At 66.8% G+C, this 55,507-nt stretch carries 64 protein-coding genes (1 of these 64 cut by a window edge); 55 read left to right on the top strand and 9 right to left on the bottom strand.

Features of this window, described 5'->3' with window-relative positions; genetic code table 11:
* The 37 genes from E1261_RS05265 to E1261_RS05085 all read left to right on the top strand — a co-directional run.
* Positions 1 to 198, top strand: partial view of an MCE family protein gene (locus tag E1261_RS05265; RefSeq protein WP_238176015.1) — the 3' portion only. The gene continues 1,083 nt to the left of window position 1, outside the view; 198 of the gene's 1,281 nt are visible here — the last part of the coding sequence; its start codon lies off the left edge, out of view; its stop codon occupies positions 196 to 198.
* Positions 195 to 1,487 carry an MCE family protein gene (locus E1261_RS05260; RefSeq protein WP_132402687.1) on the top strand — a complete coding sequence of 431 codons (1,293 nt, stop codon included), beginning with the start codon at positions 195 to 197 and terminating at the stop codon, positions 1,485 to 1,487. Before E1261_RS05265 ends, E1261_RS05260 begins: the two co-directional genes overlap by 4 nt.
* Before the next feature lie 32 nt (positions 1,488 to 1,519).
* Positions 1,520 to 1,984 carry a hypothetical protein gene (locus E1261_RS05255; protein ID WP_238176014.1) on the top strand — a complete coding sequence of 155 codons (465 nt, stop codon included), beginning with the start codon at positions 1,520 to 1,522 and terminating at the stop codon, positions 1,982 to 1,984.
* A complete protein-coding gene (locus E1261_RS05250; protein ID WP_132402681.1) occupies positions 1,984 to 2,661 on the top strand; it encodes a hypothetical protein in 678 nt (225 codons plus the stop codon). The genes E1261_RS05255 and E1261_RS05250 overlap by 1 nt, the downstream gene beginning before the upstream one ends.
* A 286-nt stretch (positions 2,662 to 2,947) precedes the next feature.
* On the top strand, positions 2,948 to 6,433 hold the full coding sequence (rpoB, locus tag E1261_RS05245) for a DNA-directed RNA polymerase subunit beta (protein WP_132402753.1): 3,486 nt from the start codon (positions 2,948 to 2,950) through the stop codon (positions 6,431 to 6,433).
* 67 nt (positions 6,434 to 6,500) lie between these two features.
* Positions 6,501 to 10,361 (top strand): DNA-directed RNA polymerase subunit beta', encoded by a 3,861-nt coding sequence (locus tag E1261_RS05240; protein WP_132402678.1) that lies wholly within the window; start codon positions 6,501 to 6,503, stop codon positions 10,359 to 10,361.
* Between the two features lie 322 nt (positions 10,362 to 10,683).
* Positions 10,684 to 12,018 carry a nuclear transport factor 2 family protein gene (locus E1261_RS05235; RefSeq protein WP_132402675.1) on the top strand — a complete coding sequence of 445 codons (1,335 nt, stop codon included), beginning with the start codon at positions 10,684 to 10,686 and terminating at the stop codon, positions 12,016 to 12,018.
* A gap of 409 nt (positions 12,019 to 12,427) precedes the next feature.
* Positions 12,428 to 12,802, top strand: a complete 375-nt coding sequence (gene rpsL / locus E1261_RS05230; protein WP_012923692.1) for a 30S ribosomal protein S12 — start codon at positions 12,428 to 12,430, stop codon at positions 12,800 to 12,802.
* Positions 12,802 to 13,272, top strand: coding sequence for a 30S ribosomal protein S7 (gene rpsG, locus E1261_RS05225; protein ID WP_132402672.1), 471 nt, complete (start codon positions 12,802 to 12,804; stop codon positions 13,270 to 13,272). The genes rpsL and rpsG overlap by 1 nt, the downstream gene beginning before the upstream one ends.
* Before the next feature lie 122 nt (positions 13,273 to 13,394).
* On the top strand, positions 13,395 to 15,455 hold the full coding sequence (fusA, locus tag E1261_RS05220; RefSeq protein ID WP_238176019.1) for an elongation factor G: 2,061 nt from the start codon (positions 13,395 to 13,397) through the stop codon (positions 15,453 to 15,455).
* A 72-nt stretch (positions 15,456 to 15,527) separates the two neighbouring features.
* Positions 15,528 to 16,721: an elongation factor Tu gene (tuf, locus tag E1261_RS05215; protein ID WP_132402666.1), complete on the top strand. Its 1,194-nt coding sequence runs from the start codon at positions 15,528 to 15,530 to the stop codon at positions 16,719 to 16,721.
* 391 nt (positions 16,722 to 17,112) lie between these two features.
* Positions 17,113 to 17,421 carry a 30S ribosomal protein S10 gene (gene rpsJ / locus E1261_RS05210; protein ID WP_012923688.1) on the top strand — a complete coding sequence of 103 codons (309 nt, stop codon included), beginning with the start codon at positions 17,113 to 17,115 and terminating at the stop codon, positions 17,419 to 17,421.
* A 16-nt stretch (positions 17,422 to 17,437) separates the two neighbouring features.
* Positions 17,438 to 18,094, top strand: coding sequence for a 50S ribosomal protein L3 (gene rplC, locus E1261_RS05205; protein WP_132402663.1), 657 nt, complete (start codon positions 17,438 to 17,440; stop codon positions 18,092 to 18,094).
* Positions 18,091 to 18,786, top strand: coding sequence for a 50S ribosomal protein L4 (gene rplD, locus E1261_RS05200; protein WP_132402660.1), 696 nt, complete (start codon positions 18,091 to 18,093; stop codon positions 18,784 to 18,786). Before rplC ends, rplD begins: the two co-directional genes overlap by 4 nt.
* A complete protein-coding gene (gene rplW / locus E1261_RS05195) occupies positions 18,783 to 19,088 on the top strand; it encodes a 50S ribosomal protein L23 (RefSeq protein WP_132402657.1) in 306 nt (101 codons plus the stop codon). Before rplD ends, rplW begins: the two co-directional genes overlap by 4 nt.
* Positions 19,088 to 19,921, top strand: coding sequence for a 50S ribosomal protein L2 (gene rplB, locus E1261_RS05190; protein ID WP_132402654.1), 834 nt, complete (start codon positions 19,088 to 19,090; stop codon positions 19,919 to 19,921). Before rplW ends, rplB begins: the two co-directional genes overlap by 1 nt.
* A gap of 15 nt (positions 19,922 to 19,936) precedes the next feature.
* Complete coding sequence (rpsS, locus tag E1261_RS05185) at positions 19,937 to 20,218, top strand: 30S ribosomal protein S19 (protein WP_130441496.1); 282 nt, start codon at positions 19,937 to 19,939, stop codon at positions 20,216 to 20,218.
* Between the two features lie 51 nt (positions 20,219 to 20,269).
* On the top strand, positions 20,270 to 20,878 hold the full coding sequence (gene rplV, locus E1261_RS05180; protein ID WP_132402651.1) for a 50S ribosomal protein L22: 609 nt from the start codon (positions 20,270 to 20,272) through the stop codon (positions 20,876 to 20,878).
* Between the two features lies 1 nt (position 20,879).
* Complete coding sequence (gene rpsC, locus E1261_RS05175) at positions 20,880 to 21,737, top strand: 30S ribosomal protein S3 (protein WP_132402648.1); 858 nt, start codon at positions 20,880 to 20,882, stop codon at positions 21,735 to 21,737.
* Between the two features lie 3 nt (positions 21,738 to 21,740).
* A complete protein-coding gene (gene rplP / locus E1261_RS05170; RefSeq protein ID WP_132402645.1) occupies positions 21,741 to 22,160 on the top strand; it encodes a 50S ribosomal protein L16 in 420 nt (139 codons plus the stop codon).
* Positions 22,160 to 22,453, top strand: a complete 294-nt coding sequence (rpmC, locus tag E1261_RS05165; RefSeq protein ID WP_132402642.1) for a 50S ribosomal protein L29 — start codon at positions 22,160 to 22,162, stop codon at positions 22,451 to 22,453. The genes rplP and rpmC overlap by 1 nt, the downstream gene beginning before the upstream one ends.
* Positions 22,450 to 22,746 (top strand): 30S ribosomal protein S17, encoded by a 297-nt coding sequence (gene rpsQ, locus E1261_RS05160; RefSeq protein WP_132402639.1) that lies wholly within the window; start codon positions 22,450 to 22,452, stop codon positions 22,744 to 22,746. Before rpmC ends, rpsQ begins: the two co-directional genes overlap by 4 nt.
* 111 nt (positions 22,747 to 22,857) lie before the next feature.
* Positions 22,858 to 23,226, top strand: coding sequence for a 50S ribosomal protein L14 (rplN, locus tag E1261_RS05155; RefSeq protein ID WP_077019238.1), 369 nt, complete (start codon positions 22,858 to 22,860; stop codon positions 23,224 to 23,226).
* 1 nt (position 23,227) lies between these two features.
* Complete coding sequence (rplX, locus tag E1261_RS05150) at positions 23,228 to 23,617, top strand: 50S ribosomal protein L24 (RefSeq protein ID WP_132402636.1); 390 nt, start codon at positions 23,228 to 23,230, stop codon at positions 23,615 to 23,617.
* Positions 23,617 to 24,186: a 50S ribosomal protein L5 gene (rplE, locus tag E1261_RS05145; protein ID WP_132402633.1), complete on the top strand. Its 570-nt coding sequence runs from the start codon at positions 23,617 to 23,619 to the stop codon at positions 24,184 to 24,186. The genes rplX and rplE overlap by 1 nt, the downstream gene beginning before the upstream one ends.
* 1 nt (position 24,187) lies before the next feature.
* Positions 24,188 to 24,373, top strand: coding sequence for a type Z 30S ribosomal protein S14 (locus E1261_RS05140; protein WP_132167346.1), 186 nt, complete (start codon positions 24,188 to 24,190; stop codon positions 24,371 to 24,373).
* Between the two features lie 91 nt (positions 24,374 to 24,464).
* On the top strand, positions 24,465 to 24,872 hold the full coding sequence (gene rpsH / locus E1261_RS05135) for a 30S ribosomal protein S8 (RefSeq protein WP_132402631.1): 408 nt from the start codon (positions 24,465 to 24,467) through the stop codon (positions 24,870 to 24,872).
* Positions 24,873 to 24,899: 27 nt separating this feature from the next.
* Positions 24,900 to 25,442: a 50S ribosomal protein L6 gene (gene rplF, locus E1261_RS05130; RefSeq protein ID WP_132402628.1), complete on the top strand. Its 543-nt coding sequence runs from the start codon at positions 24,900 to 24,902 to the stop codon at positions 25,440 to 25,442.
* A gap of 2 nt (positions 25,443 to 25,444) precedes the next feature.
* On the top strand, positions 25,445 to 25,828 hold the full coding sequence (rplR, locus tag E1261_RS05125; RefSeq protein ID WP_132402625.1) for a 50S ribosomal protein L18: 384 nt from the start codon (positions 25,445 to 25,447) through the stop codon (positions 25,826 to 25,828).
* A 31-nt stretch (positions 25,829 to 25,859) separates the two neighbouring features.
* Positions 25,860 to 26,459, top strand: coding sequence for a 30S ribosomal protein S5 (gene rpsE, locus E1261_RS05120; protein WP_132402622.1), 600 nt, complete (start codon positions 25,860 to 25,862; stop codon positions 26,457 to 26,459).
* On the top strand, positions 26,459 to 26,641 hold the full coding sequence (gene rpmD, locus E1261_RS05115) for a 50S ribosomal protein L30 (protein WP_132167341.1): 183 nt from the start codon (positions 26,459 to 26,461) through the stop codon (positions 26,639 to 26,641). Before rpsE ends, rpmD begins: the two co-directional genes overlap by 1 nt.
* Position 26,642: 1 nt before the next feature.
* Positions 26,643 to 27,083 (top strand): 50S ribosomal protein L15, encoded by a 441-nt coding sequence (gene rplO / locus E1261_RS05110; RefSeq protein ID WP_132402619.1) that lies wholly within the window; start codon positions 26,643 to 26,645, stop codon positions 27,081 to 27,083.
* A gap of 135 nt (positions 27,084 to 27,218) precedes the next feature.
* Positions 27,219 to 28,520, top strand: a complete 1,302-nt coding sequence (secY, locus tag E1261_RS05105; RefSeq protein WP_132402750.1) for a preprotein translocase subunit SecY — start codon at positions 27,219 to 27,221, stop codon at positions 28,518 to 28,520.
* Positions 28,520 to 29,092 carry an adenylate kinase gene (locus tag E1261_RS05100; protein ID WP_202874311.1) on the top strand — a complete coding sequence of 191 codons (573 nt, stop codon included), beginning with the start codon at positions 28,520 to 28,522 and terminating at the stop codon, positions 29,090 to 29,092. Before secY ends, E1261_RS05100 begins: the two co-directional genes overlap by 1 nt.
* Positions 29,093 to 29,099: 7 nt before the next feature.
* Entirely contained in the window at positions 29,100 to 29,924 is an 825-nt protein-coding gene (gene map / locus E1261_RS05095; protein WP_132402616.1) for a type I methionyl aminopeptidase, read from the top strand.
* Positions 29,925 to 29,983: 59 nt separating this feature from the next.
* Positions 29,984 to 30,430 (top strand): DUF1707 SHOCT-like domain-containing protein, encoded by a 447-nt coding sequence (locus E1261_RS05090; RefSeq protein ID WP_132402613.1) that lies wholly within the window; start codon positions 29,984 to 29,986, stop codon positions 30,428 to 30,430.
* Entirely contained in the window at positions 30,427 to 31,209 is a 783-nt protein-coding gene (locus E1261_RS05085; RefSeq protein ID WP_132402610.1) for a hypothetical protein, read from the top strand. The genes E1261_RS05090 and E1261_RS05085 overlap by 4 nt, the downstream gene beginning before the upstream one ends.
* On the opposite strand, the gene E1261_RS05080 is transcribed toward E1261_RS05085, so the two are convergent.
* Complete coding sequence (locus E1261_RS05080) at positions 31,193 to 32,044, bottom strand: NAD(P)-dependent oxidoreductase (RefSeq protein WP_132402607.1); 852 nt, start codon at positions 32,042 to 32,044, stop codon at positions 31,193 to 31,195. The genes E1261_RS05085 and E1261_RS05080 overlap by 17 nt on opposite strands.
* A gap of 180 nt (positions 32,045 to 32,224) precedes the next feature.
* On the opposite strand from E1261_RS05080, the gene infA reads away from it, so the two are divergent.
* The 13 genes from infA to E1261_RS05015 all read left to right on the top strand — a co-directional run bounded on the left by infA (position 32,225) and on the right by E1261_RS05015 (position 42,430).
* Positions 32,225 to 32,446 carry a translation initiation factor IF-1 gene (gene infA, locus E1261_RS05075; protein ID WP_012923661.1) on the top strand — a complete coding sequence of 74 codons (222 nt, stop codon included), beginning with the start codon at positions 32,225 to 32,227 and terminating at the stop codon, positions 32,444 to 32,446.
* 35 nt (positions 32,447 to 32,481) lie between these two features.
* Positions 32,482 to 32,595 carry a 50S ribosomal protein L36 gene (gene rpmJ / locus E1261_RS05070; RefSeq protein WP_008361054.1) on the top strand — a complete coding sequence of 38 codons (114 nt, stop codon included), beginning with the start codon at positions 32,482 to 32,484 and terminating at the stop codon, positions 32,593 to 32,595.
* A gap of 187 nt (positions 32,596 to 32,782) precedes the next feature.
* A complete protein-coding gene (rpsM, locus tag E1261_RS05065; protein WP_132402604.1) occupies positions 32,783 to 33,154 on the top strand; it encodes a 30S ribosomal protein S13 in 372 nt (123 codons plus the stop codon).
* Positions 33,155 to 33,207: 53 nt separating this feature from the next.
* Positions 33,208 to 33,615, top strand: coding sequence for a 30S ribosomal protein S11 (gene rpsK, locus E1261_RS05060; RefSeq protein ID WP_012923659.1), 408 nt, complete (start codon positions 33,208 to 33,210; stop codon positions 33,613 to 33,615).
* Positions 33,616 to 33,640: 25 nt separating this feature from the next.
* Positions 33,641 to 34,249 carry a 30S ribosomal protein S4 gene (gene rpsD, locus E1261_RS05055; protein WP_132402601.1) on the top strand — a complete coding sequence of 203 codons (609 nt, stop codon included), beginning with the start codon at positions 33,641 to 33,643 and terminating at the stop codon, positions 34,247 to 34,249.
* Positions 34,250 to 34,350: 101 nt separating this feature from the next.
* Positions 34,351 to 35,376, top strand: a complete 1,026-nt coding sequence (locus E1261_RS05050) for a DNA-directed RNA polymerase subunit alpha (RefSeq protein WP_132402598.1) — start codon at positions 34,351 to 34,353, stop codon at positions 35,374 to 35,376.
* Between the two features lie 60 nt (positions 35,377 to 35,436).
* Positions 35,437 to 36,120, top strand: coding sequence for a 50S ribosomal protein L17, sunset domain variant (gene rplQ / locus E1261_RS05045; RefSeq protein ID WP_132402595.1), 684 nt, complete (start codon positions 35,437 to 35,439; stop codon positions 36,118 to 36,120).
* 66 nt (positions 36,121 to 36,186) lie between these two features.
* The gene (gene truA / locus E1261_RS05040) at positions 36,187 to 36,999 is read left to right on the top strand and encodes a tRNA pseudouridine(38-40) synthase TruA (protein WP_132402592.1); all 813 of its coding nucleotides are present in this window, start codon (positions 36,187 to 36,189) and stop codon (positions 36,997 to 36,999) included.
* Positions 36,992 to 37,603 (top strand): class I SAM-dependent methyltransferase, encoded by a 612-nt coding sequence (locus E1261_RS05035; protein ID WP_132402589.1) that lies wholly within the window; start codon positions 36,992 to 36,994, stop codon positions 37,601 to 37,603. Before truA ends, E1261_RS05035 begins: the two co-directional genes overlap by 8 nt.
* A gap of 17 nt (positions 37,604 to 37,620) precedes the next feature.
* Positions 37,621 to 38,142, top strand: coding sequence for an RNA polymerase sigma factor (locus tag E1261_RS05030; RefSeq protein WP_238176013.1), 522 nt, complete (start codon positions 37,621 to 37,623; stop codon positions 38,140 to 38,142).
* On the top strand, positions 38,135 to 38,911 hold the full coding sequence (locus tag E1261_RS05025) for a hypothetical protein (protein WP_132402583.1): 777 nt from the start codon (positions 38,135 to 38,137) through the stop codon (positions 38,909 to 38,911). The genes E1261_RS05030 and E1261_RS05025 overlap by 8 nt, the downstream gene beginning before the upstream one ends.
* A gap of 48 nt (positions 38,912 to 38,959) precedes the next feature.
* Entirely contained in the window at positions 38,960 to 40,642 is a 1,683-nt protein-coding gene (locus E1261_RS05020) for an ABC-F family ATP-binding cassette domain-containing protein (RefSeq protein ID WP_132402580.1), read from the top strand.
* 39 nt (positions 40,643 to 40,681) lie between these two features.
* Positions 40,682 to 42,430 carry a hypothetical protein gene (locus tag E1261_RS05015; protein ID WP_132402577.1) on the top strand — a complete coding sequence of 583 codons (1,749 nt, stop codon included), beginning with the start codon at positions 40,682 to 40,684 and terminating at the stop codon, positions 42,428 to 42,430.
* Here E1261_RS05015 and E1261_RS05010 read toward each other — a convergent pair.
* On the bottom strand, positions 42,427 to 43,398 hold the full coding sequence (locus E1261_RS05010) for a glycoside hydrolase family 18 protein (protein WP_132402574.1): 972 nt from the start codon (positions 43,396 to 43,398) through the stop codon (positions 42,427 to 42,429). The genes E1261_RS05015 and E1261_RS05010 overlap by 4 nt on opposite strands.
* Positions 43,395 to 43,943 (bottom strand): TetR/AcrR family transcriptional regulator, encoded by a 549-nt coding sequence (locus E1261_RS05005; protein WP_132402571.1) that lies wholly within the window; start codon positions 43,941 to 43,943, stop codon positions 43,395 to 43,397. The genes E1261_RS05010 and E1261_RS05005 overlap by 4 nt, the downstream gene beginning before the upstream one ends.
* A gap of 107 nt (positions 43,944 to 44,050) precedes the next feature.
* Between E1261_RS05005 and E1261_RS05000 the strand changes: the two genes are divergently transcribed.
* The gene (locus E1261_RS05000; RefSeq protein WP_132402568.1) at positions 44,051 to 44,500 is read left to right on the top strand and encodes a nuclear transport factor 2 family protein; all 450 of its coding nucleotides are present in this window, start codon (positions 44,051 to 44,053) and stop codon (positions 44,498 to 44,500) included.
* A gap of 72 nt (positions 44,501 to 44,572) precedes the next feature.
* Here E1261_RS05000 and E1261_RS04995 read toward each other — a convergent pair whose 3' ends face one another.
* Positions 44,573 to 45,859: a citrate synthase gene (locus E1261_RS04995; RefSeq protein WP_238176012.1), complete on the bottom strand. Its 1,287-nt coding sequence runs from the start codon at positions 45,857 to 45,859 to the stop codon at positions 44,573 to 44,575.
* A gap of 287 nt (positions 45,860 to 46,146) precedes the next feature.
* Here E1261_RS04995 and rplM point away from each other — a divergent pair, with 287 nt between their 5' ends.
* From rplM to glmM, 3 genes are read left to right on the top strand one after another with little or no spacing between them, the layout of a single operon-like run.
* Entirely contained in the window at positions 46,147 to 46,590 is a 444-nt protein-coding gene (rplM, locus tag E1261_RS04990) for a 50S ribosomal protein L13 (RefSeq protein WP_131360941.1), read from the top strand.
* A gap of 35 nt (positions 46,591 to 46,625) precedes the next feature.
* Positions 46,626 to 47,147, top strand: a complete 522-nt coding sequence (rpsI, locus tag E1261_RS04985) for a 30S ribosomal protein S9 (RefSeq protein WP_132402562.1) — start codon at positions 46,626 to 46,628, stop codon at positions 47,145 to 47,147.
* Between the two features lie 7 nt (positions 47,148 to 47,154).
* Complete coding sequence (gene glmM / locus E1261_RS04980; protein ID WP_132402559.1) at positions 47,155 to 48,501, top strand: phosphoglucosamine mutase; 1,347 nt, start codon at positions 47,155 to 47,157, stop codon at positions 48,499 to 48,501.
* A gap of 51 nt (positions 48,502 to 48,552) precedes the next feature.
* Here the strand turns inward: glmM and E1261_RS04975 are convergent, their stop codons facing one another.
* The gene (locus E1261_RS04975) at positions 48,553 to 50,013 is read right to left on the bottom strand and encodes a ketol-acid reductoisomerase (RefSeq protein ID WP_132402556.1); all 1,461 of its coding nucleotides are present in this window, start codon (positions 50,011 to 50,013) and stop codon (positions 48,553 to 48,555) included.
* Between the two features lie 74 nt (positions 50,014 to 50,087).
* Between E1261_RS04975 and E1261_RS04970 the strand changes: the two genes are divergently transcribed.
* Positions 50,088 to 50,924, top strand: coding sequence for a LysR substrate-binding domain-containing protein (locus tag E1261_RS04970; protein ID WP_132402553.1), 837 nt, complete (start codon positions 50,088 to 50,090; stop codon positions 50,922 to 50,924).
* Here E1261_RS04970 and E1261_RS04965 read toward each other — a convergent pair.
* From E1261_RS04965 to E1261_RS04950, 4 genes are all read right to left on the bottom strand, one after another.
* Positions 50,893 to 51,798 (bottom strand): alpha/beta fold hydrolase, encoded by a 906-nt coding sequence (locus E1261_RS04965; RefSeq protein WP_132402550.1) that lies wholly within the window; start codon positions 51,796 to 51,798, stop codon positions 50,893 to 50,895. The genes E1261_RS04970 and E1261_RS04965 overlap by 32 nt on opposite strands.
* Complete coding sequence (locus tag E1261_RS04960) at positions 51,795 to 52,955, bottom strand: alginate lyase family protein (protein ID WP_132402547.1); 1,161 nt, start codon at positions 52,953 to 52,955, stop codon at positions 51,795 to 51,797. Before E1261_RS04960 ends, E1261_RS04965 begins: the two co-directional genes overlap by 4 nt.
* 33 nt (positions 52,956 to 52,988) lie before the next feature.
* Entirely contained in the window at positions 52,989 to 54,479 is a 1,491-nt protein-coding gene (locus E1261_RS04955) for an apolipoprotein N-acyltransferase (RefSeq protein WP_132402544.1), read from the bottom strand.
* Positions 54,480 to 54,582: 103 nt separating this feature from the next.
* A complete protein-coding gene (locus tag E1261_RS04950; RefSeq protein ID WP_132402541.1) occupies positions 54,583 to 55,137 on the bottom strand; it encodes an ArsR/SmtB family transcription factor in 555 nt (184 codons plus the stop codon).
* Between the last annotated feature and the right edge of the window lie 370 nt (positions 55,138 to 55,507).

The raw sequence follows: 55,507 nt of genomic DNA, 5'->3' as shown, positions 1-55,507 counted from the left end.
GGGCCGACCGCACTGCCGACCGGCAACATCAGTCTGCCGGTGCACAACCCGACGACGACCAAGCCAGGCGCCAAGCCGACCGGGATCGCCACCACCTGCGTGACCGTGCTCCTGCTGCCGGTTTGTGGCCCGAAGCTGAACCGGGCCGGGTTCGATCCCGACCTGGCCCGCGCACTGATGCCGGGGGTGGTGAAGTGATCACCAAGGGAGTCCGGATCCAGCTGATGGTGTTCTTGCTGATCACCGTCGTCGGGATCGCGTTCGTCGGCGCGAGGTACGCCCAGATCGACAAGCTGCTGTTCGACCAGGACTACACGGTCAGCGCCAGCTTCGCCGAGTCCGGCGGCATCTTCGAAGGCGCCGAGGTGACGTACCGCGGCCAGCCGGTCGGCCGGGTCGGCGAGCTGAAGCTGCTGCCCGACGGCGTACTGGTCGCCCTCGACATCGACAAGAAGACCAACAAGATCCCGAACGACCTGCTCGCCGTGGTGGCGAACCGGTCCGCGATCGGCGAGCAGTACGTCGACCTGCAGCCGCGCCGCGACGAGGGTCCGTACCTGAAGGACCACTCGCGGATCGACCGGGAGGACACCGCGATCCCGATCGACACCACCGAGCTGCTGCTGAACCTCGACCAGCTGGTCAACTCCGTGAACCAGGACAGCCTGCGGACCACGATCAAGGAGCTCGGGGCCGCACTCAAGGGCCGCGGGACCGACCTGCAGAAGATCATCGACAGCTCCGGCCGGCTGATCGACGACGCGGACGCGAACATCCTGCAGACGATCAAGCTGATCAACGACGGCGACACCGTGCTGGCCACCCAGGTGGCCAGTGGTGACGCGATCAAGACCTGGGCGAAGAACCTCGCGCTGCTGTCCGACGCCCTGGTCGGCTCGGACGCGAACCTGCGCAAGGTGATCGACCAGGGTTCGGCCGCGTCGACCCAGATCACCGGCCTGATCCAGGACAACCGGGCCGACATCGCGGTGCTGCTGGGTAATCTGCTGACGGTGAACCAACTGACCGCGGTCCGGCTCGACGCCGTCGAGCAGCTGCTGGTGGTGTATCCGGCGGTGTCCATGGGCGGATACGTCGTACCGGCCAAGGACCCGGGGACCGGGCACTACGACGCCCACTTCGGGCTCGTGCTCGGAGTGTCCCCACCGGCCTGCCGGGCCGGCTACTCCAAGGACAACTGGCGGGTGCCGCAGGACACCGCGGACACCAAGGTCAAGAACGCATCCTGTACGGCGTCGCCGTCGAGCGGCGTGAATGTCCGGGGTGCGCAGAACGCGCCGAGCCCGTCGTCGCGCCAGGACCGGAACCGGACCGGCTACGGCATCGGCTACGACCCGGCGACCGGCGCGGCGGGTGGCTCGGGCGGGATGCCGGAGATGATCCTCGGCTCGACCGGCGGACAGCAGGACCTGCTCGGCAGTGATTCCTGGAAGGCTCTCATTCTCGGACCGGTGACCGGCAAGTGACTTCGGGCAACTCCCGGCGGGGCAGGCTGATCGTGGCATGGGCGCTGAGCGTCCTACTGGTGTTCGCCCTGGCCGCCGCAACCCTCTCGGTGATCGCGCTGCAGAAGCAGCGCCAGGACAAGGCGCTGCGCGAGGGCGCGATGAAGTCCGCGCGGCAGCTCGCGCTGGACTTCACCACCTACAACTACGAGACCTGGGATGCGGACTCGAAGCGGGTGCTCGACAACTCCACCGGGCAGTTCCGGCAGGAGTTCGAGTCCGGGATCCAGGCGGTGAAGACCGACGTGGCGGCGAACAAGGCCACTTCGAAGGGCGATGTGAAGGAGGCCGGGGTGGTGTCCGGGGACAAGGACTCGGCCGAGGTCCTGGTGATCGTGAATGCGCTCGTCACCAACACCGCGTCGACCAACGGGGTCGAACGCCGGTACCGGATCAAGCTGGACATGGTTCGCGAGAAGGACCGCTGGCTGACGGCTGACCTGCAGGTGGTGGGCTGATGCCGGACCGGCCACGCAACCGCCCGCGGATCGCCGGCCAGCGCCGTACCGGCGTCTCTCCGGCCGCCGCGGAACCACGCGACGAACCGCTCGAAGAGGCACCTGAGGTTGTGACTCAGGACACAGCAGAGGCTGCAGAGGTCCCTGCCGAAGAGCCTGAGGCGAGCTCAGCGACTACCGAAAGTAGCGAAACAGGTCCGCTCGGGGGCACCCTGTACGCCGTCCTCGGCGTCCTGATCGTGCTCGTGCTGACCGTGGCGGCGGTGCTCGGAGTGCAGGCCTGGCAGGGTCGGCAGGCCGAGGAGGCCCGGGGCCAGGCGGCCGCGGCCGGGCGGAAGGCGGCCGAGACCGCGCTCAGCTACGACTACCGGGATCTGGACAAGAGTTTCGCGGCGGCGCGGGCGACGATGACCCCGGAGTTCGCCGGGAAGTTCGACGAGACCGCCAAGGTGGCAGGCGAACTGGCGGCCAAGTCCAAGGCGACCGTGAAGGCCGAGGTCCGCGAGGTCGGGGTCCGCGACGGCGACGCCGACCGGGTCACGCTGATCATCTTCGTGAACCAGACCACCACCAGCACGATCACGCAGGGTAAGCCCCGGGTCGATCTGAACCGGACCCGGTTCACGATGGTCCGAAAAGACGGCCGATGGCTGGTCCAGGAGATCGCCGGACTGTAGTCTCTTTGTGACTCCGCACCAGAAGGACGCCGGGAGTCTCGTGGGTGATCTACCCACTGGAGACACCGGGTCGGTCCTTGACGGAAAGGGTGGTCCGAGGCAAACTATCGGACCCCATTGGACAGGCTTGCCTGTATCGGGTAGCCTATTGCTTTGCGCTGCCTTTCTCCCACCTCAGCTTGAATCTCGATTTGACTGGGGTGGTTTGGCCTGCGCTCCCAGCACCGCAAGTGCCAGCACCGAAGTTCCGCAACGAATACCTTGCGAGCCCGTGGAAGGACGCCCCTTGGTCGCCTCGCGCAACCCCCAGTCCGACAGCATTTCCGACGTTTCCGGCTCTCCCCGCCGTATCTCCTTCGCGAAGATCGCACAGCCTCTCGAGGTTCCCGATCTGCTCGCGCTGCAGGTGGACAGTTTCGACTGGCTGGTCGGTAACGAAACCTGGCAGGCCCGCGTGGCCGCCGCCGAGGCCGAAGGACGGACCGAACTGTCCGGCCCCTCCGGCCTGGAAGAGATCTTCGAGGAGATCTCCCCGATCGAGGACTTCAGCGGCACCATGTCGCTGTCGTTCCGCGACCACCGTTTCGAGCCGCCGAAGAACACGGTCGACGAGTGCAAGGAGCGCGACGTCACCTACTCGGCGCCGCTCTTCGTCACCGCCGAGTTCATGAACAACGAGACCGGCGAGATCAAGAGCCAGACCGTCTTCATGGGCGACTTCCCGCTGATGACGCGCAAGGGCACCTTCGTGATCAACGGCACCGAGCGTGTCGTCGTCTCGCAGCTGGTCCGCTCGCCCGGTGTGTACTTCGAGCGCACGCCGGACAAGACGTCCGACAAGGACATCTTCACCGCCAAGGTGATCCCGTCACGCGGTGCGTGGCTGGAGTTCGAGGTCGACAAGCGGGACATGGTCGGTGTCCGGCTGGACCGCAAGCGCAAGCAGAACGTCACCGTGCTGCTGAAGGCCCTGGGCTGGACCGACGCGCAGATCCTCGAGGAGTTCGGCGAGTACGAGTCGATCCGCCTCACCCTGGAGAAGGACCACACCTCCGGGCAGGACGACGCGCTGCTGGACATCTACCGCAAGCTGCGTCCGGGCGAACCGCCGACGCGCGAGGCCGCACAGGCGCTGCTGGAGAACTACTACTTCAACGGCAAGCGCTACGACCTGGCCAAGGTCGGCCGCTACAAGATCAACAAGAAGCTGGGTCGCGACGAGACCCACGACACGGCCGTGCTGACGATCAACGACATCGTCGCCACGATCAAGTACCTGGTCGCCCTGCACGAGGGCAAGACCGAGCTGCCCGCGCCGACCGGTGAGATCGTCGTCGAGGAAGACGACATCGACCACTTCGGCAACCGCCGTCTGCGGACGGTCGGCGAGCTGATCCAGAACCAGCTGCGCACCGGCCTGGCCCGGATGGAGCGCGTGGTCCGGGAGCGGATGACGACCCAGGACGTCGAGGCGATCACGCCGCAGACCCTGATCAACATCCGTCCGGTGGTTGCGGCGCTGAAGGAGTTCTTCGGGACCTCGCAGCTGTCGCAGTTCATGGACCAGACCAACCCGGTCGCCGGTCTGACCCACAAGCGTCGCCTGAACGCGCTCGGCCCGGGTGGTCTGAGCCGTGAGCGGGCCGGCTTCGAGGTCCGCGACGTGCACCCGTCCCACTACGGCCGGATGTGCCCGATCGAGACCCCGGAAGGCCCGAACATCGGTCTGATCGGCTCGCTCGCGTCGTACGGCCGGGTGAACCCGTTCGGATTCGTCGAGACGCCGTACCGCAAGGTCGTCGAGGGTCTGGTCACCGACCAGGTGGACTACCTGACCGCCGACGAGGAAGACCGCTTCGTCATCGCGCAGGCCAACGCGGCGCTGACCGACGACAGCCGGCTCGCCGAGGACCGCGTGCTGGTCCGTCGCCGGCACGGTGAGGTCGAGCTCGCGCTCGTCGCGGACGTGGACTACATGGACGTCTCCCCGCGCCAGATGGTGTCGGTCGCGACGGCCCTGATCCCGTTCCTCGAGCACGACGACGCCAACCGCGCGCTGATGGGTTCGAACATGCAGCGCCAGGCGGTGCCGCTGATCACCTCGGACGCGCCGCTGGTCGGAACCGGCATGGAGTACCGCGGTGCGGTCGACGCCGGTGACGTGGTCGTGTCGGAGAAGGCGGGTGTGATCAAGGAGGTCTCGGCCGATCTGATCGAGATCGCCGCCGACGACGGCACCTACCAGACCTACCGGCTGCAGAAGTTCCGTCGCTCGAACCAGGGCACCTGCATCAACCAGCGTCCGCTGGTCGACGCCGGTCAGCGGGTCGAGATCGGTTCGCCGCTCGCCGACGGTCCGTGCACCGACGAGGGCGAGATGGCCCTCGGCCGGAACCTGCTCGTCGCGTTCATGCCGTGGGAGGGTCACAACTACGAAGACGCGATCATCCTGTCGCAGCGCGTCGTCCAGCAGGACCTGCTGACCTCGATCCACATCGAGGAGCACGAGGTCGACGCCCGCGACACGAAGCTGGGTCCGGAGGAGATCACCCGGGACATCCCGAACGTCTCCGACGAGATGCTGGCCGACCTGGACGAGCGCGGCATCATCCGGATCGGCGCCGAGGTCACCACCGGTGACATCCTGGTCGGGAAGGTCACGCCCAAGGGCGAGACCGAGCTGACCCCGGAGGAGCGGCTGCTGCGCGCGATCTTCGGTGAGAAGGCGCGCGAGGTCCGCGACACGTCGCTGAAGGTTCCGCACGGCGAGCAGGGCACCGTCATCGGCGTCCGGGTCTTCGACCGGGACAACGGCGACGAGCTGCCGCCGGGCGTCAACCAGCTGGTCCGCGTCTACGTGGCCCAGAAGCGCAAGATCTCCGTCGGTGACAAGCTCGCCGGACGTCACGGCAACAAGGGCGTCATCTCGAAGATCCTGCCGGTCGAGGACATGCCGTTCATGGAGGACGGCACCCAGGTCGACATCATCCTGAACCCGCTGGGCGTGCCCGGCCGGATGAACGTCGGTCAGGTCCTCGAGACGCACCTGGGCTGGGTCGCCAGCCGCGGCTGGAAGGTCGACCCGGACAGCAAGGAAGAGTGGGCCCAGCGGCTGATCAAGATCGGCGCCGGCGAAGCTCCTCCGATGACCAACGTCGCCACCCCCGTCTTCGACGGTGCGCGGGAGGAAGAGGTCACCGGCCTGCTCGGCTCGACCCTCCCCAACCGCGACGGCGACCGGATGGTCAACAGCACCGGCAAGGCGCGGATGTTCGACGGTCGTTCGGGTGAGCCGTTCCCGGAGCCGGTCGGCGTCGGCTACATGTACATGCTGAAGCTGCACCACCTGGTGGACGACAAGATCCACGCCCGCTCGACCGGTCCGTACTCGATGATCACGCAGCAGCCGCTGGGTGGTAAGGCGCAGTTCGGTGGTCAGCGGTTCGGCGAGATGGAGGTGTGGGCCCTCGAGGCCTACGGTGCCGCCTTCGCGCTGCAGGAGTTGCTCACGATCAAGTCGGACGACGTGGTCGGTCGGGTCAAGGTCTACGAAGCGATCGTCAAGGGCGAGAACATCCCGGAGCCGGGTATCCCGGAGTCCTTCAAGGTTCTGGTCAAGGAAATGCAGTCTCTGTGTCTGAATGTCGAGGTCCTCTCGTCCGACGGAAGCCGGGTCGAGATGCGCGACAGCGAAGAGGACGTCTTCCGTGCTGCGGAGGAACTGGGTATCGACCTGTCCCGGCGTGAGCCGAACAGCGTCGAAGAGGTCTGAGCGGGTTGCCGCTCTCGATCACTAGCCAACTTTTCTCAGACCAACTTTTTACGGGAGATAACACATCGTGCTCGACGTGAACTTCTTCGACGAGCTTCGGATCGGCCTGGCCACTGCGGACGAAATCCGCCAGTGGTCGCACGGCGAGGTCAAGAAGCCGGAGACGATCAACTACCGGACGCTCAAGCCTGAGCGTGACGGCCTGTTCTGCGAGAAGATCTTCGGTCCCACCCGGGACTGGGAGTGCTACTGCGGTAAGTACAAGCGCGTTCGCTTCAAGGGCATCATCTGCGAGCGGTGTGGCGTCGAGGTCACCCGCTCCAAGGTGCGGCGTGAGCGGATGGGCCACATCGAGCTGGCCGCGCCGGTCACCCACATCTGGTACTTCAAGGGTGTCCCGTCGCGACTCGGCTACCTGCTCGACCTCGCCCCGAAGGACCTCGAGAAGGTCATCTACTTCGCGGCGTACATGATCACCGACGTCGACGACGAGGCACGGCACCGTGACCTCGCGTCGTTGGAGGGCCGGACCGACGTCGAGCGCAAGCAGCTCGAGAACCGGCGTGACAACGACATCGAGACCCGGATGAAGAAGCTCGAGGAGGACCTCGCGCAGCTCGAGTCCGAGGGCGCGAAGGCCGACGTCCGCCGCAAGGTGAAGGAAGGCGCCGAGCGTGAGGTCAAGCAGCTGCGCGACCGTGCGCAGCGCGAGATCGACCGCCTCGACGAGGTCTGGACCCGGTTCAAGAACCTGAAGGTCCAGGACCTCGAGGGTGACGAGATCCTCTACCGTGCCATGAAGGAGCGTTTCGGCAAGTACTTCGCCGGAGCGATGGGCGCGGCCGCGATCCAGCGCCGGCTCGAGACCTTCGACCTGAAGGCCGAGGCCGACAACCTGCGCGAGACGATCAAGACCGGTAAGGGCCAGCGCAAGACCCGCGCCCTGAAGCGGCTCAAGGTCGTCACCGCGTTCCTGGCCACCAACAACAGCCCGATGGGTATGGTCCTGGACTGCGTCCCGGTCATCCCGCCGGACCTGCGGCCGATGGTCCAGCTCGACGGTGGCCGGTTCGCCACCTCCGACCTGAACGACCTGTACCGCCGGGTGATCAACCGGAACAACCGCCTCAAGCGGCTGCTCGACCTCGGTGCGCCCGAGATCATCGTCAACAACGAGAAGCGGATGCTGCAGGAGGCCGTCGACGCACTGTTCGACAACGGCCGTCGTGGCCGTCCGGTCACCGGCCCGGGCAACCGGCCGCTGAAGTCGCTGTCCGACATGCTCAAGGGCAAGCAGGGTCGTTTCCGTCAGAACCTGCTGGGCAAGCGAGTCGACTACTCGGGCCGTTCGGTCATCGTCGTCGGCCCGCAGCTGAAGCTGCACCAGTGCGGTCTGCCGAAGGCGATGGCGCTGGAGCTGTTCAAGCCGTTCGTGATGAAGCGGCTGGTCGACCTCAACCACGCGCAGAACATCAAGTCCGCCAAGCGGATGGTCGAGCGTCAGCGCGCCCAGGTCTGGGACGTGCTGGAAGAGGTCATCACCGAGCACCCGGTGCTGCTGAACCGTGCGCCTACCCTGCACCGGCTGGGTATCCAGGCGTTCGAGCCGCAGCTGATCGAGGGCAAGGCGATCCAGATCCACCCGCTCGTCTGCTCGGCGTTCAACGCCGACTTCGACGGTGACCAGATGGCGGTGCACCTGCCGCTGTCGGCCGAGGCCCAGGCCGAGGCGCGGATCCTGATGCTCTCGACGAACAACATCCTGAAGCCGGCCGACGGCCGTCCGGTCACGATGCCGACGCAGGACATGATCATCGGCATCTACTTCCTGACGATGCTGAAGGACGACGCGCTGGGTCAGGGCCGGGCGTTCAGCTCGGTCGCCGAGGCCATCATGGCCTTCGACCGCGGTGAGCTGTCGCTGCAGGCCAAGATCACCCTGCGGCTCACCGGCGCGGGTGCGCCGGAGGGCTCGGACGAGCTGTCCAACGGCGGGTTCTCGCTGGAGACCACGCTGGGCCGGGCGCTGTTCAACGAGACGCTGCCGGCGGACTACACGTTCGTCAACCTCGAGGTCGGCAAGAAGCAGCTCGGCGGGATCGTCAACGACCTGGCCGAGCGGTACACGAAGGTCGAGGTCGCACACGCCCTCGACGCGTTGAAGGACCTCGGTTTCCGCTGGGCCACCCGGTCCGGTGTCACCGTGTCCATCGACGACTTCAGCACGCCGCCGTCCAAGCCGGAGATCATGGCGCGGTACGAGGCGCAGGCCGAGAAGGTCCAGAAGCAGTTCGAGCGGGGTCTGATCACCTCGTCCGAGCGGCGTCAGGAGCTGATCGAGATCTGGACCGGAGCCAACGCCGAGGTCGGCAAGGCGATGGAGGAGAACTTCGAGAAGCACAACCCGATCTGGATGATGGTCCACTCGGGCGCCCGCGGAAACATGATGCAGATCCGGCAGATCGCCGGTATGCGTGGTCTGGTGGCCAACCCGAAGGGCGAGATCATCGCCCGTCCGATCAAGGCCAACTTCCGTGAGGGCCTGAGCGTCGTCGAGTACTTCATCGCGACGCACGGTGCTCGTAAGGGCCTGGCCGACACCGCGCTGCGGACCGCCGACTCGGGGTACCTGACCCGTCGTCTGGTGGACGTCTCGCAGGACGTCATCATCCGCGAGGAGGACTGCGGCACCGAGCGCGGTCTGCCCAAGCAGATCGGTGAGGACGGTCCGGACGGCCGCGTCGTACACGCCGAGAACGTCGAGACCAGCGCGTACGCACGGACGCTGGCCACCGACACGGCCGGGGCCGACGGCAGCATCGTGCTGACCGCGGGCGCCGACCTGGGCGACGTCTCGATCGCGAAGCTGATCGAGGCCGGGGTCAAGGAGGTCAAGGTCCGCTCCGTGCTGACCTGTGACGCCAAGACCGGTACCTGCGCCAAGTGCTACGGCCGCTCGCTGGCGACCGGCAAGCCGGTCGACATCGGTGAGGCCGTCGGCATCATCGCGGCCCAGTCCATCGGTGAGCCGGGCACGCAGCTGACGATGCGTACCTTCCACACCGGCGGCGTCGCGGGTGATGACATCACCCACGGTCTGCCGCGTGTCGTCGAGCTGTTCGAGGCCCGTCAGCCGAAGGGCAAGGCGCCGATCTCCGAGGCGGCCGGCCGGATCTCGATCGAGGACACCGACAAGACCCGGAAGCTGGTGCTCACCCCGGACGACGGTTCCGAGGAGGTCGCCTACCCGGTGTCGAAGCGTGGTCGTCTGCTGATCGAAGAGGGTCAGCACGTCGAGGTCGGCCAGCAGCTCATGCAGGGCACGCCGGACCCGCAGGAAGTGCTGCGGATCCTGGGTGTTCGCAAGGCGCAGGAGCACCTGGTGGACGAGGTCCAGGCCGTGTACCGGTCGCAGGGTGTGGCCATCCACGACAAGCACATCGAGATCATCGTCCGGCAGATGCTGCGCCGGGTCACGGTGATCGAGTCCGGTGACGCGAACCTGCTTCCGGGTGAGCTCGCCGACCGGATCCTGTTCGAGGGCGAGAACCGTCGCGTGGTCTCCGAGGGTGGGACGCCGGCTTCCGGCCGTCCGGTCCTGATGGGTATCACCAAGGCCTCGCTGGCCACCGAGTCGTGGCTGTCGGCCGCCTCCTTCCAGGAGACGACCCGCGTCCTGACCGAGGCCGCGATCCACGGCAAGTCCGACTCCCTGGTCGGTCTGAAGGAGAACGTCATCATCGGAAAGCTGATCCCGGCGGGTACCGGCATGGACCGTTACCGCAACATCCGGGTGGAGCCCACCGAGGAGGCGAAGGCCGCGATGTACTCGATGGTCGGCTACGAGTCGTACGACTACGACTTCGGCCCGTCCGCCGGGCAGTCGGTCCCGCTCGACGACTTCGACCTCGGTTCGTACCAGAACTGATCAGAGTCATCCCTGTCCGGGGCGGTGGGGCGGGGAAAGAAGTAACGCAGTACGGCGGCATCCCCTCGGGGGTGCCGCCGTACCGGCGTTTTCGGGGTGATCCGCCGAGCCGGTACGACCTTGAGCACGGTTCGACTGTTTCGGCGGCTGCCAGATGGTTGATGGGTGCTCAAGGTGACTGTCGGCCCGCGATCTCGGGCACCTGTTGCTGGGGTGGTTCAAACGCTTTGCGGGTAAGGGAAATCGGACGTTTCGGATCGTAACTGCGGGGACACTCGGGGTGGCGGTTCGAAGTGTCGGGGGGATAGTCCAAGATTGGGTCATGACGGATCTTCCGGCCTACCTGCGGCCCTTCGTCCTAGGTGAACTGGGCGGGCCTGAAGTCAGGGTCGACAGGCTTGGGAAGCTCGACATCTACCGGCCCACCGGCAGCGCCCGGACCGGTGCGATTCTCTTTGTGCACGGTGGTCCTGCACCTCCCGATCCCGGGGCGACGCCCCGGGACTGGCCGGTGTTCAAGGGCTATGCGACCGCCGCCGCTCGCCGTGGAGCGGTGGCCGCCGTCGTCGATCACAGCCTCATCGGCGGCCTGGACAAGCTGTCCACGGCCGCGGACGAGGTGGAGGCAGCGATCGGCGTACTGCGTTCTGATCCGCGCGTCGACCCGGACCGGGTCGTGCTGTGGTTCTTCTCCGGTGCCGGTCTGCTGGCGGGGGAGTGGCTGGACAGCCGCCCCGACTGGCTGCGCGGCGTCGCCCTCACCTATCCGCTGCTCGCCACCCCACCCGGTGTCGACGATCTGGTCAACGCTGCCGAAGTCATCGGCAAACACAAGGACTTGCCGGTGCTGCTCACCAGGGCCGGGCTGGAGCGGGCAGAGCTCGCCGGCCCTGTTGCGGAGTTCGTCTCCGCGGGTGGCACCGCGCTGGACATCATCGACGTACCGAAAGGGCACCACGGGTTCGACATGCTCGACCACACCGAAGAATCACGCGCCGCCGTCACCAAGGCTCTGGACTGGGCGATCGCCCACCTGGGCGAAGAGCCGGGGACCCAGGGCGACCTCCTCGTCCCGCCACCGAAGGCCAGGACGACAACCACCAGCACCCGGCGGACGCCGGCTGCCACCAAGCCGAAACCCGCACCGGTCAAGGAAGAAGCCGAGCCTCTGCCTGTCATGGCGGAGCCGGTCGTGACTGAGCTGCCGGAGCCGGTGACGACCGAGCCGGCCGAGACTGCTTCCGCGAAGCCGGTAGCTGCCGCACCCGCCAGTGCGCAACTGCCGGAGACGGCCGACCTGCTCAGCAGCATCTCCAGCTCCTTCAGTGGCGGCGACACCGCCGCCGCGCGGGTGGTCGGACGTGAGCACTCGGCCTACGCAGCGCACGATCTGGAGGCGTTCCTGGCAATGTATGCGCCGACCGCGCGGATCTCGTTTGCCGACGGCACCGAGTTGAAGGGCCGCCGGTTCCTCCGCGAGCTCTACCGGCCGCTGTTCGACGCCGGCCGTTGCAAGACCGAGGTGGTGCAGAAGCTGATGGTCGGCGAGTGGGTGGTCGAGCACCAGGTTGCGCACGACAGCGGTGAGCCGATGGCCCGGCTCGGGCTCTACCGGGTCTCCGAAGGCCTGATCACGGACGTCGAATTCCGCTCCTGAGCCGGTCCGGATGAGACGGTGATCCGCCTGCTGGACGTTCTGCGGCGCCGCGCGAGCGGCGCCGATCCAGCGGCCCACTGGTCTTGCGGTGATACCTGCTGCGGGGGCGGTGAGAGGGACGCCGGGAAGCCTGTAGACTGGACCAGCGGTTCCGCCTCACCACAGCGCAGTCAGTCATTTTGACCGTGCTGGAGGCAGCCGCTAGTCTTAACGATCGTGCCCGGGTCATCCTGGGCCGTCATGCGTGCCCCTCGTGACATTCAGGGTGTGCGCGCGTGGCATGGGACTCCTGCCGACAGTCTGAAAGATTACGGCTCCGGTACGCCCGTGTGCACGCGACACACCCGACCGCGGGGGTCAGGCACAACAGCATGAGCAGAAAGCCGGACGACAGAAAGAGACCTACGCGGTGCCCACCATTCAGCAGCTGGTCCGCAAGGGCCGCCAGGACAAGGTGTCCAAGAACAAGACGCCCGCCCTGAAGGGTTCCCCTCAGCGTCGCGGTGTGTGCACGCGCGTCTACACCACCACGCCGAAGAAGCCGAACTCGGCCCTTCGCAAGGTCGCGCGTGTCCGCCTGACCAGCGGCATCGAGGTCACCGCGTACATCCCCGGCGTCGGCCACAACCTGCAGGAGCACTCGATCGTGCTCGTGCGTGGCGGTCGTGTGAAGGACCTGCCCGGTGTCCGGTACAAGATCATCCGCGGTTCGCTCGACACCCAGGGTGTGAAGAACCGTAAGCAGGCTCGTAGCCGTTACGGCGCGAAGAAGGAGAAGAGCTAATGCCGCGCAAGGGTCCCGCCCCGAAGCGGCCGGTCATCATCGACCCGGTCTACAGTTCGCCGCTCGTCACCCAGTTGATCTCGAAGATCCTGGTCGACGGCAAGAAGCAGATCGCGCAGAGCATCGTCTACACGGCCCTCGAGGGCACGAAGACGAAGACGGGCACCGACCCGGTCATCACGCTCAAGCGCGCGCTCGACAACGTCAAGCCGAGCATCGAGGTGAAGTCCCGCCGCGTCGGTGGCGCCACCTACCAGGTGCCGATCGAGGTCAAGCCGGGCCGTTCGAACACGCTGGCCCTGCGCTGGCTGACGTCGTACTCCCGCGCTCGTCGCGAGAAGACGATGGCCGAGCGCCTGATGAACGAGATCCTGGACGCCTCCAACGGTCTGGGTGCTTCGGTCAAGCGCCGCGAGGACACGCACAAGATGGCCGAAGCCAACAAGGCCTTCGCTCACTACCGCTGGTGATCCGGGGTCCGCTCCGGACCTCCGCACGCACACTTTTTATGCAGCTCAGAATCGAGAGGTAGACCACCGAGGTGGCCGTACAAATCACCACCGACCTGGCCAAGGTCCGCAACATCGGAATCATGGCTCACATCGACGCCGGTAAGACGACGACGACGGAGCGGATCCTCTTCTACACCGGTATCACGTACAAGATCGGTGAGGTCCACGACGGCGCTGCCACGATGGACTGGATGGAGCAGGAGCAGGAGCGCGGCATCACGATCACGTCCGCCGCGACGACCTGCACCTGGAAAGACCACACCATCAACATCATCGACACCCCGGGGCACGTCGACTTCACCGTCGAGGTGGAGCGCTCGCTGCGCGTCCTCGACGGCGCCGTCGCCGTGTTCGACGGTGTCGCCGGTGTCGAGCCGCAGTCCGAGACCGTGTGGCGCCAGGCGGACCGGTACGGCGTACCGCGGATCTGCTTCGTGAACAAGCTCGACCGCACCGGCGCGGAGTTCATGCGCTGCGTCGACATGATCATCGACCGGCTGGCCGCGACACCGCTGGTGCTGCAGCTGCCGATCGGCGCCGAGTCCGACTTCATCGGCGTCGTCGACCTGGTCGGCATGCGGGCGCTCACCTGGCGTGGCGAGACCACGATGGGCGAGGACTACGCGGTCGAGGAGATCCCGGCCACCCACACCGAGATCGCGGCCGAGTGGCGCGACAAGCTGATCGAGACGCTGGCCGAGGCCGACGACGAGATCATGGAGATGTACCTGGAGGGCACCGAGCCCACCCAGGAGCAGGTCGTGGCCGGCATCCGCCGCGCGACGATCGCCTCCAAGCTGACCCCGGTGCTGACCGGTACGGCCTTCAAGAACAAGGGCGTCCAGCCCCTGCTCGACGCGATCAACGCGTTCCTGCCCAGCCCGCTCGACGTTCCGGCCATCGAGGGCCACGACGTCAAGGACGGCGAGCTGGTCGTGCTGCGCAAGCCGGACGACAGCGAGCCGTTCTCGGCGCTGGCGTTCAAGATCGCGGCCGACCCGCACCTGGGCAAGCTGACCTTCATCCGGGTGTACTCCGGCAAGCTCGAGACCGGCACGCAGGTCCTGAACCCCACCAAGGGGCGCAAGGAGCGGATCGGCAAGATCTACCGGATGCACGCGAACAAGCGTGAAGAGATCGCCTCGATCGGCGCCGGCCACATCGTCGCCGTGATGGGTCTGAAGGACACCACCACCGGTGAGACGCTGGCCGACCCGAGCAAGCCGGTCGTGCTGGAGTCGATGCAGTTCCCGGCACCGGTGATCTCGGTCGCCATCGAGCCGAAGTCGAAGGGCGACCAGGAGAAGCTGGGCGTCGCGATCCAGCGGCTCGCCGAGGAGGACCCGACCTTCCAGGTCCGGACCGACGAGGACACCGGCCAGACGATCATCGCCGGGATGGGTGAGCTGCACCTCGAGGTGCTGGTCGACCGGATGAAGCGCGAGTTCCGCGTCGAGGCCAACGTCGGCAAGCCGCAGGTCGCCTACCGCGAGACGATCAAGAAGAAGGTCGAGAAGGTCGACTACACGCACAAGAAGCAGACCGGTGGTTCGGGTCAGTTCGCGCGTGTGATCATCAACATCGAGCCGACTTCGGTCGAGGCCGGTGGCGAGGGCGGTTACGAGTTCGTCAACGCCGTCACCGGTGGCCGCATCCCCCGGGAGTACATCCCGTCGGTGGACGAGGGCGCCCAGGAAGCGATGGAGTTCGGCGTCCTGGCCGGCTACCCGATGGTGGACGTCAAGGTCACGCTGACCGACGGCGCCTACCACGACGTCGACTCCTCGGAGCTCGCGTTCAAGATCGCCGGTTCGATGGCCTTCAAGGATGCCGCCCGCCGGGCGAATCCGGTCATCCTGGAGCCGATGTTCGCGGTCGAGGTGATCACCCCCGAGGACTACATGGGTGAAGTGATCGGCGACCTCAACTCCCGTCGTGGCCAGATCCAGTCGATGGACGAAGGCCCCGGTGGCAGCCGGGCTATCAAAGCCTCGGTTCCGCTGTCCGAGATGTTCGGGTATGTCGGGGACCTGCGGTCGAAGACCCAGGGCCGTGCGTCGTACTCGATGCAGTTCGATTCCTACGCCGAGGTTCCGAAGAACGTGGCGGAAGAGATCATCAAGAAGGCCCGCGGCGAGTAATCTCGCTCCGGTCCAACCAACCCACAGCGCGTCGGCGTACGGCGTAAGTCAACACTTTCCAGGAGGGCCCCAGTGGCTAAGGCGAAGTTCGAGCGGACTAAGCCGCACGTCAACATCGGCACCATCGGTCACATCGACCACGGTAAGACCACTCTTACCGCGGCGATCACCAAGGTGCTGCACGACAAGTACCCGACCCTGAACGAGGCGTCGGCCTTCGATCAGATCGACAAGGCGCCGGAAGAGCGTCAGCGCGGTATCACCATCTCCATCGCGCACGTCGAGTACCAGACCGAGGCCCGGCACTACGCCCACGTCGACTGCCCGGGTCACGCCGACTACATCAAGAACATGATCACCGGTGCGGCCCAGATGGACGGTGCGATCCTGGTCGTCGCCGCCACCGACGGCCCGATGCCGCAGACGCGTGAGCACGTGCTGCTCGCCCGTCAGGTCGGCGTGCCGGCGATGGTCGTCGCGCTGAACAAGTGCGACATGGTCGACGACGAGGAGATCCTGGAGCTCGTCGAGCTCGAGGTCCGCGAGCTGCTCTCCGAGCAGGAGTTCGACGGCGACAACGCGCCGATCGTCCGCGTCGCCGCTCACCCGGCGCTGCAGGGCGACGCCAAGTGGGGCGAGTCGATCATCGAGCTGATGGACGCGGTGGACTCCTACATCCCGCAGCCGGAGCGCGAGGTCGACAAGCCGTTCCTGATGCCGGTCGAGGACGTCTTCACGATCACCGGTCGTGGAACCGTTATCACCGGTCGTATCGAGCGCGGCATCGTCAAGGTCAACGAGACCGTCGACATCGTCGGCATCCGTGAGACCAAGCAGACGACCACCGTCACCGGTATCGAGATGTTCCGCAAGCTGCTCGACGAGGGCCAGGCCGGTGAGAACGTCGGTCTGCTGCTTCGTGGCACCAAGCGCGAGGACGTCGAGCGCGGCATGGTCGTCATCAAGCCGGGCACCACGACCCCGCACACCTCCTTCGAGGCTTCGGTCTACATCCTCTCGAAGGAAGAGGGCGGCCGGCACACGCCGTTCTTCCAGAACTACCGCCCGCAGTTCTACTTCCGTACCACGGACGTGACCGGCGTCGTCACCCTCCCCGAGGGCACCGAGATGGTCATGCCGGGCGACAACACCGACATGAACGTCGAGCTGATCCAGCCGATCGCCATGGAGGAGAACCTCAAGTTCGCGATCCGTGAAGGTGGCCGCACCGTCGGCGCCGGCCGGGTCACCAAGATCCTCAAGTGATCTCACGAGGTCCGCGAGGGCTCGCAGTCTGAGCCCCGCGGACCTCTGCTTTGCCCCCGATCCCCGCTCAGGTGGGTGGGAGATCGGGGTCAGAGCCACCCGATTGGCGTTTCGGCGCCGATCTCTGGCACAATATTCAGGTTGCTCAGGCGAGGTTGCCGGGGCGCGCCCCAGAGGCCGATTTCCTTCAAGGAACTGCTCCTGGCTGGTGCGCCGGACCGGAGACCATGCCGAGGCCCGGTCCGAGACCGAGCCCCGATCCCCAAGCCCTGGTCGAAGAAGCGGTGAGTCACGCGTGTGCTGCGCAGATTTGCAGGCACATGGCGACACACCCGACCGCGGGGGTCGGAGCAGCGTAGACGTTGACGATAGAGAAGGACGAAGCGAAGCGATGGCGGGACAAAAGATCCGCATCCGGCTGAAGGCCTACGACCACGAGGTCATCGACAGCTCGGCACGCAAGATTGTCGACACGGTGACGCGTACTGGTGCGAAGGTTGCTGGCCCGGTGCCGTTGCCGACGGAAAAGAACGTGTTCTGCGTCATCCGCTCGCCGCACAAGTACAAGGACAGCCGCGAGCACTTCGAGATGCGCACCCACAAGCGGCTCATCGACATCATCGACCCCACGCCGAAGACCGTCGACTCGCTGATGCGGCTCGACCTGCCGGCGGGCGTCGACATCGAGATCAAGCTCTGAGGGACGCGAACAGCTGATGAGCAATCACAAGAACACGAGAGGGCTGCTGGGCACCAAGCTCGGCATGACCCAGACCTGGGACGAGAACAACCGAGTCGTCCCCGTCACCGTGATCCAGGCCGGCCCGTGTGTCATCACCGGTGTTCGTACCGCGGCCGACGCCGGGTACGACGGCGTCCAGATCGCCTTCGGTGACATCGACCCCCGCAAGGTGACCTCGCCGATGCGCGGCCACTTCGAGAAGGCCGGCGTGACTCCTCGCCGGCACCTGCTCGAGCTGCGGACCGCCGACGCGAGCGAGTACACGCTGGGCCAGGAGATCAACGCCGAGGCCTTCGCCGCCGGCGAGCTGGTCGACGTCTCCGCCACCAGCAAGGGCAAGGGCTTCGCCGGTGTCATGAAGCGGCACGGCTTCCACGGTCTGCGCGCCAGCCACGGTGTCCACAAGAAGCACCGTTCGCCGGGTTCCATCGGCGGCTGCGCCACCCCGGGTCGCGTCTTCAAGGGTATGAAGATGTCCGGCCGGATGGGCCACGAGAAGGTCACCACGCAGAACATCACCGTGCACGCCATCGACGCGGACCGCGGCCTGATCCTGCTCAAGGGTGCCGTTCCCGGTCCCAAGGGCGGCCTGGTGCTGATCCGCAACGCCGCGAAGGGGGTCTCCAAGTGAGCACCGTCGACGTCGTCGCCGTGAAGGGCGACAAGGTCAGCAAGAAGGGTTCCGCCGAGCTTCCGGCCGAGCTGTTCGACGTACAGGTCAACATCCCGCTGATCCACCAGGTCGTGGTGGCGCAGCTGGCCGCGGCCCGTCAGGGCACGCACAAGGTCAAGCGCCGGGGCGAGGTGTCCGGTGGTGGCGCCAAGCCGTACCGCCAGAAGGGCACCGGTCGCGCCCGTCAGGGGTCGACCCGCGCGCCGCAGTTCACCGGTGGTGGCGTCGTCCACGGCCCCACGCCGCGTGACTACAGCCAGCGGACCCCGAAGAAGATGATCGCCGCCGCGCTCCGCGGTTCGCTGTCGGACCGGGCCCGGGACGGCCGGATCTACGTGGTCGAGAGTTTCCTCGACGGCGACACCCCGTCCACCAAGGGTGCGCTGAACGTCCTGGCCCAGGTGACCGACCCGGGTAAGGCGCTCGTCGTCGTGGACCGGGCCGACGAGAGCACCTGGCTGAGCCTGCGCAACGTCCAGCACGTGCACCTGATCGCCGCCGACCAGCTGAACGCGTACGACGTGCTCTGCAGCGACGCGGTCGTTTTCACCAAGGCCGCCCTCGACAGCTTCGTCGCCGGCGCCCCGAAAGGTAAGTCCGTGAAGGCCGTCGCAACGTCGACCGAGGCCGAGCAGGAGGTTGAAGCATGAGCCACGGAGTGAACAAGGACCCGCGGGACGTGCTGCTGCGGCCGGTCGTGAGCGAGAAGAGCTACGGCCTGCTGGACGAGCAGAAGTACACGTTCGAGGTCGCCACCGACGCCAACAAGACCGAGATCAAGCTCGCGGTCGAGAAGGTGTTCAAGGTCAAGGTCAACGACGTCAACACGCTGAACCGCAAGGGCAAGCGTCGCCGGACCCGCGCGGGCTGGGGCAAGCGCCCTGACACCAAGCGCGCGATCGTCACCCTCAAGGGCGATGACCGCATCGATATCTTCGGAGGCCAGTCGTAATGGGTATCCGCAAATACAAGCCGACAACGCCGGGCCGTCGTGGCTCGAGCGTGGCCGACTTCGTCGAGCTCACCCGTTCGACCCCTGAGAAGTCGCTGCTGCGTCCGCTGCCGAAGAAGGGTGGCCGCAACAACAGCGGCAAGATCACCACTCGGCACCAGGGTGGCGGCCACAAGCGTGCGTACCGCCTGATCGACTTCAAGCGGTACGACAAGGACGGCGTTCCGGCCAAGGTCGCGGAGATCGAGTACGACCCGAACCGCACCGCCCGGATCGCACTGCTGCACTACGTCGACGGCGAGAAGCGCTACATCCTCGCCCCGACCAACCTGAAGCAGGGCACGATCGTCGAGAACGGTCCGGCCGCCGACATCAAGATCGGTAACAACCTGCCGCTGCGCAACATCCCGGTCGGCTCCACGATCCACGCGGTCGAGCTGCGTCCGGGTGGTGGCGCCAAGATGGGCCGCTCCGCCGGTACCAGCATTCAGCTGGTGGCGAAGGAGGGTCGGATGGCAACCCTGCGGATGCCGTCCGGCGAGGTCCGGATGGTCGACGTACGCTGCCGCGCCACCCTCGGTGAGGTCGGCAACGGCGAGCAGTCGAACATCAACTGGGGCAAGGCCGGCCGGATGCGCTGGAAGGGCAAGCGCCCGACCGTCCGTGGTGTCGCGATGAACCCGGTCGACCACCCGCACGGTGGTGGTGAGGGTAAGACCTCGGGTGGACGCCACCCGGTGTCCCCGTGGGGCAAGCCCGAGGGCCGTACCCGTACCCGCAAGGAAAGCGACCGCATGATCGTCCGGCGCCGCAAGGCCGGCAAGAAGCGCTGATAGGAGCCGGCCAGAATGCCACGCAGCTTGAAGAAGGGCCCGTTCGTCGACCACCACCTGGCAAAGAAGGTGGAGGTGCAGAACGAAAAGGGCACCAAGAATGTCATCAAGACCTGGTCCCGCCGATCGATGATCGTGCCGGACATGATCGGCCACACGATTGCGGTGCACGACGGCCGCAAGCACGTGCCGGTGTTCGTGACGGACGCGATGGTCGGGCACAAGCTCGGCGAGTTCGCCCCGACCCGGACGTTCAAGGGTCACGAGAAGGACGACCGGAAGTCACGGCGTCGCTGACCGCTGGTCAGTTGACGACGCGAAAGCAACCTACGGAGAGATTCGAACATCATGAGCGTTCAAGAGCGTAGGGCCGTCAGTGCCCGTCGCGAGAGCCTGTTGGGCGAGCAGCCCGGGGCCTTCGCGGTCGCGCGCTTCGTCCGCGTGACGCCGATGAAGGCGCGTCGCGTGGCCGATCTGGTGCGCGGTGTGGGCGTCGACGACGCACTCGCCACTCTGAAGTTCGCCCCGCAGGCCGCTGCCGCGACCGTGTACAAGGTCGTGGACAGCGCCGCGGCGAACGCCGAGGGCACCGAGCACCTGAGCCGGGACGAGCTGATCGTCTCGAAGATCCTGGTCGACGAGGGACCGACGCTGAAGCGTCACCGCCCCCGCGCCCAGGGCCGGGCCACCCGGATCGACAAGCGGACCAGCCACATCACTGTGGTTGTCCAGCCGCGCGTCATCGAGGAGCCCGCCGCCAAGGCACCGGCCAAGTCCGCCAAGAAGGCGGACGAAGCCAAGGCCGAGACGGTCAAGAAGGCTCCGGCGAAGAAGGCAACCAAGAAGGCTGCAGCCGACAAGGTCGACAAGACCGAGGCGGCCGACAAGCCGGCCAAGAAGGCGACCGCCAAGAAGGCGGCTGCCAAGAAGGCCACCGCTGAGAAGAAGGAGTCCTGACGTGGGACAGAAGGTTAACCCGCACGGGTTCCGTCTCGGCATCAGCACCGATCACAAGAGCCGTTGGTACGCCGACAAGCTGTACAAGGACTACGTCGGCGAGGACGTCAAGATCCGCAAGCTGCTGAGCAAGGGCATGGAGCGCGCCGGTATCTCCCGCGTGGAGATCGAGCGCACCCGTGACCGGGTCCGGGTGGACATCCACACTGCTCGTCCGGGCATCGTCATCGGTCGCCGCGGCGCCGAGGCCGACCGGATCCGGGGCAGCCTGGAAGAGCTCACCGGCAAGCAGGTGCAGCTGAACATCCTCGAGGTGAAGAACTCCGAGGTGGACGCTCAGCTGGTCGCACAGGGTGTGGCCGAGCAGCTGTCCGGCCGCGTGGCGTTCCGCCGCGCGATGCGCAAGGCGATGCAGACCACCATGCGTGGCGGCGCCCTGGGCATCCGGATCCAGTGCTCCGGCCGTCTCGGTGGCGCCGAAATGTCGCGGTCGGAGTTCTACCGCGAGGGTCGGGTGCCGCTGCACACGCTGCGCGCCGACATCGACTACGGCTTCTACGAGGCCCGCACGACCTTCGGCCGGATCGGCGTGAAGGTCTGGATCTACAAGGGTGACGTGGCCGGCTCCCGGGCCGAGCGCGAGGCGCAGGCCGCGGCCCGCGCTGCCACTCAGCAGCGTCGGCCGGCCCGTCGTGACGACCGTGGCGGTCGTGACGACCGCGGTGGTGGCCGTGGCGGCGACCGTGGTGGCCGTCGTGACGGTGGCCGGGACAACGCGCGGAACGCGGCTCCGGCCGCGGCCGAGGCGACTGCTCCGGCAGCCGACAAGCCCGCCGAGACGACCGGAACGGAGAGCTGAACCGTGCTCATCCCCCGCAAGGTCAAGCACCGCAAGCAGCACCACCCGAAGCGCTCCGGCGCTGCCAAGGGCGGTACCACGCTGGCGTTCGGTGAGTTCGGCATCCAGGCGCTGGAAAGCCACTACATCACCAACCGGCAGATCGAGTCGGCGCGTATCGCGATGACCCGCCACATCAAGCGTGGCGGAAAGGTCTGGATCAACATCTACCCGGACCGCCCGCTGACCAAGAAGCCGGCCGAGACCCGGATGGGTTCCGGTAAGGGTTCGCCCGAGTGGTGGATCGCGAACGTGAAGTCGGGTCGCGTGATGTTCGAGCTCTCCGGTGTGCCGGAGGACGTCGCCCGCGAGGCCATGCGCCGCGCGATCCACAAGTTGCCGATGAAGTGCCGCTTCATCTCCCGAGAGGCAGGTGAGAACTGATGGCTATCCTGACCGCCGCCGAGCTGCGGAACCTGGGCCGGGACGAGCTGCTGAGCAAGCTCGGTGAAGCCAAGGAGGAGCTGTTCAACCTCCGGTTCCAGGCTGCCACCGGACAGCTGGAGTCACACGGCCGGCTGCGTGCCGTCCGTAAGGACATCGCCCGCATCTACACGGTGCTGACCGAGCGTGCGCTCGGCATCACCGAAGAGGTCGAAGCCCCGGTTGCCGCCGAGGCCGAGGCCGAGGTCGCAGAGACCGCGGACGACAGCGAGAAGGCCGAGGCGAAGGCATGACCGAGAACGTGAAGGACGAGACCGTGAGCACGACCCCCGAGGCGCGCAGCAGCCGCAAGACCCGTGAGGGCCTGGTGCTGAGCGACAAGATGGACAAGACCGTCACCGTCGAGGTCGAGGACCGGGTCAAGCACAAGCTCTACGGCAAGGTCATCCGCCGCACGAGCAAGCTCAAGGCACACGACGAGCAGAACGCCGCCGGTATCGGCGACCGGGTCCTCCTGATGGAGACCCGGCCGCTGTCGGCTACCAAGCGCTGGCGCGTCGTCGAGATCCTCGAGAAGGCCAAGTAACTCGAGCAGGCACCGCAAGCGGTCCGGTCCCCGACCGGAAACCAATCGAAATTATTCGTTCCGCAAGGCTCATGTGAATGAGAACCAGCGAGACAACCAGGAGATCAACAGATGATCCAGCAGGAGTCGCGACTGAAGGTCGCCGACAACACGGGCGCAAAGGAAATTCTTTGCATCCGCGTTCTCGGTGGCTCCGGTCGGCGCTACGCCGGTGTCGGTGACACGATCGTCGCCACCGTCAAGGACGCGATCCCGGGTGGCGGCGTCAAGAAGGGCGACGTCGTCAAGGCCGTCATCGTTCGCACCGTGAAGGAGCGCCGGCGTCCGGACGGCTCCTACATCCGGTTCGACGAGAACGCCGCCGTGATCCTCAAGGCCGATGGCGAGCCGCGGGGCACCCGTATCTTCGGGCCGGTCGGCCGGGAGCTGCGCGAGAAGCGCTTCATGAAGATCATCTCGCTCGCACCGGAGGTGCTCTGAGATGGCTGCCCAGCGCAAGTTGCACGTGAAGAAGGGCGATCAGGTCCGCGTGATCGCCGGTAAGTCCAAGGGTCTCGAAGGCAAGATCATTCAGGTCCTGCCCGATGCCGAGAAGGTCATCGTCGAAGGCGTGAACCGGGTCAAGAAGCACACCAAGGTGCAGCAGGCCCAGCGCGGCGGCACCACGGGTGGCATCGTCACCCAGGAAGCCCCGATCCACGTCTCCAACGTGATGCTTCTGGTCGAGGTCGAGAAGGACGGCAAGAAGCAGAAGGTGACCACCCGCGTCGGCTACAACCGCGTCGAGGTGCAGAAGCGGCGCCCCGACGGTTCGACGTACGCCGGTTTCCGGAGTGTTCGGATCGCTCGGCGTACCGGCGAGGAGATCTGATGACCGAGACCGTGACCGAGCGGGTTCTGCCGCGGTTGAAGACCAAGTACCGCGAGGAGATCGTCGGCAAGCTGAACGAGGAGTTCAGCTACGCCAACGTGATGCAGGTCCCCGGCCTGACCAAGATCGTGGTGAACATGGGCGTCGGCGAGGCGGCCCGTGACTCCAAGCTGATCGAGGGTGCCGTCAAGGACCTGGCCGCGATCACCGGCCAGAAGCCGCAGGTGACCAAGGCCCGCAAGTCGATCGCCCAGTTCAAGCTGCGTGAGGGCATGCCGATCGGCGCGCACGTCACGCTGCGCGGCGACCGGATGTGGGAGTTCCTGGACCGGCTGCTGTCGCTGGCGCTGCCCCGGATCCGCGACTTCCGCGGTCTGTCCCCGAAGCAGTTCGACGGCACCGGGAACTACACCTTCGGCCTGACCGAGCAGGTGATGTTCCACGAGATCAACCAGGACCGCATCGACCGGGTCCGCGGCATGGACATCACCGTGGTGACCACCGCCAAGAACGACGACGAGGGCCGGGCCCTGCTGCGGGCACTCGGCTTCCCGTTCAAGGAGAACTGACGTGGCGAAGACAGCACTGAAGGTCAAGCAGGCCCGGACGCCGAAGTTCGCGGTGCGCGGTTACACGCGTTGCCAGCGCTGCGGCCGGCCGAAGGCGGTCTTCCGCAAGTTCGGCCTCTGCCGGATCTGCCTGCGGGAGATGGCGCACCGGGGCGAGCTGCCCGGTGTGACCAAGTCCAGCTGGTGACCGTCTCCACCCCTGATCGTTTCTCCCTTCACCATCTAGTCACCGTAGGTCGCCGGCCGGCGAAACCACGGCGGGAAAGAGGCCCCAGGCCATGACAATGACCGACCCGATCGCAGACATGCTGACGCGTCTGCGCAACGCCAACCAGGCGTACCACGAGTCGACCTCGATGCCGTACAGCAAGATCAAGCAGGGCATCGCCGACATCCTCCAGCAGGAGGGCTACATCTCCTCCTACAAGGTGGAGGAGCCCAAAGAGGGCGCCGTCGGCAAGACCCTGATCGTCGACCTCAAGTTCGGCCCGACCCGGGAGCGTTCCATCGCGGGCGTCCGCCGGATCTCGAAGCCGGGCCTGCGGGTCTACGCGAAGTCGACCAACCTGCCGAAGGTCCTCGGTGGCCTGGGTGTCGCGATCATCTCGACCTCCCAGGGACTGCTGACCGACCGTCAGGCCAAGCACAAGGGCGTTGGCGGGGAAGTCCTCGCCTACGTCTGGTGACGAAGAACCGGAAGGAGGACCACTCTCATGTCTCGCATCGGTAAGCTCCCGATCACGGTCCCGTCCGGCGTCGACGTCACGATCGACGGCCAGACGGTCACCGTGAAGGGTCCCAAGGGCCAGCTCTCGCACGTTGTTGCGGAGCCCATCGCGGTCGCTCGCGACGAGGACGGCACGATCGCCGTCTCGCGTCCGGACGAGCAGCGCAAGAGCAAGGAACTGCACGGTCTGTCCCGCACCCTGATCGCCAACCTGGTGACCGGCGTGACGGACGGCTACGAGAAGAAGCTCGAGATCGTCGGCGTCGGGTACCGCGTCCTGTCCAAGGGACCGACCCAGCTGGAGTTCTCGCTCGGGTACAGCCACACCATCACGGTGGACGCTCCCGAGGGCATCACGTTCAACGTCGAGGCCCCGACCCGCTTCTCGGTCGTCGGGATCGACAAGCAGTCGGTCGGCGAGGTCGCTGCCAACATCCGCAAGCTGCGCAAGCCCGAGCCGTACAAGGGCAAGGGTGTGCGGTACGCCGGCGAGCAGGTCCGCCGCAAGGTCGGAAAGGCTGGTAAGTAACCATGGCGATCGGACTGCGTCACAACAAGCACTCCGCCAAGAAGACGGCGTCGCGTCTGCGCCGCCAGATCCGCGTCCGGAAGAAGATCAACGGAACGCCGGATCGGCCGCGCCTCGTCGTCACCAAGTCGTCGAAGCACCTGTTCGTTCAGGTCATCGACGACGTGGCCGGCAAGACGCTGGTCTCCGCCTCCACCATGGAGGCCGACCTGCGGGGTGCGAGCGACAACAAGACCGACAAGGCCAAGACCGTCGGCGGCCTGATCGCCGACCGGGCCAAGGCTGCGGGCATCGAGGCGGTCGTCTTCGACCGCGCCGGCAACAAGTACCACGGACGGATCGCGGCCCTGGCCGACGCCGCTCGTGAGAACGGGCTCGGTTTCTGATGGCGACCAACAAGAGGGAAGGTAGTTCGAAATGAGCGGAGGCCAGCAGCGTCGCGGAGGCGGCGCCGGTGGTGAGCGCCGCGGCCGCGACGGTGGTCGTGGTGCGGCAGCTGACAAGACCGCCTACATCGAGCGCGTGGTTGCCATCAACCGTGTTGCCAAGGTCGTGAAGGGTGGTCGTCGCTTCAGCTTCACCGCCCTCGTGGTCGTCGGCGACGGTGAAGGCACCGTCGGTGTGGGTTACGGCAAGGCCAAGGAGGTGCCCGCGGCGATCGCCAAGGGTGTCGAGGAGGCCAAGAAGTCGTTCTTCAAGGTGCCGCGGATCCAGGGCACCATCCCGCACCCGGTCCAGGGCGAGAAGGCCGCAGGCGTCGTCATGCTGCGTCCGGCCGCTCCCGGTACCGGTGTGATCGCGGGTGGCTCGGCGCGCGCCGTACTGGAGTGCGCCGGGATCCACGACATCCTGAGCAAGTCGCTGGGTTCCTCCAACGCGATCAACGTGGTGCACGCCACGGTGGCCGCGCTGCAGGCCCTGGAGACCCCGGAGGCCGTGGCCGCGCGCCGTGGCCTGCCGGTCGAGCACGTCGCTCCGGCGGCACTGCTGAAGGCGCGGGCGGAGGCGGCATCCTGATGGCACGCTTGAAGGTGACGCAGACCCGTTCCGGCATCGGTGGCAAGCAGAACCAGCGCGACACGCTGCGGACCCTGGGCGTCAAGCGGATCGGCGACAGCGCCGTCCACGAGGACCGTCCCGAGGTGCGTGGCATGGTGCGCGCGGTTCGCCACCTCATCACCGTCGAAGAGGTTGACTGACATGGCGCTCAAGGTTCACCACCTGCGTCCGGCGCCCGGAGCCAAGACCGCCAAGACCCGCGTGGGTCGTGGTGAGGGTTCCAAGGGTAAGACGGCCGGCCGCGGTACCAAGGGCAGCAAGGCCCGTAACAACATCCCCGAGTACTTCGAGGGTGGCCAGATGCCGCAGCACATGCGGCTGCCGAAGCTGAAGGGCTTCAAGAGCAGGAACCGAGTGGAGTTCCAGGTCGTTAACCTGGACAAGCTCGGACAACTGTTCCCCGAAGGTGGCGAGGTCGGCATTGCCGAACTGGTCGCCAAGGGCGCGGTCCGTCGTGGTCAGCCGGTGAAGGTGCTGGGTGACGGCGAACTGACCGTTGCTCTGCAGGTCTCGGCGCACAAGTTCTCGAAGTCGGCTCTGGACAAGATCCAGGCCGCCGGGGGGACCACCACCGAGGTGTGACATGCGGTCCAGGGCTCGTAACGCCCGGTGCTTGATACTCTGCACCGGTCGGACGGGCCCTGGTTCGTCTCTTGCCCGGCTGCTATGCCAGACCCCTGCCCTGCCCGGGGCAGAGGAAACATGTGGGAGGACAGGGTGTTAGGCGCCTTTGCCAACGCGTTCAAGACTCCGGACCTGCGCCGGAAGATCTTGTTCGTGCTCTTCATCGTCGTGATCTTCCGGATCGGCTCCGTCGTGCCGGCCCCCGGCGTGAACGTCCAGTCGCTGCAAACATGTATCAAGAGTGCGGAGAACGGCGCGAACGCCAATCTCTACAACTTGATCAACCTGTTCTCCGGCGGTGCGCTGCTGCAGCTCGCGATCTTCGCGCTCGGCATCATGCCGTACATCACCGCCAGCATCATCCTGCAGCTGCTCACCGTGGTGATCCCGCGGCTGGAGTCGCTGAAGAAGGAAGGCCAGGCGGGCCAGGCCAAGATCACCCAGTACACCCGTTTCCTGACCGTCGGTCTGGCGATCCTGCAGTCGACGGCCTTCGTGGCGCTGGCCCGGACCCCGGGCCGGTTGTTCACCGGCTGCCTCGAGCCGCTGCTTTACAAGGACGACTGGTTCCACGTCTCCATCATGGTGCTGACCATGACCGCCGGTACCGGCGTGATCATGTGGCTCGGTGAGCTGATCACCGACCGTGGTGTCGGTAACGGTATGTCGATCCTGATCTTCACCCAGATCGTCGCCACCTTCCCGACCAGCCTGTGGAGCATCCGCAAGCAGAAGGGTCTCGCGACCTTCTTCGTCGTGATCGCCGTCGGTCTGGTGATCATGGCCGCGGTCATCTTCATCGAGCAGGCGCAGCGCCGGATCCCGGTGCAGTACGCCAAGCGGATGGTCGGCCGCAAGATGTTCGGCGGTACCTCGACCTACATCCCGCTGAAGGTGAACCAGGCCGGTGTCATCCCGGTCATCTTCGCCTCCAGCCTGATGTATCTACCTGTCCTGATCAGTCAGTTCCAAGCTGACAAGGGATGGGCGATCTGGATCCAAGGACACCTGGTCAAGGGCGACCATCCGATCTACATGGCGGTGTACGTCGCTCTGATCCTGTTCTTCACCTACTTCTACGTCTCGATCACCTTCAACCCGAAGGAAGTCGCGGACAACATGAAGAAGTACGGCGGCTTCATCCCGGGCATCCGGGCCGGCCGGCCGACCGAGGAATACCTGAGTTACGTGCTGAACCGCATCACTCTGCCGGGTGCCATCTACCTGGCCGTGCTGTCTCTGATTCCGCTGATCGCGCTGGTCCTGGCCGGTGCGAACCAGAACTTCCCGTTCGGTGGTACGTCGATCCTGATCATGGTCGGCGTGGGCCTGGACACGGTGAAGCAGATTGAGTCTCAGCTGCAGCAACGTAACTACGAAGGGTTCTTGCGCTGATGAGAATGTTGCTGATGGGTCCGCCCGGGGCGGGCAAGGGCACGCAGGCAAAGGTGCTTGCGGAACGCCTGAATATCCCGGCCGTATCCACCGGCGACATCTTCCGAGCGAACGTGAAGGACGAGACGCCGCTCGGGCTCGAGGCCAAGCGCTTCATGGACGCCGGGGACTACGTTCCCGACGAGGTCACCAACGCGATGGTGCGCGACCGGTTGTCGGAGGCCGACGCCGGTGACGGGTTCCTGCTCGACGGGTACCCGCGCACCCTCGCCCAGGTGGGCACACTGGACGGCATCCTGGCCGAGCACGGCCACAAGCTGGACGCGGTGGTGGCGCTGGTCGCCGACATCGACGTGCTGGTGGACCGGATGACCAAGCGGGCCCACACCGACGGCCGCACGGACGACTCCGAAGAGGTCATCCGGCACCGTCAGGACGTGTACACCGCCGAGACCAAGCCGCTGCTGGCGGTCTACGGCCAGCGCGGGCTGCTGGTCGAGGTCGACGGCGTCGGCGAGATCGACGAGGTCAGCGAGCGCGTCATCGCCGCACTCAAATCACTGACCGACTGAAGGACGAATGATTTTCAAGGACCGCGGGATCGAGATCAAGACCCGCGAGCAGATCCTCGCCATGCGTGCGGCCGGCCTGGTGGTCGGCCGCACGCTGGAACTGCTCCGCGACGCCGTCAAGCCCGGGATCACCACCGGTGAGCTGGACGCGATCGCCGAGGACAACATCCGCTCTTCCGGTGCGACGCCATCGTTCAAGGGCTACCACGGTTTCACCGGCTCGATCTGTGCCTCGGTGAACGACGAGATCGTGCATGGCATCCCCGGCGAGCGGGTGCTCGCCGAGGGCGACCTGATCTCGATCGACTGCGGTGCGATCGTGAACGGGTGGCACGGCGACGCCGCGATCTCGGTGCCGGTCGGCACGGTCGGCGACGACCTGCTCGAGCTGGCCCGGATCTGCGAGGAGTCGATGTGGCGGGGTTTCGCGGCCGCCAAGCTCGGTGGCCGGTTGACCGACATCTCGGCCGCGGTCGAGGCCCACGTGCGCGCCAACTCGTCGTACGGGATTGTCGAGGACTTCGTCGGGCACGGGATCGGCTCGGCGATGCACCAGCCGCCGAACGTGCCGAACTTCGGCAAGCCGGGTCGCGGCCCGAAGCTGGTCGAGGGCCTGGCGCTCGCGGTCGAGCCGATGCTGACGCTCGGCAAGCAGGACAATCACACGCTCGACGACGACTGGACCGTGGTGACCGACGACGGTCTCGCGGCTGCTCACACTGAGCACACGTTCACTCTCACTCCGCAAGGACCGTGGGTGCTGACCTCGCTCGACGGTGGTGCGGCCAAGCTCGCGGAGCTCGGGATCACCTGCGGCGCGCTCGCCGACTGACCCTCCGCGTCCGTCCATCGGGGGACGCGCGGGCCCTGAGGCTGAGGCACACTTGAGATATGCCTCAGTACCAGCCGCATCAGCGATTCACCGAAGCCGACCGGGAAAAGATCGCCGGCCGGTTGCGTGATGCGTTCGCCGACGGGCGGCTGGACCAGCCTGAGTTCTCGTCGCGCCTGGACCAGTTGTACGCCGTCCAGACGTACGGCGAGCTGGAGCCGCTGGTGCGCGACCTGCCACCGATGAAGACCTACCAGACACCTGCCGTCGTCCAGGACCAGAAGCCGGCGCCCGCGCCGGGGGAGTTCCCGACGAAGGAGGTGCAGCCGCGCCGCAACGGTGGGCTGCTGGCAATGGGTGGTGGCTTCACCGGCGTCGTGGCGATCAACGTGGTGATCTGGGGCGTGATCGGGCTCGCCAGCGGGCACTTTCCGCACTTCTGGCCGGTCTGGCTGCTGATCCCGTGGGCGATCATCATCATGAGCAATTTCGGAAAGCGCCGTTGACCTCGCGTCTGCGGCCGGCGCTGGCCTGGCAGCTGCGGCAGGGATCCGTCCTCGTCTACGTGATCTGGTTCGCCGTCGCCATTCCGCTGGTGATCGTTGGTCTGCTGGTGGAACCGCGCTGGGTCGGCTGGTTCATGCTCGGGTGGTTCGCGGTGCTGCTGGTGTTCACGCTCGCGATGCGGGCGGCCGACGTACGGCTGCAGAAGGCATGGGCGCGGGCTGCCCGCGAGCTCGGCTGGCGGATCGCGGTGGCCGGTCCGGAGGTGCTGCAGCGCTGGCCGTTCCCGCCGTTCGACCTGGATCCGCGGGCCGAGGTGGGCGAGGTGACGACCGGACGGCACCGCGGCCGGGAGTTCGTCACCGGTGAGTTCCGGCACCGCGTCCGGCGCCGCAATCTCGGCTTCGACTTCCTCGATCTCCAGGTCGACCGCCCGCTGCCGCCGTTGCAGGTGCTGCCGTCCGGGCTGGCACCGATCGCGGCCGCCAGTTTGCTGCCGCTGCCCCTGGACATCGACGGCCTGCCCGGGCACTACAACCTCTTCAACGGCCGCGAGGACCACGCTCAGGCCGTGCTGCACCTGCGTGCGGTCGAGGTGCTCACCGGCGTGACCCCGTTCGGGTTCAGTTGTGAGGGACGCCGGTTCGTCGCGATCCTCCCGGCGTACCGGGACACCACCACCGCGCTCGCCCACCTCGACGCTGCCTGCGACCTGCTGGACCTGATGCCCGAGCAGTTGTGGCGTGAGGGTGAGCAGTGGGCGGCTACCCGAGCAACCTGATCATGGCGGCCATATCCTCGTCGCCGTGACCGGAGGCAACAGCCTTCTGGAGCAGTTCACCCATCGGCCGCAGCAGCATCGGGTCGATCCCTTGGCCGACCGCCGTGTCGAGCAGGTTGTGGTACGCCGCGGCTTGCATCGCCAGGTTCGATCCAGCAGCTTGCCCCACCGGTGGCTGCTCGAGCTCGGCGGCGATCTGCGGCAGCATGCCCAGCATCGCGGTCAGCCAGGGGAGCAGCAGCTGCTCGGTGAACTCGACAGTCGGAACCTTCGCGCTGTGCATCAAGGCCAGTGCATGCTGGGCACCGCCGAACATCCCGTACATCGCACTCAGCAGCGCGATGTCGTGCAGCGCGGCCAGACCGGCGTCCGACCCGACGAACAACGGACGAGCCAGTACGGCGAGATCGGCCTGGTGCCGTTCGAACGCCGCGGAGTCGCCGCTGTAGAGGATGAACGCCTCCGGCCGGCCGATCATCGCCGGGACTGCCATGATTCCGCCGTCGACGTACGTCGCTCCCTGCGCGGTGAGCGTGGTTTCCAGCGCGCGAGCCTGGTCGGGGGTGCTGTTGGTGAGGTTGGCGATCACCTTGCCGGTGAGATCGATGCCGTCGAGGGTGTCGCGCACGGTGGTGTCGACGAGCAGGCAGACGACCACGAGCGGGCTGGCGGCGACCGCCTCGGCGGCAGTGGTCGCGCGGATGGCGCCTTCGAGTTCGGGGGAGCGGCCGGGGGTGCGGTTCCAGACGGTGGTCGGGTGGCCGGCGGCCAGGAAGGCCTGGGCGAGGGCGGTTCCCATCGCTCCCAGGCCGAGGACGGTGACTGGTGTCTTCATGGCTGCAACCCTGCTGGCAGGGCTGTGGAGCGGACAAGTACCCACTAAATAGTTGGGTACTTCCCGATGGGTAAGTACCCTTCAGGAGGCCCGATTGGGTTTCGGGTGTGGTACTGACGTACACTCGGTTGTTGGCTCTTTTCGAGCCATAGTCAGTCACGTCTACAGAAGTGCGAGGACATGCCCAAAAAAGAGGGAGTTATCGAACTCGAGGGCACCATCGTCGAGGCCCTGCCGAACGCGATGTTCCGTGTTGAACTGTCCAATGGGCACAAGGTGCTCGCGCACATCAGCGGCAAGATGAGACAGCACTACATCCGGATCCTCCCCGAGGACCGGGTCGTTGTGGAGCTGTCGCCGTACGACCTCACCAGAGGCCGCATCGTCTATCGGTACAAGTAACACGACCACCAACACCTGTCGAAGAAAGAAGCTCGATGAAGGTCAATCCGAGCGTCAAGAAGATCTGCGACAAGTGCAAGGTGATCCGCCGTCACGGCCGGGTCATGGTGATCTGCGAGAACCCGCGGCACAAGCAGCGGCAGGGCTGACCAGCTCTTTCTCAGCAGGGCACGGCACTTTCGCACCACAGCGCGCACGCTCGTCCAGCACCGGTAACACGCTGGACGCTGCCCCCGGAACAGAGGCCGGGGCCTTGCCGGTGAGCACGACCGTCACCGAGGCGGGCAAGGACGCGGCGCGCCACCACACCTCTGCCGACGAAAGGACTACCGCCACATGGCACGCCTTGTAGGAGTCGACCTGCCGCGCGACAAGCGCATCGAGGTCGCACTCACCTACATCTTCGGAGTAGGCCGCACCCGCGCCCTCAAGACGCTCGAAGCCACCGGGATCTCCGGTGACAAGCGCGTCCACGAGCTGGGCGACGAGGAGCTGGTCAAGCTTCGCGACTGGATCGAAGGCAACTACCAGATCGAAGGTGACCTCCGCCGTGAGGTGACCGCGGACATCCGCCGCAAGATCGAGATCGGGTCGTACCAGGGCCGCCGGCACCGCAGCGGTCTGCCGGTGCGCGGTCAGCGCACCAAGACGAACGCCCGCACCCGTAAGGGTCGCAAGAAGGCAATCGCCGGCAAGAAGAAGAAGTGACCCGGATGACCCTCGACCCATTGCTGCCGATTCAGTCCAGGAGTAACTGACTTATGCCTCCCAAGAGCCGCACTGCGGCCGGCGCCAAGAAGGTGCGCCGCAAGGAGAAGAAGAACGTGGCCGCCGGCCACGCGCACATCAAGAGCACGTTCAACAACACGATCGTGACGATCACCGACCCGACCGGCGCGGTCATCTCGTGGGCTTCCGCGGGCACCGTCGGCTTCAAGGGTTCGCGCAAGTCCACCCCGTTCGCCGCGCAGATGGCCGCCGAGGCCGCCGGACGCCGCGCGATGGAGCACGGCATGCGCAAGATCGACGTGTTCGTGAAGGGTCCCGGCTCCGGCCGTGAGACCGCGATCCGTTCGCTGGGTGCCGTCGGCCTCGAGGTCGGCACCATCCAGGACGTCACCCCGACCGCACACAACGGCTGCCGCCCTCCCAAGCGGCGCCGGGTCTGACCCAGAGAGAGGCAGGTAACTAACAATGGCCCGTTACACCGGACCCATGACCAAGAAGTCGCGCCGTCTCGGGGTCGACCTCGTCGGTGGCGACAAGGCGTTCGAGCGTCGTCCGTACCCCCCGGGTATGCACGGCCGCGGCCGTCCGAAGGAGAGCGAGTACCTGCTCCAGCTGCGCGAGAAGCAGAAGGCCCGCTTCTCGTACGGCGTGCTGGAGAAGCAGTTCCGCCGGTACTACGAGGAGGCCTCGCGGCGCTCCGGCAAGACCGGTGACAACCTGCTGATCATCCTGGAGTCCCGTCTCGACAACGTGGTCTACCGCTCGGGCCTGGCCCGGACGCGTCGGCAGGCCCGTCAGCTCGTGACCCACGGGCACTTCACCGTGAACGGCATCAAGGTGAACATCCCGTCGTACCGCGTCTCGGCCCACGACATCATCGATGTCAAGGCCAAGTCCGTCGAGACGACGCCGTTCATCATCGCCCGGGAGACGCACGCCGAGCGTGTGGTTCCGGCCTGGCTCGAGGTGATGCCGGAGCGTCTGCGCATCCTCGTCCACCAGCTGCCGACCCGGCAGCAGATCGACACCCAGGTCTCCGAGCACCTGATCGTCGAGCTCTACTCGAAGAACTGATCCGGTTCCGGCCGGTGGCCCAGGCCGCCGGCCGGATCGGTGTTCTTCAGTCCTCGCGGCCTCAAATAGTGGTCGTCGCGAACCAGTGAAGGAACAAGAAGTTGCTTATCGCACAGCGTCCCACCCTGACCGAAGAGGTCGTCGACGAGCACCGTTCGCGGTTCGTCATCGAGCCGTTGGAGCCGGGTTTCGGCTACACCCTCGGTAACTCGATCCGCCGGACCCTGCTGTCCTCGATCCCCGGCGCCGCCGTCACCAGCATCAAGGTCGACGGTGTCCTGCACGAGTTCTCGACCGTTGCCGGGGTGAAGGAGGACGCCACCCAGCTGATCCTGAACCTGAAGGACCTGGTCGTCTCCTCCGAGCACGACGAGCCGGTCACCATGTACCTGCGCAAGCAGGGCCCCGGTGACGTCACCGCCGCGGACATCGCGCCGCCGGCCGGTGTCGAGGTGCACAACCCGGACCTGAAGATCGCCACCCTGAACGAGAAGGGCCGGCTCGAGATGGAGCTGGTCGTGGAGCGTGGCCGCGGTTACGTGTCCGCGATCCAGAACAAGTCCGCGGACGCCGAGATCGGCCGGATGCCGGTCGACTCGATCTACTCCCCGGTCCTCAAGGTCACCTACAAGGTCGAGGCGACCCGGGTCGAGCAGCGCACCGACTTCGACCGGCTGGTGGTCGACGTCGAGACCAAGCCGTCGATGCTGCCCCGCGACGCCGTCGCGTCGGCCGGTAAGACGCTGGTCGAGCTGTTCGGTCTGGCCCGCGAGCTGAACGTCGAGGCCGAGGGTATCGACATCGGCCCGTCGCCGGTGGACGAGCAGATGGCCGCCGACCTGGCCCTGCCGGTCGAGGACCTGCAGCTCACCGTCCGGTCGTACAACTGCCTCAAGCGTGAGGGCATCCACACCGTGGGTGAACTGATCTCGCGCAGCGAGCAGGACCTGCTGGACATCCGCAACTTCGGCTCCAAGTCGATCGACGAGGTCAAGCTGAAGCTGGCCGAGATGGGCCTGTCGCTGAAGGACTCGCCTCCCGGCTTCGACCTGCGTGCGGCCGCCGAGGCCTACGGCACGGAGTCCGAGGACGACGACGAGAGCTTCGCCGAGACCGAGCAGTACTGAGCTGTTCTGAAACCCACCCCGGGCTCTGTTTTCGGGGCCTGAATCCTTCTGGAGTAAGAGATGCCTACCCCCACCAAGGGTGCCCGGCTGGGCGGCAGCCCGGCGCACGAGAAGCTGATCCTCAGCAACCTCGCGACGTCGCTGTTCGAGCACGGCGCCATCACCACCACCGCGGCCAAGGCCAAGCGCCTGCAGCCGCTGGCCGAGTCGATGATCACCAAGGCGAAGCGTGGTGACCTGAACTCCCGCCGCCAGGTGATGAAGCGGATCCGGGACAAGAGCGTTGTGCACGTGCTCTTCACCGAGATCGGCGAGCGGTACGCCGACCGTCCGGGTGGTTACACCCGCATCATCAAGCTCGGCCCGCGCAAGGGTGACAACGCGCCGATGGTGAAGATCGAGCTCGTCGAGGCGCTGTCGGACTCGCCGAAGGCGAAGAAGACCGCCAAGAAGGCGCCGGCCAAGAAGGCCGAGCCGAAGGTCGAGGACAAGGTCGCCGACGAGGTCAAGGACGAGAAGGTCCAGGACGTTGTGGCCGGCAAGTTCGAGAACTCGGCCGCACCGCTGGCCGACGACTCGGCGCCGGAGGGCTTCACCATCAAGGGCAACGAGAACTCGATGAAGTACCACACCACCGAGTCCCCGTGGTACGCCCAGACGGTCGCCGAGGTCTGGTTCAAGACCGAGGAAGACGCCGTCGCCGCGGGCTTCGCCAAGGCCGGCGAGACCGAGGACGACAAGTAAGTCTCAGCATCACGGCAGCGCCCCCGCACCTCACGGTGTGGGGGCGCTGTTGCGTTAGATTGGCGTGTGCGTTGGCGGATTGACCTCAGTTACGACGGGACGGCCTTTCATGGCTGGGCTCGTCAGGATGGTCTCCGGACCGTGCAGGGATCGCTCGAGGACGCGCTGCAGACGGTTCTGCGGTTGCCCGAGCGGCTGGCCGTGACCTGCGCCGGCCGCACGGATACCGGCGTACACGCTCGTGGTCAGGTGACACACTTCGATCATGAAGGCGCTGTGGAGCCGTTCAGGCTCTTGAGGGCGCTCAACGGCGTCCTGCCTGCGGATGTAGTCGTCAAGGCCGTGACGGCGGCTCCAGAGGGCTTTGACGCGCGGTTCTCTGCGCTTGCCCGCCGGTATGTGTACCGGCTGTGCGATGAGCAGGCCGGCTGGGATCCGCTGACGCGAGGGCATGTACTGCGGGTAACTCGCTCGCTGGACGTGGATCGGATGAACGCGGCGGCAGGTCAGCTGCTGGGCGAGCACGACTTCGCGGCGTTCTGCAAGAAGCGGGAGGGCGCCAGCACAGTGCGAGCTCTGCTGGACTTCTCGTGGCAGCGCACGGGACCCGGGCTGTTAGAGGGCACTGTGGTCGCAGATGCCTTCTGTCACTCGATGGTGCGGGCGCTGGTGGGTTCGATGATCCCGGTGGGTGACGGGCGTCGAGAGGTGGACTGGCCGGCCGGAGTGCTGGCCGGCAAGGTGCGGGACTCCGCGGTGGCGGTAGTGCCTGCGCACGGGCTCACACTGGAAGAAGTGCGGTATCCGGCAGACAACGAGCTGGCTGCGCGGGCCCTGGAGGCCCGGCAGGTCAGGGGAGAGGTACACCAGCGTGGCTGACCACTACTTCTCGGCAGAGCCCGGTTCGCCGGACGTACGCCGTACTGTCGAGGGCAGGATCTGGGGACGGGACTACACGTTCACCACGGCGACCGGAGTGTTCTCCAGAGACCGCCTCGACATCGGTACGGCGGTTCTGCTGCGTGAGGTGGCCGCCCCGACGGGCTCGGGGACGTTCCTCGACCTGGGGACGGGCTACGGGCCGATTGCCTGCGCACTGGCGGTCGAGTCGAGTGCTGAGGTGTGGGCGGTCGATGTGAACAACCGGGCGCTGGAGCTGACCGCTGAGAACGCCAAGGCGGCCGGGGTCGCGGACCGCGTGCACACCGCACTGCCCGACGACGTACCGGCGGACCTGCTCTTCGACCAGATCTGGTCGAATCCGGCGATCCACATCGGCAAGCCCGAGCTGCACAAGATGTTGTTGCGTTGGCTTGCTCGCCTTGCGCCCGACGGCGTGGCATGGTTCGTGGTCGGCAAGAACCTCGGTGGCGACTCGCTGCAGCGCTGGATGACCGAGCAGGGCTATCCCTGCGAGCGCGTCGGCAGCGCCAAGGGGTTCCGGGTACTGCGTGCAACGAACGCGGGTCCGGCGCCGTCCTGAGGGTTATGGAGGCAGCCTTGGCGGCAGCGGAGGCGCGATCGGAGTCGATCGAGTTCGAGCAGTGGGTCGGTCAGAAGGCTGACGCACTGATGCGGTTCGCCTATGTGCTCACCGGGGACCGCACGCTGGCCGAGGACGCCGTCCAGGACGCCCTGACGACCGCCTGTGCCCGCTGGGCACGGGTCAGCCGGGCCGACGACCCGGAGGCCTACGTGAAGCGGATGGTGGTGAACGCGCACATCTCCTGGTGGCGGCGCTTCCGCCGCCGCGAGGCACCTGTTGAGGACCCGGTCCGTAGTGCGCCTGCCGCACCGGACGGTGCGGCGGCCAGGGCCGAGTCCGAGGAAGTCTGGGCGCTGTGCGCGACGCTGCCGGACAAACAACGCGCAGCTGTCGTACTGCGCTTCTACGAAGAGCTTTCCTACGCCGAGATCGGTGTGCTGCTGCACTGTGCGGAGGCCACGGCCAGATCGCACGTGCACCGCGCACTGGCCGCACTGAAGACCACGCTGAGCAAGGAAGGAGCCGAGGATGCCTGAGCACGACCCTGAGCAGGAGCTCGGCCCCAAGTTCGCCTCGGCCTTTCAGAACCGTGCTGATGCCACAGAGGTGTCAGGCAGCCGGATGGCGGCGGTTGCGCGTGGGCGCGTTCGGCGGCGTCGACAGGCAGTGATGTCGACCGCAGCGGCGGTGCTGGTCGTCGTGGCGATCGGTGGCGCGTGGAACCTGACCGGCTCGTCGTCGATGAACTCCGAGACGGCGGGCAGTGCGGGCGACAGCAAGGGCGCAACGTCCGACAGCGGCGTACAGCGCACCCCGGAGGGCGTTTCCAGTCAGCCGATTGCGCCGCAGGACACGGGGTGCCCGGCGGCTCATCCGATCCTCAAGGCGCCGGCGACGAACGCCGTACCGGCTGGGACCGGTCTTGACGTCAGTACGCCGGTGTCGGGGCTGCTGGCGTGCCGCTACGACCTCAAGCGCGGTGCACTGCTCGGGCAGCAGACGTACAGTCCGGCGATCGCACAGCAGGTGGTCGATGCGATCAAGCCGCTGCCCGAGATGAACTCGCAGCTGCCCGTGTTCAAGTGCGCGCCACAGACCGCTCAGCCAAGTGAGGCGATCGTGCTGCGGTTCACCACAGCGGCCGGGATCCGGGAGATCTGGGTGGAGTACACCGGCTGCAACACTCCGGGCTTCTTCACCGGCTCACACACCTACGGTCTGTTCGCGGCGCCGCTGAAGCTGTTCATGACCGGTCCGGTCCGGCCGGCCGGCAGCACCTACCTGGATGCCCTGACGGGCTGGTGATGCGATATCCGTTCGCCTGCTGACGGGTCCGCCGGTCAGACTGGGGGAATGGGTCACGTAGAGGTCGCCGGTATCGGGTTCGAGCTACCGGACGGGCGGGTGCTGCTGGACGACGTCACGTTCCGGGTGGGGGACGGTGCGAAGGTCGCACTGGTCGGGGCGAACGGTTCGGGCAAGACCACGCTGACCAAGATCATCGCGGGCGACCTGAAGGCGCACAGCGGCAGTGTCGCGCGCTCCGGGGGTCTCGGAGTGATGCGCCAGTTCGTCGGCTCGGTCCGCGACTCGTCGACCGTGCGGGATCTCCTGCTCGGTGTAGCGCCGGAGGCGATCCAGCAGGCGGCCGAGACGCTGGAGAAGGCCGAGCTGGTGATGATGGAAGACGAGAGCGAGAAGAGCCAGCTCAAGTACGCGCAGGCGATCTCCGACTGGGGCGAGGTCGGCGGGTACGACGCAGAGGTGCTCTGGGACGTCTGCACGATGTCTGCGCTCGGCGTGCCGTTCGAGAACTGCCGCTGGCGTGAGGTGAAGACGCTGTCCGGTGGTGAGCAGAAGCGCCTGGTGCTCGAGGCCCTACTGCGCGGGCCGGACCAGGTGCTGATGCTGGACGAGCCGGACAACTACCTCGACGTACCGGCGAAGCGGTGGCTTGAAGAGCAACTGCGCACCAGCGACAAGACGGTGCTGTACATCAGCCACGACCGTGAGCTGCTGGCCAACACTGCGACCCGGATCATCACTGTCGAGCTCGGTGCGGCCGGCAACACCGCGTGGACGCACGGCGGTGGCTTCCGCACGTACCACGAGGCCCGGCAGCACCGCTTCGAGCGGTTCGAGGAGCTGCGCCGGCGCTGGGACGAGGAGCACGCGAAGCTCAAGGCTCTGGTGCAGATGTACAAGGTCAAGGCGGCCTACAACGACGGCCTCGCCTCGCGCTACAAGGCCGCACAGACCCGGCTGCGCAAGTTCGAGGAGGTTGGCCCGCCACAGGAGCTGCCGCGTGAGCAGAAGGTCAGCATGCGGCTGACCGGCGGCCGCACCGGCAAACGGGCAGTGGTGGCCACCGGGCTGGAGCTGACCGGCCTGATGAAGCCCTTCGATCTGGAGGTCTGGTACGGCGAACGAGTCGCCGTACTGGGTTCCAACGGGTCCGGGAAGTCGCACTTCCTCCGGCTGCTCGCCAATGGCGGTACCGACCCGGACATCGAGCACCAGCCGATCGGTGAGGTTCCGATAGCACCGGTCGCTCACAGCGGAGTCGTGAAGCTCGGTGCGCGCGTGCGGCCGGGCTGGTTCGCCCAGACCCACGAGCACCCGGAGTTGGTCGGCAAGACGTTGCTGGAGATCCTGCACCGCGGTGACGAGCACCGTGACGGCATGGGGCGGGAGCTGGCCTCGCGCAAGCTCGACCGCTACGAGCTGGCCCACGCCGCCGAGCAAACCTTCGACAGCCTCTCCGGTGGTCAGCAGGCGCGTTTCCAGATCCTGCTGCTGGAGCTGTCCGGTGCCACCCTGCTGCTGCTCGACGAGCCCACCGACAACCTGGACGTCGAGTCCGCCGAGGCGCTCGAAGAAGGCCTGGACTCCTTCGACGGCACGGTCCTCGCCGTCACCCACGACCGCTGGTTCGCCCGCGGCTTCGACCGCCACCTCGTCTTCGGCGCCGACGGCACCGTCTACGAGTCCAACGAACCAGTCTGGGACGAGGGGCGCGTGCAGCGCGCCCGCTGAGCCGTACAGTTCTCCCACCTGTGCTGGAGGGGGACTCCGATGACACGCGAGATGGCGGCCCGCTGGGCCGGCAGCGTCGTACCCAGCTGGCTCTACCGCTGGCTGCTGCCGGTGGGCTGGGCCGTGGCCATCGTGGTGTCGATGGTTGCCGGTGACGAGGTGCGGTGCTCGGTCGAGGACCCGGCGTACTGCGGGCCGGACCGGACCTTCTCGCTGGTAATGATCGTCTGCCTCGCGTCGGTTGCGCTGCTGTGGTGGCAGCCGATGGTTGCTGTCGCTGCCGGCGTGCTCTTCGTCGCGTTCGAGCTCCGGTTCGACGACCTCGCGGAGGCGAAGCTCGCCTGGACGATCTACGGCGCCCTGTGTGCTGCCTTGCTCTGCTGGATGCTGACGGCCAGCCAGAAGCAGCGGTCACTGGTCAGGCGGGCGCAGCGCCGTCAGGTGCAGGTCCCCGCGGCCGCGCCGGTCGGCGTCACCGCTCGCCTCCTCGTTGCAGGTGCACTTGTGCTGGTAGGGGTCGCTGCGCTGCTGCTGATGCGCTGGCAGGACGGGCAGGAGGCGGAGCACCTGCAGCGCGCTGTGGAGCAGACAGCCGTCGTGAAGGCGTATGGCGAAGAAGACGACGTCATCCTGGAGCTGCCGGACGGCCGCACCCACACCGTCACCATGTACGACGACTACGAGATCGGTGCGCAGATCCCTGTCCTCGTGGACCCCGCAGACGGCGACTGGGTCAGACCGGTCGCGGAACCCGCCGACTACACCCACTGGATCACGGTGGCCGGCGGAGCCTGGGTTCTGGCCGGTCTGTTCGCGCTGCGGGACGCCCGGCTCCGGCGGTCTCGGCCGCGGCGGGCCTGGCTGGCGCAGGGGCTGCCGGTGCGGATCGAGCCGGACGCGTCGTCGGGGTTCGCGGTGTACTCCGCGGACGGCGCCGTACTGCTGGGATTCGTCCAGCTCGAGGCGGATGACGATGACACGGACCTCGAGCTGCTGGAGGCTTTCGACGCGCTCGACGAAGAGAACGAGGCGATACCGCCGAAGTACCGGCGTGAGCTCTTGGCGAGGCTGCAGCAGTACCGCGGTGAGGCGTTGCTGGTGGGCGATCTGGCCGAGCGGGCTTGGCCGACGGTTCTGCTCGGTGAGCACGTCTTCCGCGCAACCCGGCCGTTCCGAACCCCGCGGCAGCTGCCGTGGTGGCGCGAGTCGACGGACGGGGTGGACGGCCCGCCGAACGCGCAGGACCTGCCGCCCGAGCCCGAGATCGAGCCGGCTGCCGACCTGCCCGTGCTGCCGTGGGAGGCGCCGCTGGAACCGCGCTACTGGTGGGCGCGGCCCGCGCTCGCCGCACTGTTGGTCGGGCTGCCGGTCGCGGCCGCGGTGTTCGCCACCTGGGACGACTGGATCGTCGCGATCGGAATCGTGGCCTTCGGCACCGAACTGGTCCACCTCGCGAGCGTCCAGGTGTTCTTCCGGGTGACTGCCACCGCAACGCAGCTGCAGGTCCGCAACGGTTGGTTCGAGCAGCTCCTGCCGTGGACCTCCGTCACCGCCGTCGAGGTCGACGAGAACTGGCTGAATGTCGACACGGATGACGAATTGCACGTACTCAGGGGAGTGGCGACCGATCAGGTGGAACGGGTCGCCTCCGTGTTCGAGGCGCTCCGGTTGCGGGCCGCTGCGACGGGTGAGAAGAAGGTACGGCGGCGCCCGGCGCCGGCGCTGTGGCTGGAGATCGGGTTCCTGGTCGTCGGTGCGTTGATTCTCGCGGTGGTCCGGTTCGCCTAGCTCCAGCCGTCGCGGTATGCGGTCCAGTGGTCGTCTGTGGCGGTGAAATCGACGTACATGGCCAAGCCGAAGTTTTGGCGGGTTGAGTCGCCCAGGCCGAGGCGGGCGCCGCGGACTGCGGCAGCGACGGTTTCTGCGTGGCCCCAGTGGGACGGGTTGCTTTCCCAGTACGCCGGGAGACCCATGAGGAGGTCGGTGCCGGGTGGGGTGACCTCCAGGGCCAGCTTGGTCTGCTTGGCGACATAGCCGCCGTACAGGGACTCCAGCGGCATGGCTGTGTCGTAGGACATCACTGCGATCTGGTTGACGCGCTCAGCGACCTGGCGGAAGTAGTCCTGGGACCACCACTTGTCGACCGGGATCCGGTGCAGTTGCCAGAGCGGATCGATCTGGTGCGCCGCTACGGACAGCGGTGCGCCTAGTGCGCGCGTCTCGTCCAGTACGGCGAGGAAGCCGCGTGACCCGGACCGCACTGGCTCGAAGTCGTAGTGGATGCCCTGAAACCCTTGCTCCAGCACGGCTTTCGCCGAGGCCACCACCTGTGACCGGACTGCGGCGTCGTCGAGATCCATGCCAGGGTTCTTGCCCGGCTGTACGACGTCGCCCAGCCACGCCTGCACCCGGACGTCGGGCGCCGCTGCCCGCATCGCGGTCGTGAACCAGCGCGCGCGTGGTGACACCTTGGCCAGGTCCAGCGTGCCGTCGTGTTCCAGCGGACCGGTGTGCACGTACAGCTCCCGGATGCCGGTGCCCTGCAGTCGCTTGGCGAGCGCGGTGACGTCAGCCGCGGTCTTACGGCCGTCGACCCAGGCATGGCCGAGCCAGAACGCGTCATGGTTCCGCGTGCGGGCCGACGACTCCCCGTCGTACTGGATGCGCAGTGAGAGCGCGAAGGCGCCGAGTGGTACCGGGATCAGCAGTGTGAGGACCAGGAGAACCAGCAGGACGACCCTGCGCCGGCGTCTCACGCAGCCGGGCGCAGACCGGCGTACACGAGGCCGAGCATCCGGTTCCGGACCTCTGGGTCGACGTTGCGTGTAGTGGCACCCCGGGAGGCGCCGATCAGCAGTGCGTAGACCTCCGGCAGGCCGGCATCACCCCGTACGGCGCCTGTGCGCTGCGCCTCGGACAGCAGGGAACCGAAGGCCTCCCGCAGCCCGGCGGCCGCCTTCCGGGCGTCCTCACCAGCCGCGATCCCGGCCGACGTCAGCGCGTCACCGATCGCGAGCTTGGCCGAGGACTCCACCACCACCTGGCTGAAGAACGTGTAGAACGCCCGCCCCGCGTTCTCCCCGGCGGCCAGCGTCAGCGCCTGGTTCCGCAACCGCTCCAGCCGCTGGGTGAGCACAGCCTCCAGCAGGTCGGTCTTGGTCGGGAAGTGCCGGAAAACGGTCGCGATACCGACCCCCGCCAGCTTGGCGACCGCATCCGTCGAAGCGTGTGGCGACTGTCCGAACACCTCGTCCGCCGCCGTCAGAATTCGCGCCCGATTGTCCCGCGCATCAGCTCGCACCCCAGACCCCTCTCCTCGTGGCAACCCCCGTGCCTCCCTAAGAGAGACGTCCCAGCGGACCCATTTGGTTGTAAGCGAAGTGAACTCTCCGTATTTAGACTCCCCAGATGACACCTGAAGAGGTCTTCCGGCGGCTGGTCGACAGCGTCGCCGCCGGCCGGTACGCCGGACTCGCCGAGCTGTACGCCGAACAGACCGACGTACGGCATCCGATGCATCCGGAGCGCCCGGAGCCGTTGCGGTCCCGGGACGAGCTGCGGGCGCACTTCGGTGGCGGTGAGGACGCACAGGAGGACCCGGTGGTGCGCTTCGAGGCGGTGGACGTCGTGGTGCACCGGACCGAGGACCCTGAGGTGATCGTGGGGGAGTTCGCGTACCTCGGGACGGTGGCGGGTTCCGACGAGTCGTTCCGCGTGCCGTGTGTGTTCGTGCTGCGGGTGCGCGACGGGGAGATCGTGGAGTCGCGGGACTACGTCGACCACGCCGCGATGGCGAAGGCACGGGAGCGGATCGGCGAGATCACGCGGGAACCGGAGGGGTCCGGGGCTGCGTCGTAGGTCCAGAAGCGCAGAAACGGCCCTGGTCCCTGGCAAATAAGCCGGACCGGGGCCGTTCCCAATACTCCTAGATCAGCGGTCGCCCATCGGGACGTAGCTGACGCCGCGGGCACCCGTGTAGATCTGCTTCGGGCGGGCGATCTTCTGGTCGGTGTCGCCGAGCGACTCCGACCACTGGGCCAGCCAGCCCGAGGTGCGCGGGATGGCGAACAGCACCGTGAACATCTCCGGCGGGAACTGCAGGGCCTCGTAGATCAGGCCCGAGTAGAAGTCGACGTTCGGGTAGAGCTTGCGGGAGACGAAGTACTCGTCCTCGAGCGCGATCTTCTCCAGCTCGACGGCGATCTTCAGCAGCGGGTTGATCCCCGTCACCTCGAACACGTCGTCGGCGGCCTTCTTGATGATCTTGGCCCGCGGGTCGTAGTTCTTGTAGACCCGGTGGCCGAAGCCCATCAGCCGCTCTTCGCCGTTCTTCACGCCCTCGATGAACGACGGCACGTTGTCGACCGAGCCGATCCGGCGGAGCATCTTCAGCACCGCCTCGTTGGCGCCACCGTGCAGCGGGCCGTAGAGGGCGGCGATGCCACCGGTCACCGCGGAGTACGGGTCGACCTGGGTGGAGCCGATCGCGCGGACCGCGTTGGTGGACGCGTTCTGCTCGTGGTCGGCGTGCAGGATGAACAGGATCTCCAGTGCGCGCACCAGCCGGTCGTCGGCGGCGTACTTGGGCTCGCTCATCTTGAACAGCATCGACAGGAAGTTCGCCGCGTAGCTGAGCTCGTTGTCCGGGTAGACGTACGGCTTGCCCTGCGCGTGCCGGAACGAGAAGGCGCCCAGCGTCGGCATCTTCGCGATCAGGCGGCGGATCTGGAGTGCGCGGGACTCCTCGTCGAAGATCTCCCGCGACTCCGGGTAGAACGTGGACAGGGCGCCGACCGAGGCCAGCAGCATGCCCATCGGGTGCGCGTCGTACCGGAAGCCCTGCATGAAGGTCTTCAGGTTCTCGTGCACGAAGGTGTGATATGTCACGTCATGCACCCAGGCTTCGTACTCCGCCTTGTTCGGCAGCGCGCCGTTCACCAGCAGGTACGCGACCTCGAGGTAGTTCGACTGCTCGGCGAGCTGCTCGATCGGGTACCCGCGGTATTCCAGGATGCCCTTGTCACCGTCGATGAAGGTCACCGAGGACCGGGTCGAGGCGGTGTTGACGAAGCCGGGGTCGTAGGTGGCGAGGCCACCGTCTCCGTCGGATGCACTGATCTGCTTGAGATCTGCGGCACGGATGGTGCCATCGGTGATGGCAAGGTCGTAGTCCTTGCCGGTCCGGTTGTCCCGGACGGTGAGCGACTGTTCGGTCACGATGCCCTCTTCGGAAGCTGGCGTCATCGCCCGGGTGAGTGAGGGTGTATATCAGCCGGCGGGACGCGATTCGGACTGCAATCTTCACCGCTAAACTAGTGCGGTCCGCAGCTCGTTCCAAGCCGGGGTGCCCGACCCGTTCGGTCTCACTTTGACCCCGGGTGGCGTACGCCGGTATTCTGGGCTGCTGTTGTGCGTTTCAGGTCCCGAAGAGGTTCAATCCCGCCGGCGGACCGCTCGCCGACGTACTTGTTTTGTCAACCTCTGAGAAACGAAGGTCAACGACCGTGCGCACGTACAGCCCGAAGCCTGCGGACGTCACTCGCGAGTGGCACGTGATCGACGCTACCGATGTGACGCTCGGTCGGCTCGCCGTTCAGATCGCCACTCTTCTGCGCGGCAAGCACAAGCCGACGTTCGCTCCGCACGTCGACGGCGGCGACTTCGTCGTCGTCATCAACGCCTCCAAGGTCGCCCTGTCCGGCACCAAGCGCACGGACAAGCTGGCCTACCGCCACTCGGGTCACCCGGGTGGTCTGACGGCCACGCCGATCGGCGAGATCCTCGACAAGGATCCCCGCAAGGCCGTCGAGAAGGCTGTCTGGGGGATGCTCCCGAAGAACCGTCTCAGCCGGAAGCTGCTCACCAAGCTGAAGGTCTACGCCGGTCCGGAGCACCCGCACACCGCCCAGCAGCCGAAGCCGTTCGAGATCACCCAGATCGCCCAGTAAGCGATCGACGAGCCAGGTAAACGAGGATTTTCAGCGTGAGCGACATCACCACCGAGACTGCAGAGTTCGACCCCGAGGTTCCCATCGACAACGAGGGCCCGGTCGCCTACACCTCCGAGACGAACCCGAGTCCGGAGCAGCGTGCCGAGACGGGTCGCGTCGCGGTGATCAACCCGGCCGGCGCCACCGGCCGCCGCAAGGAGGCCGTCGCCCGCGTCCGCCTCGTGCCCGGCACCGGCAGCATCACCGTCAACGGCAAGCCGATCGACGTCTACTTCCCGAACAAGGTTCACCAGCAGCACGTGAACGAGCCGTTCGTCGTCGCGGGCCTCGAGGGCTCGTACGACGTCATCGCCCGGATCAACGGCGGTGGCATCACCGGCCAGGCCGGTGCGCTGCAGCTCGGGATCGCCCGCTGCCTGAACGCCGCCGACGAGGAAGCGAACCGTCCTGGCCTCAAGAAGGCCGGTCTGCTGAGCCGCGACGCGCGCATCAAGGAGCGGAAGAAGGCCGGTCTCAAGAAGGCCCGCAAGGCTCCTCAGTACAGCAAGCGCTGATCACCTGATGGGGCGTTTGTTCGGTACGGACGGAGTCCGTGGCCTGGCAAACGTGGACCTGACCGCAGAGCTGGCGCTCGACCTTTCGGTCGCGGCAGCTCATGTACTCGGCGAGGCCGGTGCCTTCGAAGGGCACCGGCCACGCGCCGTTGTGGGGCGGGATCCACGCGCCAGTGGAGAGTTCCTGGAAGCCGCTGTGGTGGCCGGACTGGCCAGCGCCGGCGTCGACGTGTTCCGGCTCGGCGTGCTGCCGACCCCGGCCGTCGCCTATCTGACCGGTGCGACCGGTGCCGATCTCGGCGTGATGCTGTCCGCGAGCCACAACGCGATGCCGGACAACGGCATCAAGTTCCTGGCCCGTGGCGGGATCAAACTCGACGACAAGATCGAGGACGCCATCGAGGTCCGGATGAACGAGGACTGGCAGCGCCCGACCGGCGCGGCCGTCGGTCGCGTTCTCGACGACGGGCAGGGTTTCGAGACGTATGTCTCGCACCTGGTCCGCTCGGCGCCGAACCGGTTCGACGGGGTCAAGGTCGTCATCGACTGCGCGAACGGCGCCGCCTTCGGGACGGCTCCGGAGGCGCTGCGCCGGCTCGGCGCCGAGGTGATCACCTACGCCGCCGCTCCGGACGGCCTGAACATCAACCTGAACTGCGGATCCACCCACCTGGAGGGTCTGCAGCGTGAGGTGATCGGGCACCGCGCCGACCTGGGCATCGCCCTGGACGGCGACGCCGACCGCTGCCTGGCGGTCGACGCCAACGGTGAACTGGTGGACGGTGACCAGATCCTCGCGATCCTGGCGCTGTCGATGCGCGACAGCGGCCGGTTGTCCAACGACACCGTGGTCGCGACCGTGATGAGCAACCTCGGTTTCGTCCAGGCGATGGTCCGGGAGCGGATCGCGGTCGAGCAGACCAAGGTCGGCGACCGGTACGTGCTGGAGGCGATGAAGGCCGGCGGGCACAAGCTCGGCGGTGAGCAGTCCGGGCACGTGATCCTGTCCGACCACGCCACCACCGGTGACGGCACGCTGACCGCGGTCATGCTGCTGGCCAGGATCGCCCAGACCGGGAAGACGCTGGCCGATCTGGCCGGCGTGATGACCCGGCTGCCGCAGGTCCTCGTCAACGTCAAGAACGTGGACAAGGACCGCGCCGGCACCGATGCCGCCGTACAGGCTGCTGTCGCCGAGGCGACCAAGCGGCTCGGCGACACCGGCCGGGTGCTCCTGCGCCCGTCGGGCACGGAGCCGTTGGTCCGGGTGATGGTCGAGGCCGAGTCCTCCGACACGGCCGACGAGATCGCCCACTCCCTCGCCGACGTGGTCGCGGCTTCACTCAAGCTCTGAAGAAGTAGCTAAGGCCCGGAACACTTCTCGTGTTCCGGGCCCTCTGCTGTCTCAGGTGACGGAGATGTCGACTGAGGGGCGGAGCTCGGCGGCTACGGCGAGGGCTTCGTGGACGGGGTTGTGGAGGAAGGACTCGATGGCCTTCGGGTCAGCCGGGTTGGCGAGGGCGGGCAGGGCTAGCTGTTCGTAGGCCGCCTGGAAGCGGGGGCCCCAGCGCCGGGTGCCGAGGCGGGCGGTGCGGGAGCAGTTGTCGACCATGTAGGCGACGTCGCGGGCGTGCATGTAGGGGAGCAGTGAGTCGACGGCCTCGATGATCGACTCGTTCACGATCTCCGACCAGACATGACCGCGGGCCGCGAATTCGTCCACCTGGGCTGTCATCGTGGCAACGAAGAGCCCGGCGGTGACGGGGTCGATGGTTGTCGTCGCGCCTCGGCGGGCGTGCACCTCGGCGCTGTGCGACCACATCTCGCTGCCCGCGATCGCGGTCATCGGCCGGGTGGCCAGGCGGCTCTCGGCCAGGATGACGCTGCGGAGTTCGGTGCCCTCGGCAACTTCATCGTAGATCTCGGCGACCAGATCGCGAGCAGGCTGGTAGGTCGCGCTGTAGGCACGATCGAACAGATCCTGGTCCGCACCGGACAAAGCAGCCCGTACGGCGGGTAGTCCGGCGGCCGAGATCGTCCGTGCGATCGGCCCGGTCACCGCCTCGGTGGACCGCTCGTACGCCGTGATCGGGTCGGCCCCTTCGAGCCGGAAGTACCGGTAGAGCGCCTCGACCAGGCCGTGGACCGCGCCGAGCAGGATCGCCCGTTCACCGACGATGTCCGAGCGGTACTCGGACGACAACGTGGTGGCGAACGTGTACGGCGACCCGAGGGCGACCGACCACGCCAGTGCCCGGTCGGTCGCATGCCCGTCCGGGTCGGCGTGGACCGCGATACTCGCGTTGATCCCGGCACCGTTGACCGTCGCGCCCTGCTGGTAGAGACGCCGTACCGAATCGCCCATGCCCTTCGGACAGACAGCGATCACCGGGTGGCCGGGCGGGAAGTCCTGGCCGGTGGCCTGCAGGTGGCCGAGCAGGAAGCCGTGCGACAGGCCGATCGTGGCGCCGGGTTTCAACGCTTGGAAGATCGTCTCGTGCTGGGCGGCCAGGGCGGCGTCGGCGATCAGCAGGATCACCAGGTCCGAGGCGGCCGCGACGCTCAGCAGTTCGCCGAGTGTCCCGTCCTCCTCGGTGAACCCGTTGGCGCGGGCGTCGTCAGCCGAGGTCGAGCCGGCGCGGAGGCCGACCGAGACCGTGATGCCGGTCCCGGCGAGCGAGTCGCGGAGGTTGAGGGCCTGGGCGCGGCCCTGCGGGCCCCAGCCGAGGACGCCGATCCGCTGGATGCCGTGGAAGGCCGCGGGGAGCAGCGGGAACAGGTCGCGGCCGCCGCGGAGGATCGTCTCGGATCCCCCGGGCACCGTCATGGTCTCGGTCGTGAAGACCGTCGAGTCGATGGTGGTCATGCCTTTCAGTCAAAACCGAAGCTACTCTTGCAGCAAGCGCAAGATCTGCACCGCGGCGTTTCAAAAGGTGAAACATGGATCATCGCGAGCTCGAACTATTCCTGCACCTGGCCCGGACGCTCAACTACGGCCGCACCAGCTTGGAGTGTCACGTCAGTGCCGCCACGCTCACCCGGACCATCCAGCGCCTGGAGCTGCGCACCGGGAGCAGGCTGTTCGACCGCGGTCCGCGCGGAGTGGTGCTCACGGCCGACGGTCGCCGATTCACGTCGTACGCGGAGCAGGTGCTGGGGCTGTGGAGCGACTACCGCGCGGGGACCGACGTACCGGCGGACCTGACCGGTGAGCTGCGCATCTTCGCGACTGTCACTGCCTGCGAGGCGCTGCTGCCGGACCTGCTGGCGCCACTGCACGCTGCGCACCCGCAGATCCGGCTGGACATCCGCACCGGTGACGCTGCGATGGCACTGGCTCGTTTGGACGAGGGCGAGGTCGACGCTGCCGTGGCTGGCATCCCACCGCGCCTCCCGGGCACCCTGGTCAGCCGCACCATCGCCACCACGGACCTGATCCTGGTCAGTGCGCCCGGAGTGCCGTCAGACGGCCCGTACGTCGTTCCGGCGCGCGGACTGGTGCGTGAGGCAGCGTTCCGGTGGTTCCGGGCCAGGGGGTTGCGGCCGTCGATTGCAGCGGAGCCGGACGGCCATGAGGCGCTACTGGCCCTGGTCGACCTCGGGATCGGGATCGGCATCGTCCCGCGACTGGTTCTCGACACATCGACCTTCTCCGGCCGACTGGTCGAGCGCCGCGTCCATCCGCCGCTCGACCCACTTCCGATCGGACTGTGCGTCCGCCGTACCGACCTGCACCGCCCGCTCGTCACCGCGCTATGGAACGCACCAGCTCGTTGAACTTCACCGGCTCCTCGTGCGGGATCAGATGCCCCGACTCCTCGAACCAGTGCAGCTCCTTGCTCGGCGCCGACAACAGGTCGAACCACTCGACCGCCAGCTCGGACGGAGTGGTCTGGTCGTGCCGCCCAAGGATCAGATGCACCGGTACGTCGATGGTGTGTGCGGTCCGGCTGAGATCGGCAGCCATCAGCTCTGGCAGCAGGTGCTCCCAGCAGAACTCCTGAGCCGTTGCCAGCGCTCTGCCGAAGTACTCGTCCCGCAGCTCGGCCGGGACACCGTTGATCAACGCACCCAGGTCCCGGTACGTCGTACCGCCGTACTCCGCGAGTAGTCCGCGCTGCACGACCAGGTCGAGGTAGCGGAAGCTGCCCGAGTACCGCGACTCGATCTCGCGCAGGATCCGCAACGCCCCGGTGTCTCCGGCTTCCGTTGCCTTGCGCAACGTAAACGCACAGGACGCCTGCTCGTTCCGGATCCCTGCGACGAGCGGAGCGACGCCGATGAAGCTGTGCAGCCGGTCGGGGTGCTTCGCGGCGACCGATGCGCCGATGTGGCCGCCCCACGAGTGCCCGAGCAGGTGGACCTTCTTCTGCTCGTAGCGGCTGGTCAGCCAGTTGATCAGCTCGACGGCGTCGGCGACGTACTGGGCCATGGTCATCGACGCCGGCGGAGTGTCTGGTGTGTACGTCCGCCCGGCGCCACGCTGGTCCCAGTGCACGACGTGGAAGTCCTTCTCGAGCTCCGCGTTGTAGGTGGTGAACAGCGGCATGCTGGCGAACCCTGGGCCACCGTGGAGGATCAGCAGCAGCGGGTTCTCGGTGGAACCCCGGACAACGACGTGCTGCGGCAGTCCGCCGAGCGTCAGCTTCATCGCGGGTTGTTCGCGTGGGTGAGGGTCTCCCAGGCCAGGAAGCGCCCGAGACCGGCCGGGCGCTTCTGCTGCACCCAGGTCGTGGTCTGGGGCAGGTCGTAGCCGAGCCGCTGGTGCAGCGCGTTGTAGCCGACTTCCAGGTTCGCTCCCAGACCGATGACGGGCTCTCCGCCGCACAGCCACGAGGGCTTCGGGGCGCCCAATTGCAGGCGGGAGTGGAACTCCATCGCGAAGCGCAGCCGATCCTTGGCCGCGCCGAACAGCGCCAGGCCTTGATGGCGGGCCGTCTCCGCGACGTGGGACATGGCCGCGAGCCCCCAGCCGACGTGCCCGAAGTCGCGGCAGGTTTCCTGGGTCAGGCCGTTCACGAACGTGGTCTGGTCGTGCCAGTACTTGATGAGCTCGGCTTTGGTGTTGTGGTCGCTGTTCGGTGGCGCCTTGGGCAGCGCGCCGTCCGACTCGAGGTAGATGTAGGCGGGCACCCTGCCGCGCCAGGTCGTGACCGCCTGGTCGAACGAGGCGCGGTCGTCGAGGTGCACGGCGATGCCGATGGCGGCATCGGTCATGATCAGTTCCCAGTTGCCCTGGTGGTTGGGCGCTCCGGCGATCACGGTCGGCAGGTACACGGTGCGCAGCTTGTCGGCGAACCGCGGGGCCTGGGCCCAGTCGGTGTAGGTGTGCTTGATGAGTTCGGCGGCGCGGGAGAAGTTGGCCCCGGCAAAGCCGGTCTGCAGCGGCGCGTTGCTCCCGGTGTGCTTGGTGATCACGGCTGACCAGGCGTCCATGATCTCGATCGCCTTCTCGGCGTAGCGGGAGTCCTTGGTGAGGTACCACCGCAGAGCGTGTGTGTACGCCGCATTGGCGTCCTCGCGCTCGTCCGAGCAGCCGTGGTCGGGGTTGCTGTACTCGCCGCATTCCACGACGGCGCGCGGCATGGCCGTGTAGGACAGCGACGCAGAGGGACTCTTTTGCAGCGCTTCCCACGCAGACTTCCACGGTTCCTTGCCGAGGTTGGCGGTGACGAAGTCGAGCTGAGCGCGGCTGACCAGCACACCGGGGTGCTCGAACGTGGCCGCCTGCGCAGGCTGCTGGGCAGACAAGGAGGCGGCCACGAGGAGGGTGGCGGCGAGAAGGCGAGCGAGTTTTCTTACGGGCACGGACGACTATTCAGTCAGCCGTTTACGTGGCTGTCAACGTTCTCGATCCCGGCGGCGTAGTGCGGTCAGGGTCAGTAGGACGAGGCCGGCCAGACAGAGCCACGTGAACACATCCCCGATCCTGGTGTAGAGCGTCCGGAGACCGTGGGTCGGTACCGAGACCACCATGGTCTGCTGCTCGGCGGTGAAGTAGTCCACGCTCCCGACCGAGCGGCCGAGTGGGTCGAACGCACCGGCCTGGCCGCGGCTGTCCGCGCGGATCAGCGAGTAGCCGTTCTCGACCGCGCGCAGGGCCGCCTTCTCGGTGTGCGTCCGGCCGAACTCCTGCCAGTCGTTGGACGGCACCAGCATCAGGTCCACGTTCGGCTGTTGCCGCATCAGGCTGGGGAAGTCGGCGTCGAAGCAGATCACGTTGGCGATCCGTCCGACCGGACTGTCGACCACCGGGACCTTGCCGTCGCCCGGCTCGATCATGTCCATCCCCGGCACCGGCTTGCTCTTGTCGTAGGTCCACAGTGCCTTGCCGCGTGGGTCGATGAGCACCGCCTGGTTGCGTGCGTAGTACGGCGCCTTCTGCGTGAGCACCAGCAGTCCGGCGTTGATGTAGATGCCGGTCTGGCGCGCTACGGCGGCGATCTGCAGGAGTAGTGCGTCCCGGTCGGCCTCTCGGACCAGGGTGCCGGCCTCGGGCCAGACCACGATCTGCGCGCCGGCGGCAGCCTCACGTTCGGTCGACTTCAGCAGGTCGTTGCTGACGAGCGCCAGCGCCGGCCGGACCACGGCAGGGTCGCCGGCGGTCAGTCGCTCCAGATCGTCGTACTGCGTCAGCAGTCCGTTCGATCGGTCGTCGACCGCCTTGGCCGGGCTGACAGTCGCCACCCGGACGGTTTGAGCATCAGGAGCAAAGAAGGCGATCCGGACGGTGCCGCCGACCAGTACCAGCGCCAGTACGGCGGCGTGCACGGTCGTGGCCAACCGGATGTCCGGCCAGTGCAGTCGCCGTTCCCAGATGTGCAGAACAGTTGTGGAGAACCACGCCAGGATGAAGGTGATGCCATAGGTGCCGGTGATCGATGCCAGCTGGATCAGCGGCAGGTTGGCGTGCTGTGTGGTCCCCAGAGAGCTCAGCGCGACACCCATCGGGCTGAGCGCACCCAGCACGTACTCCGCTCCGACCATGGCGGTCGGAAAGACCAGTGCGCCGACCAAACCGGGCAGCCGTGCGATCAGCAGCCGGTCCAGCAGATACGGCACGGCCAGCAACGTGCTGTAGACCAGGATGAGCGCAAACATCGGTGTGAAGACCTCAATGCCGGACTCGGCGAGGTAGAAGGCCCCACCGAGCACGTAGGCCACCCAGATACCGACGGCGCCGCTCAGGACTCGAGTACTCCGGGTGAAGCGGAGCAGGAAGATTGCGAAGACCCAGGCGGCCAAGGGCATCCCCCAGCGGCCGTGATACGCCAGCAGCGAGCCGGCGGTGCCGACCAGGAGCCAAGGCCAAGATTTGCTTTTGAGCAGCATGAACTGCTGTCCTTTCGATGATTCGTGCGCGGTGAAACACGCCCTCGGGCGTGGTGTGCGAATCCGTGGCCGCCGAGTTGCCTCTCGGCGGCCACAGCCTTTCTCAGTCGGACGGCACCTCCGGGAACGCCAGGAAGTAGGCCCGGACCGAGCGTGCGTCCGGGGCGTTGGTGCTGTCCGCGTACTTCATGAGCAGCGCGATGTACTCCTCGAAGAACTCCTCCAGTTGGCCGAGCGTGACGTTGACAGTGCCCCGGGAGAACGGCAGGGCGTCGGCCCACGGGCCGAGCTCGTCCCGCCGTCGCAGGAACCGGTGTAGCGCCTCCTCGTCCTCAGCCAGCGCCAGGTTGTTGAACTCCTGGAACACGGCCCGCATCGCCTCGCCCTGCTCGCTGTGCCGCGGGAACCGCAGATCCTGAACACTGCCCCGCCACCACCGCTCCCGGCCGTTGCCTCGGCCCGGAACCTCCTCGACGAAGCCATGCTCAGCCAGCACCCGAAGGTTGTAGCTGGTGTTACCCGTCGTCACACCGAGCTTGTGGGCCAACGTGGTGGACGTGACCTCACCACCCCGCTGCAGCTCGCTGAGGATCCGCTGACGAATCGGGTGCGCCAACACCTTCATCGCCCGCAGATCCGCGGTCCGAGGTTCATCCATAACCACACGATAATCCGTGCACGAAAACTCATGCAATCAGGGACAACCCTGGTTCCTGCCGCTCAATCGACGCTCGGCCTGGATACGGGCGGGCGTCCTGCGGACAGCTGCCGGGGGCGTGGACACCGCGTGGTGGGTCTGAACAGGAAATGACCTGTGCACGCCCACCAGTTCCTGTTCAAGCCCCCAGTTGGTGACTGCAGTACACCCGGCTCACCTGCACGGGGCGCAGCAGAGCGCCGTACCGGCAACGTCCGAAGGACGCACGCGCGCCTGGTGTTCGGATTTTCGGACGTTGTGACCGGGATGACGGCTGTCTCTTATACACAACTGACGCTGCCGACGAATAGCCTTGTGTAGATCTCGGAGG

The sequence above is a fragment of the Kribbella albertanoniae genome, assembly GCF_004348455.1.
Taxonomy (GTDB): domain Bacteria; phylum Actinomycetota; class Actinomycetes; order Propionibacteriales; family Kribbellaceae; genus Kribbella; species Kribbella albertanoniae.
The sequence above is the reverse complement of the archived record's forward strand: the minus strand, read 5'-3'. Positions and strand labels throughout refer to the sequence as shown.

Bases quoted from the DNA above. Each gene is read 5' to 3' on its own strand.
- E1261_RS04975 (WP_132402556.1), bottom strand. From the start codon at position 50,013: ATGACCACCATCGACTCGACGGTCTTCACGACCGAGACCATGACGGTG.
- rplB (WP_132402654.1), top strand. From the start codon at position 19,088: ATGGGTATCCGCAAATACAAGCCGACAACGCCGGGCCGTCGTGGCTCG.
- rplR (WP_132402625.1), top strand. From the start codon at position 25,445: ATGGCGATCGGACTGCGTCACAACAAGCACTCCGCCAAGAAGACGGCG.
- rpmD (WP_132167341.1), top strand. From the start codon at position 26,459: ATGGCACGCTTGAAGGTGACGCAGACCCGTTCCGGCATCGGTGGCAAG.
- E1261_RS04955 (WP_132402544.1), bottom strand. From the start codon at position 54,479: ATGCTGCTCAAAAGCAAATCTTGGCCTTGGCTCCTGGTCGGCACCGCC.
- E1261_RS05100 (WP_202874311.1), top strand. From the start codon at position 28,520: ATGAGAATGTTGCTGATGGGTCCGCCCGGGGCGGGCAAGGGCACGCAG.
- rplN (WP_077019238.1), top strand. From the start codon at position 22,858: ATGATCCAGCAGGAGTCGCGACTGAAGGTCGCCGACAACACGGGCGCA.
- E1261_RS05025 (WP_132402583.1), top strand. From the start codon at position 38,135: ATGCCTGAGCACGACCCTGAGCAGGAGCTCGGCCCCAAGTTCGCCTCG.
- E1261_RS05090 (WP_132402613.1), top strand. From the start codon at position 29,984: ATGCCTCAGTACCAGCCGCATCAGCGATTCACCGAAGCCGACCGGGAA.
- infA (WP_012923661.1), top strand. From the start codon at position 32,225: ATGCCCAAAAAAGAGGGAGTTATCGAACTCGAGGGCACCATCGTCGAG.
- fusA (WP_238176019.1), top strand. From the start codon at position 13,395: ATGGCTCACATCGACGCCGGTAAGACGACGACGACGGAGCGGATCCTC.
- rpsD (WP_132402601.1), top strand. From the start codon at position 33,641: ATGGCCCGTTACACCGGACCCATGACCAAGAAGTCGCGCCGTCTCGGG.
- map (WP_132402616.1), top strand. From the start codon at position 29,100: ATGATTTTCAAGGACCGCGGGATCGAGATCAAGACCCGCGAGCAGATC.
- rpsJ (WP_012923688.1), top strand. From the start codon at position 17,113: ATGGCGGGACAAAAGATCCGCATCCGGCTGAAGGCCTACGACCACGAG.
- rpsS (WP_130441496.1), top strand. From the start codon at position 19,937: ATGCCACGCAGCTTGAAGAAGGGCCCGTTCGTCGACCACCACCTGGCA.
- E1261_RS04950 (WP_132402541.1), bottom strand. From the start codon at position 55,137: ATGGATGAACCTCGGACCGCGGATCTGCGGGCGATGAAGGTGTTGGCG.
- E1261_RS05080 (WP_132402607.1), bottom strand. From the start codon at position 32,044: ATGAAGACACCAGTCACCGTCCTCGGCCTGGGAGCGATGGGAACCGCC.
- rplF (WP_132402628.1), top strand. From the start codon at position 24,900: ATGTCTCGCATCGGTAAGCTCCCGATCACGGTCCCGTCCGGCGTCGAC.
- rpmJ (WP_008361054.1), top strand. From the start codon at position 32,482: ATGAAGGTCAATCCGAGCGTCAAGAAGATCTGCGACAAGTGCAAGGTG.
- rpmC (WP_132402642.1), top strand. From the start codon at position 22,160: ATGGCTATCCTGACCGCCGCCGAGCTGCGGAACCTGGGCCGGGACGAG.
- E1261_RS05000 (WP_132402568.1), top strand. From the start codon at position 44,051: ATGACACCTGAAGAGGTCTTCCGGCGGCTGGTCGACAGCGTCGCCGCC.
- rplV (WP_132402651.1), top strand. From the start codon at position 20,270: ATGAGCGTTCAAGAGCGTAGGGCCGTCAGTGCCCGTCGCGAGAGCCTG.
- rpsQ (WP_132402639.1), top strand. From the start codon at position 22,450: ATGACCGAGAACGTGAAGGACGAGACCGTGAGCACGACCCCCGAGGCG.
- E1261_RS04965 (WP_132402550.1), bottom strand. From the start codon at position 51,798: ATGAAGCTGACGCTCGGCGGACTGCCGCAGCACGTCGTTGTCCGGGGT.
- E1261_RS05020 (WP_132402580.1), top strand. From the start codon at position 38,960: ATGGGTCACGTAGAGGTCGCCGGTATCGGGTTCGAGCTACCGGACGGG.
- rplC (WP_132402663.1), top strand. From the start codon at position 17,438: ATGAGCAATCACAAGAACACGAGAGGGCTGCTGGGCACCAAGCTCGGC.
- E1261_RS04970 (WP_132402553.1), top strand. From the start codon at position 50,088: ATGGATCATCGCGAGCTCGAACTATTCCTGCACCTGGCCCGGACGCTC.
- rpsK (WP_012923659.1), top strand. From the start codon at position 33,208: ATGCCTCCCAAGAGCCGCACTGCGGCCGGCGCCAAGAAGGTGCGCCGC.
- rpsE (WP_132402622.1), top strand. From the start codon at position 25,860: ATGAGCGGAGGCCAGCAGCGTCGCGGAGGCGGCGCCGGTGGTGAGCGC.
- glmM (WP_132402559.1), top strand. From the start codon at position 47,155: ATGGGGCGTTTGTTCGGTACGGACGGAGTCCGTGGCCTGGCAAACGTG.
- E1261_RS05015 (WP_132402577.1), top strand. From the start codon at position 40,682: ATGACACGCGAGATGGCGGCCCGCTGGGCCGGCAGCGTCGTACCCAGC.
- E1261_RS05250 (WP_132402681.1), top strand. From the start codon at position 1,984: ATGCCGGACCGGCCACGCAACCGCCCGCGGATCGCCGGCCAGCGCCGT.
- rplW (WP_132402657.1), top strand. From the start codon at position 18,783: ATGAGCCACGGAGTGAACAAGGACCCGCGGGACGTGCTGCTGCGGCCG.
- rplQ (WP_132402595.1), top strand. From the start codon at position 35,437: ATGCCTACCCCCACCAAGGGTGCCCGGCTGGGCGGCAGCCCGGCGCAC.
- E1261_RS05235 (WP_132402675.1), top strand. From the start codon at position 10,684: ATGACGGATCTTCCGGCCTACCTGCGGCCCTTCGTCCTAGGTGAACTG.
- rpsG (WP_132402672.1), top strand. From the start codon at position 12,802: ATGCCGCGCAAGGGTCCCGCCCCGAAGCGGCCGGTCATCATCGACCCG.
- rplX (WP_132402636.1), top strand. From the start codon at position 23,228: ATGGCTGCCCAGCGCAAGTTGCACGTGAAGAAGGGCGATCAGGTCCGC.
- rplE (WP_132402633.1), top strand. From the start codon at position 23,617: ATGACCGAGACCGTGACCGAGCGGGTTCTGCCGCGGTTGAAGACCAAG.
- rpsH (WP_132402631.1), top strand. From the start codon at position 24,465: ATGACAATGACCGACCCGATCGCAGACATGCTGACGCGTCTGCGCAAC.
- rplO (WP_132402619.1), top strand. From the start codon at position 26,643: ATGGCGCTCAAGGTTCACCACCTGCGTCCGGCGCCCGGAGCCAAGACC.
- rpsM (WP_132402604.1), top strand. From the start codon at position 32,783: ATGGCACGCCTTGTAGGAGTCGACCTGCCGCGCGACAAGCGCATCGAG.